Raw genomic sequence first — 57,671 nt, 5'->3', positions numbered from 1 at the left:
CCGGCAACGCTCGCGGTCAAGATGGAAATGCCGGAAGACAAGATCCGGAAGATCATGAAGATCGCGAAAGAGCCGATCTCGATGGAAACGCCGATCGGCGACGACGACGATTCCCATCTGGGCGACTTCATCGAGGACAACAACACGCTGGCGCCTTCGGACGCGGCGCTGCACGCCTCGATGCGCGGTGTCGTGAAGGACGTGCTGGACTCGCTGACCCCGCGCGAAGCGAAAGTCCTGCGCATGCGCTTCGGCATCGAGATGTCGACCGACCATACGCTGGAAGAGGTCGGCAAGCAGTTCGACGTGACCCGCGAGCGCATCCGCCAGATCGAAGCGAAGGCCTTGCGCAAGCTGCGCCACCCGTCGCGTTCCGACAAGCTGAAGAGCTTCCTCGAGGGAAGCGGCGGCTGAGCCGCTGTGCAGCCAAGAAGCTTGACGGACCAGCGCTAACACAATATCCTCTCGCCACTTTGGGTCATCCATGTCTTCCTGACATGGCCTGATCCGGGTGGCGAGCAGTTGGCGTCCATCCCCGTTGAAGAAGTACGTACCAGTTTCGGGCCTCTAGCTCATGCCTGGTTAGAGCAGCGGACTCATAAGTGCGCCGTAGATAGGGCGCATTCTCGTTGTGGAAGTAGTTTCACCCCACTGAAGCAATGTGGGTAAAACAGCGGCTTACTAGGGAGGTAAACCCTAGGATACCTGAAAAGGAAACTTTAAGGGGACTGCAGCATGCCGTTAAAAGGCAGACGAAAGCTAATATGCAAGCTTAACAGGTCTGTCAGTTAGGCCAGTCATGGTGAAGGCTGATTGTCTGAAACCTAATCCGACCGGAGCATCACGAGCAACTGGTGGACACGCATATTTACGTCCATCTTGACGAATGAGCGGTAGCGATTATGAATACCTCTCAAGCTTCTTCGTCAGCCGGCACCCAAGTAGGGATGAGAAGGATGTATGGGACACCTAAAACTGGACCGCGAGAATGTGTTAACTACGGGATTGCCTACGGGGAGTAATCCCTAGAAGCTTGAGTTGAGATATGCAACTCAGGTAGAATCGATGAAGTTACGGCAACGTAGTGGAACGATTCGGCAACGGACTATTCGATAGTACCCGTTGTGGTAGAAATGTTGGGCCGTTAGCTCAGCTGGTCAGAGCAAGGAACTCATAATTCCGGGGTCGCAGGTTCAAGTCCTGCACGGCCTACCAAAGTACACCCTATACAGCCCAGGTAACTCTGGGGCAAGGGAAAGCGAAGACGCAAGGAAGTCGATAGAAGGGAAAGGTTTACTCGGATGAGTAATAAAGACCTGGAACGACTAGAAACACTACGTAAACTTAACGCCAAACCCGGTTGGGTCAACGGAGACCTATATAGGCTAATGTACAAAACCGACTTGTATGTCGTGGCGTATCAGAAGCTCAAAAGTGTCCCCGGAAACATGACGCCAGGCCCCGACGGGACTACGCTCGATGAATTCTCTCTGAGGACCATCGAGAGAATCATATCGAACATCAAGGACGAGTCTTTCCAGTTCTCTCGTGCTCGACGTGTTCACATCCCCAAGGCAAATGGTAAAACCCGTCCGCTAGGTATCGCTCCTCCTCAGGACAAGATCGTACAAGAGGTCATGAGAATGATTCTCGAAGCTGTGTACGACAGCCCCTATGGGAGCAGTTTCAGCGACGACAGTCATGGTTTCAGAGCCAAGCGAGGCTGCCACACAGCGTTAAAGTCTATCCGCAACAACTGGAGCGGAGTGACGTGGATCATTGAAGGTGACGTTAAGGCTGCCTTCGATTGTATTGACCACGACATCCTAATCAACATTCTGCGTCGTAAGATCAAGGATGAAAGATTCATAAACCTGATTAGGAAAGCACTAACGGCAGGTTACTACGAGTTCAAAACACCCGTAGACAGTGTCGTTGGTACACCCCAAGGCTCAATCGTATCTCCTATCCTGTGTAACATCTTCCTTCACGAGCTCGATGAGTTCGTAGCAGGTCTAATTGGAACACATGAAAAAGGGGATAAGAAAAGAACCTCGACCGAGTATAACTACCGTCAGAAGCAGATTGAAAAGGTTCGCTCGAAGCTAGGCGAGCCCGGACAAGACGCCGACGAACGCAAGGAATTACTCAAAGAGTTGAAAGCCCTTCTTACGGCCCAGAAGCAATCCAGTCCCATGCGGGACGACGGATCGTTTATTAGGATGAAGTACGTAAGATACGCGGACGACTGGTGTGTGGGAATCAATGGTCCAAAACATCTGGCCGTACAAATCCGTGATGAGATCAAAGCATTCATGGCGGACAAGCTCGGACTTACTCTGAACATGGAGAAGACCCACATTCGACATGCCAAAGACGAAGAGGCTTTCTTCTTGGGTACTAGAATTAAGGTGGGTGCTAACTCGCAGAAGGTGGTTCGTATCGTTGATAAGAACGGTCGCAACTACCAAAAGCGGGTTACCGGATGGTTACCCCAAATGTTTGCACCGTGCGACAAGCTGGTGACCAGACTGAGTTCCAGGGGATTCTGCGACCTTGAAGGGCGTCCGCTCGGAAAGGCTGCATGGATGTTCCTCGACGACGATCAAATCGTATCGATGGCTGGAGCGGTGCTGAGAGGGCTAATAAATTTCTATAGCTTCGTAGACAACTATCCAGATCTACGCAGGGTTCAATACATCCTGAAATACTCAGCGGCGAAGACCTTAGCTGGAAAGCATAGGACTTCGGTTAGACGAATCTTCCAGAAATTTGGTGACGCGCTGGCGATCGAGAAGAAGCGGAAGGCTAAAACAGCTTTCATTTCATTCCCGACGGTAGTGGATTGGAAACGAGACCCGACCAGATTCAAGATCGGCGAGGTTCCCAGTTCAGATTATGCTCTCCAGAAGAGCATAACACTGCGTACCCGAAGCAAACTCTGGATGAACTGCGTGATTTGTGGTTCTGACGAGAAGGTGGCGATGCATCACATACGCCATGTCAAGAAGATGGGGGAAAAGGTGACCGGGTTCAATCGACTCATGGCTATCCTGAACAGAAAGCAGATTCCAGCATGTACGCCCTGTCATGTGAAAATTCACAAGGGTATATATGACGGCCTTAAGTTGTCGGATTTGCACGACCCCATCGCAGCGGCGAGGTAGTGAGGAAGACGTAGTTCGCGTAAAAGCGTGCCTTGATGGAGAGCGTAATGCTTGGAAACTTGCACGTTGCGTTCGGAGGAAGGTAGTTGACTTCCTGCATAGCGCGGCTTCGCCGCGCTATGAAAGGGGTTGGCTACCCATCCTACTCCGTTGGTGCGCGGTTCGACTCCGCGGAGGCCTACCAATAAAATCAAGAGCTTACATTGCTGTGGGCTCTTGTTCCTCACAATGCTGAACTGCCGTGTAGGCACTATGTAGGCATTTCTCTATCGTTACTTCCTTTTGCTATCACCCTTCACTGAAGTGTGGACAGCATCCGCACGCCTTGTGTGTTGTTTGTTTTTCTTTTTGGTAATGCCAATCCCTTCAGCACGCAATGCAGGCCGAGATATCCCTAAATAAGCTTTTAGGACCTTGTTATACTGCAATTCCAAAGCAATGATGCCTTTCCAAGCATCTGCACTACTAATTCGTATATATGGCGATCAAGAAGTCAGACCTCTATTCCTCCCTCTGGGCCTCCTGCGATGAACTGCGCGGTGGCATGGATGCCAGCCAGTACAAGGACTACGTCCTGTTCATGCTGTTCATTAAGTACATTAGCGACAAGTATGCCGACAGCGACGACTTCGCGCCGCCGGTGGTCATTCCGCCCGGTGCCAGTTTCAATGACATGATCGCGCTCAAGGGCAAGAGCGACATCGGCGACAAGATCAACACCCAGATCATCCAGCCGCTGATCGATGCCAACAGCCGCCTTGCGCGCAGCGACTTCCCGAACTTCAACGACCCCGAGAAGCTAGGCACCGGCGCCGAGATGGTGGAGCGCCTCACCAACCTGGTGGGCATCTTCCAGAAGCCCGAGTTGGACTTCTCGCAGAACCGCGCCGAGCACGATGACATCCTGGGCGATGCATACGAGTACCTGATGCGCCACTTCGCCACCGAGAGTGGTAAGAGCAAGGGTCAGTTCTACACGCCGTCCGAAGTCAGCCGCGTCATCGCAAAAGTCATCGGCATCTCCCCCGCCAACACTAAGGCCAGCACCACCGCCTACGATCCCACCTGCGGCTCCGGCTCGCTGCTGCTGAAGGTGGCCGCCGAGGCCGGCAAGCACATCACGCTGGAAGGCCAGGAAAAGGACGTGAGCACCGCCGGCCTCGCGCGGATGAACATGATCCTGCACGACTTCCCGACGGCCAACATCCTCAGTGGCAACACGCTGGCCAACCCCAAGTTCAAGGATGGCGAGCAACTGCGCACCTACGACTATGTGGTAGCGAATCCGCCGTTTTCGGACAAGGCGTGGAGCACGGGACTCCTCCCCACCGAAGATCCCTACCAGCGGTTCACCTGGGGCACACCGCCCACGAAACAGGGCGACTACGCCTACCTGCTCCACATCATCCGCAGTATGAAGGCCAACGGGAAGGCGGCCTGCATCCTGCCGCATGGCGTGCTGTTCCGCGGTAATGGGGAAGCCATCATCCGCAGGCAACTGGTCAGTAGCGGCATCCTCAAGGGCATCATCGGCCTGCCGGCCAACCTGTTTTACGGTACCGGGATTCCTGCCTGCATCCTGGTACTGGACAAGGAAAACGCCGCCGCCCGCAAGGGCGTGATGATGATTGACGCCAGCAAGGGTTTCATCAAGGACGGCAACAAGAACCGCCTGCGCGAGCAAGATATACACCGTATCGTCGACAGCTTTCAGAAGCTGGACGACGTGCCCGGCTACGCCCGCATGGTGCCACTCAGCGAGATCGCCAGCGAGAAGAACGACTACAACCTCAACCTGCCGCGCTACATCGACAGCACTGAGACTGAAGACATCCAGGACCTCGACGCGCACTTGAATGGCGGCATCCCGAACCGCGACCTTTTCGGCGCCGCCAGCGCCTTGGCCCCCTACTGGCAGGTGATGCCGGCGCTGCGCGCTGCACTGTTTGCGCCGCTGCGCGAGGGCTATAGCCAGCTCCAGCAACCCGTAGCCGAGATCAAGGCCGCAATTCTGGGGCATGCCGAGTTCCGCGCCTTTCAGGCCACCGTGACCGAGCGCTTTGCCGACTGGCAGATCCGCAACGAGCCGCGCATGAAGGGCATCAAGCAGGGCGACCACCCCAAGGCCTTTATTGAGCTGCTGTCAGAAGACCTGCTGGCCAGCGTCAAGTCCGCGCCGCTGATCGATGCCTACAGCGTTTATCAGCACTTGATGGACTATTGGGCGCAGGTGATGCAAGACGACGTCTATGCGATCGCCCTGGACGGCTGGATGGCCAAGCCGGCACGCATCATCGAAACCGACAAGAAAGGCAAGAAGAAGGACAAGGGTTGGGCCTGCGAGCTGGTGCCCAAGCCGCTGATCGTGGCGCGCTATTTCGCTGCGGAGCAGGCGGCTCTGGACGCCAAGCAGGCCGAGTTGGGCGCGGCGAGCAGCGCGATCACCGAGCTGGAGGAAGAGCACAGCGGTGACGATGCCGTGTTTAGTGGTTTCGATAAGATCAACGCGGTTGCTGTCAAGGAGCGCATCCAGGAAATTGGTGCCGATCCGGACGGTGCCGTCGAACTGAAGGTGTTGAAAGACTGGCTCAAGCTCAGCAGTGATGAAGCGGCCCTGAAGAAGGCCGTAAAGGAGCTGGATGCCCAGCTGGACCAACTGGCCCATGACCAGTACGCTAAGCTCAGCGTCAGCGACATTCAGCGGTTGGTGGTGAATGACAAGTGGCTGGCCCATTTGGCCGCTGATCTGCGAGCCGAACTCGATCGCGTAAGCCAGACGCTAACCCGTCGCATTCGCGAACTGGCTGAGCGCTACGCTATACCGCTGCCCGCCATGGTGGACGAGGTGGAGACCTTGTCAGCCAAGGTGGGTGGGCACCTGAAGCGGATGGGCGTAGTATGGGCATGACGATCAGCGAGGGCGTAGCCCAGGATCCCGACTACCCAGCGGAATGGCGAATTTTGACCATCCAAGATGCTGCTGCGAACACCTCTAACGCCATCGTCGGCGGCCCATTTGGATCAGACCTTGTTTCTGCAGACTACGTGGCCAACGGCGTACCAGTCATTCGGGGCCAGAACATGTCTGGCAAGTTCGTCGATGGAGAATTTGCCTTCGTTTCGCAAAAAAAGGCGAAAGCGCTGGTTGCGAATCTTGCCCGCAGTGGGGACCTAATATTCACCCAGAGAGGCACATTGGGCCAAGTTGCTATTGTTCCACATGCACCGTATGAGAGCTATGTCGTCTCCCAGAGTCAGATGAAACTCACCTTGGACCGGATGCGACATGAACCTACATATGTCTATCACTACTTCAACAGCAATGTCGGACAAAAGCAGATTGGCCTGAGCGCTATCCAGACAGGTGTTCCCCATACCAACCTTGGAATCCTGCGCGGCTACACATTTCCCGCACCGCCTGTCGAGGAGCAACGCGCCATCGCCACCGCCCTCTGCGAAGTCGATGCCCTGATTGCCGGGCTCGAGCGGCTGATCGCCAAGAAGCGCGACATCAAACAGGCCGCGATGCAGCAACTCCTCACTGGCCAAACTCGTCTGCCGGGGTTTAGTGGTACGTGGAAGTTGAAGCGCTTAGGGGATTGCTTGGTCTCGCATCCTGATTACGGCATTAACTCGGCAGCAGTTGAGTACTCTGATCGTTTGCCGACCTATCTCCGAATTACAGATATTACAGAAGATGGATGCTTTAACCCGACTCCACGTGTATCTGTAAACTCAGCTGCTTCAGATCAATACTTACTAAGCGATGGCGATGTCGTTTTTGCCCGAACTGGAGCAAGTGTGGGTAAGTCTTACCGATATCGGCTGACTGACGGTCCCTTGGTATTTGCTGGGTTTCTGATTCGAGTTCGACCAGATTCGGCTTCCCTAAATCCGAAATATCTCGCGGCCTATGCCACTAGTGAGGCTTACTGGAATTGGGTGACGTACGTTTCTATGAGAAGCGGTCAGCCTGGGATCAACGGCAACCAGTTGGCTCAGATGCCAATAGAGTTGCCGCCGGTAGCAGAACAAGCCGCTATTGAAGCCGTCCTCTCCGATATGGACGCCGAGCTGGCTACCCTTGACGCTCGTCTAGCCAAGACCCAAACCTTAAAGCAAGGCATGATGCAAGAACTGCTCACCGGCAGGACTCGTTTGATATGAGCGCCATCACACCACATTACCGCAGCGTGCAGCAGTTGCTTCAAAGTCAGTCGTTCTCCATCGACGAGTACCAGCGCGAGTACAAGTGGGAGAAGGAGAACATCGACGAACTGCTGTCGGACCTGCAGGCCAAATTCTTCAGCCACTACAAACCCGGCGATGAAACCCCTGCAGTAAGCGGCTACGGCGAGTATTTCCTCGGCTCCATCATCGTCAGCAAACGCAATGGCAAGAACTATCTGATCGATGGCCAGCAGCGGGTGACCTCGCTAACGCTGCTGTTGATCTGCCTTTACCGCTTGGCGGAAGTGCAGGGTTTGCCGGTGTCCAAGACGATGGCGCCGCTGATCTTTAGCGACAACCTGGGCCAGCCCAAGTTCAACCTCGACATCCCCGAGCGCCTGCCGGTCATCCAAGCGCTGTTCCAGGGCCAGAGCTATAACCCGGACGGCAAGGACGAATCTATCCGGACCATGTACGCCCGGTACGGTGACATCGAGGCCAACGACCTGCTGGCCGAGCTGGACGACGCGTTGCCGCATTTCATCTACTGGTTGCTGACGCGGGTGGGCTTGATCGAGATCGCCACCGACAACGACAGCTATGCCTACGCCATCTTCGAGACCATGAACGACCGGGGCAAGCCACTGAGCCCGGTGGACATGCTCAAGGCCTACCTACTGGCTCCGATTGAAGAGCCTCAGGCCCGAGTGCAGGCCAACCAGAGCTGGAAGCAGCAGGTGCTGGAGTTGATCTCCTGGGGCGGCAGCCACGAGCCCGAGCGCGACGCGAACTGCATCAAGGCCTGGCTGCGCGCGCAGTACGCCGAGAGCACGCGCGAACGCAAGGCCGGCGCCGTGGACAAGGACTGGGAGCTGATCGGCTCGGTTTTTCATCGGTGGGTGCGCGACCACAGCGTGCAACTGGGCCTGGGCAAGGCACAGGCCAACCAGAAACTGATGGCCGAGAGCTTTCCTTTCTTTGCCAAAGCCTATCGGCGCATCTTGGACGCCAGCAGGCACTACACCCCGGGCCTTGAGGCAATCTACTATAACGCTCACAATGATTTTACGTGGCAGGGCACAGTGGTGTTGGCGCCGCTAGTTGAGACGGATGACGACGAGACAGTGCGCCGCAAGCTGGCCGTTACGGCCACCTACCTGGATATTTGGCTGATGCGCCGGGCGGTGAACTACATCCGTGTTGGGTATTCCAGTGTCTCGTACGCGATGTGGCTGCTGTGCCGCGACATCCGTCGCAAGCCGTTGGCCGAGTTGGTGGACGTACTGAGCCACAAGCTGGCGGAGGACGATGTAACCTTTGCGGGCAGCGAAGCCAGAGGCCGCATCGGCATCGATGGATTGGGGCTGAACCAGTTTAGCCGTCGCTACATTTACCACCTGCTGGCGCGGCTGACGGCGACGACCGAGGCCGGCTCGGGACGCACCGAGTCGTTCGACAAACTGGTCAACCGCCAGGTCAAGAATCCGTTCGACATCGAGCACATTTGGGCCGACAACTTTGACGCGGTGGAGGCGAACTTTGTGGACGAGCAGGAGTTCCAGGAGTGGCGCAACCACGTCGCCTCGCTACTGTTGCTGCCGGCCGACGTGAACCGCAGCCTGCAGGACAAGCCCTTCGCCCATAAGCGCGCGCACTACGCCAAGCAGAACTTTTATGCGGCCAGCCTCGACGCCAGCGCCTACCAGCATCAACCCCAATTCCGGCAGTTTGCTGCTGTCCATCAGCTGCCGTTCAAGGCCTTCGACAACTTTACTAAGCAAGAACAGCGAGCCCGGCGCGAGTTGGTGGCCGCCTTGGTGGAGCTCGTATGGTCACCACAGCGCTTGCAGGAAGCCGCCATATGACCCCGCCACTACGCCCCGAACGCGTGACTCAAAACCGTATCGTCAAGTGGATCTGCGCGCCGGTCCCGGCTGGTGGCCTGGGCTATGCCAACCTGGGCGACTGGAGCAAGCGGGCGGACAACCGGTGCATCGAGGCGGCGTACCTGCGCGAGAACCTGATGTCGCGCGGCTATTCGGAGGTGCACGTCTCGCAGGCCATCCAAAAGTTGATGGCTGCAGCAGACGCTACCGGCATTACGCTCTATCAAGCCAACTTGCGTACCTACCAGCTGCTGCGCTATGGCGTGCCGGTGCAAGTAGCGGCGGGGATGCCGCATGAGACGGTTCACCTTATCGACTGGGCCACGCCGGCGAACAACCAATTCGCGCTGGCCGAGGAGGTTACCCTCAAAGGTGGGCACGAGCGCCGGCCCGACATCGTGCTTTACGTGAATGGCATCGCGCTGGCGGTAGTGGAACTCAAGCGCAGCTCGGTGGACGTGGCCAATGGCATTCGCCAGCTCATCACGAACCAGGAAGAGATTTTCAACCTGGGCTTCTTCAGCACGGTGCAGTTGGTGCTGGCAGGCAGCGATTCGCAAGGTCTGCGCTATGGCACCACGGGCACGCCGGAAAAGTTCTTCGTCGAATGGAAGCACCACCGGGTGGGTAGCGACACCACTGCCCCTTCCGAAGGTGAGTTACTGGACAGGCCGCTCAGCCAGATGCTGGCCCCAGCTCGACTGCTGGACCTGCTGCGCAACTTCGTGATTTTCGATGCGGGTCAGAAGAAGGTGCCGCGCCTGCATCAATTTGAAGGCGTGAAGGCCGCGCAGGAGCGAATCAATAAGCAGGAAGGCGGCGTGATCTGGCACACTCAGGGCAGTGGCAAAAGCATTCTGATGGTGTTGATTGCCAAGTGGTTGCTGGAACACGACCCGGATGCGCGCATTCTAATAGTGACGGACCGGGATGAGCTGGACAAGCAGATCGAGGGCGTCATGAAGAACGCCGGGGTGATCGGGGCGGAGGCGCCGTCGCCCCGCATTCAATCGCGCCGCGACTTGGTAGAGAAGCTGGGCTCCGCATCGCCGCGGCTGATGTGCGCACTGATCCACAAGATCGACGCGTCCGATCTGAAGGGCGAGCCGCCCAAGCTGGCGGGTCGCTTCTACGTGTTTGTGGACGAATGCCACCGCACCCAGGGCGGCGACATGAACAAGCAGATGAAGCGCTGGCTGGCCAGCGCCATCTTCATCGGCTTCACCGGAACGCCGCTCTTGCGCCGCGACAGGCAGACCACGCGCGACGTGTTTGGCAGCTTCATCCACACCTACAAGTTCAACGAGGCCGTGGCCGACAAGGTGGTGCTGGACTTGAAGTACGAGGCCCGTGCGGTGCCGCAGCGCCTGACCTCGCCCAAGGCGGTGGACGACTGGTTTGAGAAGGCCGCCAAGGGCCTCAACAACTACCAGAAGTCGATGCTCCGCAAGCGCTGGGCCACGATGGAAGAGCTGATGAGTTCGGGTGAGCGCAAACAGCGCATTCTGGCCGACATCATTCACGATTTCGGCGTTCGGACCAGGCTGAGCAACGGCCGCGGCACAGCGATCCTGGTGGCGGCCTCGATCTATGACGCCTGCCACTACTACCGGTTGTTCCAGAATACGAACTTTGGCAAGCACTGCGGGATCATCACCTCGTTCGAGCCGAACCACAACGCTATCTCGCAAGAGCCCAAGGATAGTGATGAACGCTATAAATTCGACACCTACACCCAGCATGTTCTGAAGGGGGGCCAGACGACCACCCAGTATGAGGCAGAGATGAAGCGCCGCTTCATCAAGGAACCGGCCAACCTCAAACTGCTGATCGTGGTGAGCAAGCTGCTGACCGGCTTCGATGCGCCCAGCTGCACCTACATCTACCTGGACAACGAGCTGCGTGACCACAACCTGTTTCAGGCCATCTGCCGCACAAATCGGCTGGACGGCGAGGACAAGGACTACGGTCATATCGTCGACTACAAGGAATTGTTCAGCAAAGTGCAGAACGCGATTGCAGTCTACACCTCGGATGAGCTGGACACGGAGACCTGCGGCGACGACGGCAACGTGATCGTCAAGGACTGGCGCGACGAGGGCAAGACCAAGCTCGATGCAGCACGCGAGGCGCTGATCTACCTTTGCGCGCCGGTCAAGCAACCGCAGGGCATTGAGCAGCACATTCACTATTTCTGCGGCAGTGTGGCAGATGCAGCCGCGCTGAGCGACACCGAGCCACTGCGCATTGCCTTCTACAAGGCTGTAGCGGCCTATGTGCGCGCCTATGCGGACTTGGCACAGAACTTGGATGAGGCGGGCTACAGCGCGAAACAGATCGAGACCTTCGAGAAGGAGACGGCCTTTTACAGCGAGGCGCGCGCCGCGATCAAGAACCACTCTGGAGAGGAACTGGACATTAAGCCTTTTGAGGCGGACATGCGCCACCTCATCAATACATACATCCAGGCCGATCCGGCGGACTTGCTGGGTGACTTGAGTTCGCTGTCCTTGACCGAGCTGATCATCGAAACAGGCATCCACGATGCGATTGCCAAGAAACTCAACGAGAAGGGCAAGCTATCGCGCAACGCGATTGCGGAAGGTATTATCAACAACGTCCGCAAGACCATCATCCGTGACGAGTTGACTGATCCGAAGTTCTATGAACAGATGTCAAAGCTGCTGGAAGACCTGATCAAGCAGAAGCGAGACGATACAGAGAGCTATGAGGAGTTCTTGAAGAACGCCGAAGCTTTGGCTAAAAAGCTGGGCAGTCACGGCCAAGACAGCAACACGTTACCGGCCGCACTTCAAGGCAATAAGGAGGCGGCAGTCCTGTACAACAACTTGCCTAGCATCCTGGCCGCTGTGCCGGAGAACACTGTGGCGGAACCCGCGGCGCCATATGGCGACGAATACTTAGCCTTGGCGCTGATGCTGGACAAAGCTATTCGTGAGAAGGCGCCGGCGGACTGGAAAGGTGACTCTGCGCGGGAGGCCCAAGTGCTGAATGCCATCTATCCGATCATGAAGAAGAACAAGGCTGCCACCCTGGCCATATTCGAGATCATCAAGAACCAGCCAGGGTACTGATGAGCGAAGAGATTGTCTTGGGGGTGCTAAGGATCGAATTGATCCGCAAGGGCGTAAAAAACGTACACCTCACCGTACATCCGCCAGATGGACGCGTCAGCCTGGTGGCCCCGCAGAGCACTCGTACAGAGGTGGCCCGCGCGTATGCCATCTCCAAGCTCGCGTGGATTCGCCAGCAGCAGGAAACACTCAAAGCCCAAGCGCGCGAGACACCTCGCCAGTTCCGTGAGCGTGAGAGCCATGAGCTATGGGGGCGCCGCCATCTGATGACCGTAGTAGAAGCTGACGTGACGCCCTTCGTCAAATTGGACCACAAGCGCATCACGCTTTCAGTGCGCCCTGGGCACGATTTGGCTAAACGTGCTGAGGTGATGCATGCTTGGCACAAATCCCTACTGCATGCGTTGGTGCCGCAGCTGATCGCGAAATGGGAGCCCATATTGGGTGTGCAAGTGGCGGGCTACTTCCTACAGCGCATGAAAACCAAGTGGGGCAGTTGCAATCACCGTGCAGGCAACATTCGTCTCAACACCGAGTTGGTGAAGAAGCCCAAGGATCTTGTGGAGTATGTCGTGGTGCATGAGATGCTTCACTTGCTTGAGCCAACACACAACGAACGCTTTGTCACTCTACTTGACCAACACTGGCCGCGCTGGCGTGAGTCACGTGCTGAGCTAAATGCCCTGCCTTTAGGACACCAAAGCTGGGGACGGTGATGTTTGCGATCGGGCTCACTGTAGAGATTCTTAATCATCATGTAGCGGGTTTAAGTCCTGCTGCCGCTACCTGCAAAATCAGGCACTTAGCCTGGCCTCCATGGTCGAGCTTTTACGTTCTTAGTGACTGGTTCCCACGGACTGCGCAATACTCGTCCTTGCTTGATCGTTTAGTGACATGGGGGCGTAAGTAAACGCCGAGTGTTTTTAGCTTCGCTTAGTGATTGAGCCAGAAACCGTCCAGATTTCGTTCAGTTCACATGCGTGCAGTGACGGTTTGCAACGGTCTTTTCCAACGCAAGCCGTTGAACTGACGTACAGTGACGATCGATCGCAACGTCCAAGACGCACTCATAATCCGTTGGTGCCCGGTTCGACTCCGGGGAGGCCTACCAAAACATCCATCGTAACGTCAGGGGCTTGAGTGAAATTCGCTAAGCCCCTGATGCTTTTCCAGGCACCGTATCGACCGCCGCTGCCGCTCGCCGTTCACCCACCTCACGCGCGCATGCCGCGCGTGTCCGATATCCAGGCAAAGCAGCACGCCAATCGCAACCACAGCACCCAACACCGGCACGCCGAAAGCCAGCCCCTTCATGCCCAGCACAACCTCGGGCGACTGCGCAGTGCCCGGCACATATCCCAGCGCCGCCAGCGTCCACCCAACGGTCGCCAGCGCCGCCGCGCCACCACCTTTGAGCAATACCAGCATGAGGGCAAACGCAATGGTCTCGCGCCGCTCGCGGTAACGGAATTCAGCGAAGTCGATGATGTCCGCCAGGATCCCCCACGGCAGCATGAAGACGCCCGCCAATCCGATGCCCGCCAGCGCGGCGCATGCGTACAGCAATGGACGATGCGTGCCCGCCGCGCGAACAAGACGATGCCGGCGGCGACGACGGCGTGGCTAGCCGCGAGCAACTTGGTCTTGTCATGGCGTCGCACAAGCGCGGTCCAGAGCGTCGCGCCGGCGATCTGGCTGACGGCCAGCGTCAGCAGCACGTGGCCTGCGAAGGCGCCATCCTGCAGGACATAGGTGCACAGGTAGAGCAGGGTCTTGCCGAACATCGGTATCGCGAAGCCGGTGACCAGCGCCACCGCCGCGAGCGCGCCATACAGCCGGTCGGGTTTCGGCACCAGGCGTCGCGCGGGTGCAGGCGCGGGCGGCGCGTGGCGCGTACGGCATGCAGCATGGGACGACCAGGCCGAGACCAGCAGCGTCGCGCAGAACAGCAAACCGGCGCCGACACCCAGCCAGGCGATGCGTCCGGCGGTCGACGCGTTCCCGGCGACGTGCATCGCCGGTGCGACGACCGTGGCCACGACGATTGATGCGCTGGCGCTGAACAGCGTGCGGTAGCCCGACGCCCGTCCACGCGCGTGGCTGTCGGTCGTCACGCGGGCCAGCAGGGTGTTGTGGGGAACGTCGATCAGTGCGAAGGTGGCCCGCAGCGCCAGCAGCAGGGCGGCGATCAGGGCAAACGTCTTCACGTGCAGCAGCGGCAGCGCATACAGCGCGCCGAACGCAAGAGAGCACGGCACCACGCACAGCGCAATCAGGCGCGGATAGTCGATGCCGTGGCGTTCGGCCCATACCGCCACGACGCCGGCGCCGAGGTCGAACGCGAGATCGCCCACGAGCACGACCAGCATGAGCAGGCTGACGTCGTGGGCCGGCATCCCGATGATGTCGGTCAGGAGGAACAGCAGCGTGACGTCGATACTGCCGAGGAAGATCGCCTTGCCAAAGTTGCCCGACGCGTAGCCGATGACGTGGCGGTCGTTCTTCAGCTGGGCGATGGTGGATCCACGTTCTGGCATCGCGCCGATACTACGCGACGACGATGACAATTCGATGTACGCGCTACTGGTGCACGAGGGCGGTCGCCGCATGGATCGACAGCAGCGCGGCGCCCAGCGCGATGGCGCTGCCGCCCAGCTTGGACACCCGTACCTGGCCGCGTTCCCGGTAGTCCGGCCAGCGCAGGGGCAGGGCGTTCAGGCGCGCCGCCAGGCGCGCCACGACCCATTCCGGCAGCGGGCTGGAAAACACGATGTCGTCCGGGTCGAACCAGGCGATGGCGCCGTTGACGAGTCCTTCCAGTTGGCCGGCGGCGCGGTCCAGCCATCGTTCGATGACGTCGGCGTAGCCGTCCGTGAGTTCGTCGAAGCGTGCCACCGACTCGATGGGGCAGCCGGCTGCGCGCAGCACGGACAGCAGGTCCAGCGTGCTCGGGCGCGGCGCGTCGCCAGGATACAGCCGCCCGATTTCGCCCGCGCCGCCGAACTCGCCCCGGACCAGGCGGCCTTCCTCGATCACGCCGGCACCGATGCCGTAGCCCAGCAGGATCAGGACGACGGTCGCCGCCTTGCCCACGGTGCCGTTCAGGTAGTACTCGGCCAGCGCCGCCGCCTTGGCGTCGTTTTCCAGCAGGACGGTCGTCCCCAGCGCCTCGTCGAGCATGCGCCGCAGGGGCACGTCGCGCCATCCCGGCAGTTCCATGACGGTATGCCAGCGCTCGCCCATGCGTGTCATCGCCGGTCCCGGCACGCCGATGCCGATGCCGAGGAAGCGCATGCCCAGCAGCCGGTGCTGCACCGACAGGGCGTGGATGCGCTGTTCCAGGATGCCGGCAAATTCGGCCGGATCGGGCGCGCCGACCTGCTCGCTGCTGAGGGCGATGATGCCGCCAGCAAAATCGACGAGCGCGATCTCGAGCACGCCCTTGTGCACCGTTGCACCCGCCGCGAAACCGCCCGTGGCGGCAATGCCGAGGGGGACCGTCGGCCGGCCGCGCGCGGGCGCGTCGGCCGCGGCGCGTTCCTCGACCAGCCCCAGGCTGATCAGGTTGTGCGACAGCTTCGTCAGTGCCGAGTTGCTCACTTGGAGCGCCAGCGCCAGCTCCGTACGCGGCATCGCGCCCTTCGTGCGCAGATGCCAGAGCAGGCGTTTTTCTTCCGACAGCAGGTGCAGGCGCGTCGCCTTCATCGTCCCACCCCGATCCATGACAAGGAGATTAATCTATTTATTTTACAAGTAATAAATAAAGCGGTCAAAATTCCTCCTTATCCTGCGGCTCGATATCGACCCATCGACCAGGAGTAATACATGATCAGGAAGAAAACGACAGTCGCCGTCGGCTGTGCACTGGCCGCGCTGGCCTGTCCGGCCTTCGCACAGGAGAGCGCACCGGCATCGCAGGCCGCGGACGCCAGCGCCGACACGGGCGACGGCCAGGTCGTCGTCGTCACCGGCTCGGCGCGTCCGCAGCGCCGTTTCGACGTGTCCTATGCAGTCAACGCGCTGTCGCAAAGCGACATCCAGAAGCTCGCGCCGCAGAACATGGCGGACTTGCTCGGCAAGATGCCCGGCATCCAGGTCGAGGCCACGGGTGGCGAAGTGCAGAACGTCACGCGTGTGCGCGGCATTCCTACCGACGACGGCTACGCGCTGTTCCAGCAGGACGGCCTGCCGCTGATGACCGAAATTAACGGCTTCTTCTTCCGTGGCGACAGCATGAACCGCTACGACCTGATGACGAAGTCCATCGAGGTGGTGCGTGGCGGTCCGGCGCCGATCTATGCCAGCCAGGCGGCCGCCATCGTCAACAACACGACGGTGACCGGCACGGACAAGACGAAGGGCAAGGCCCAGCTGACGGTCGGCACGACGGGCCTCAAGCGCCTCGACGCCTACCAGTCCGGCAAGATCGACGACCGCACCTTCTATGCGATCGGCGGCTTCGTGCGCAAGGACGACGGCCACCGCGACAACGGCTTCCCGAACGACCAGGGCGGCCAACTCCGCGCCAACATCAAGCGCGTGACGGATGCGGGCACGTTCAAGGTCAGCGCCAACTACCTGAACGACCACAACGTCTTCTACCTGCCGATTCCGACGGCCGACCCGCGCAATCCGTCCGTGTCGCTCGACCCGTACATCGATTACTTCAAGGGCACGCTGAATTCGCCGGCGCTGCGCAACGTCCCGCAGAAATACCTGGACGGTACGGGGACGCTGCAGACCGACCGGCGCGACCTGGCCAACGGCCGCCACCTGGAGTTCGGCAACATCGGCCTGCAGTACGACGGCGAACTGGGGCCATGGCAGCTCTCCGTCAAGGGCGGCCTGACCAAGGGCAGCCTCGATTTCGACGCGTTCTATTCCACCTCGAACCCGGTCGACGCGCGCACCTTCGCCAGCGGCTTCCTGGGCGCCGCGAAAACGGCCTTCGGTCCGGTCGACCACCTGGGCTACGCCTATGCGGGCACGAACGGCAGCCAGGCCTACGATCCGTATGGCGCCTCCGGCCTCGTCATGCAGGGCCAGTACCGCGCTGCGGGCGCCGACTTCCGGTCGAACCAGGTCGACGCCAATGTCACCCGCACCTTCCATACCGGCATGGGCAGCCACGATGTCAAGGCCGGTTTCTACGGCAGCGTCTACGCCACCACCAGCAAGTCGGTCTACAACGACATGCTGATCGAAGTGAAGGGCCAGCCGCGCACCCTCGACCTGGTCGCCTACGGTGCCAACGGCGCCGTGCTGGGATCGGTGACGGACAATGGCGTGCTGCGCTACGCGACGACGTTGAACCAGGGCGACGTGCATGCGCGCATGGGCGCGCTGTACCTGAACGACACCTGGGACGTCACGGATCGCCTGCGCCTGGACGCCGGCGTGCGCACCGAGCGCTATCACTACGACGGCTACGCGCTGCTGACCCGCCAGGCCAACCTGGGCGATGCGGCCACGCTGGCCGACGACACCACGCGCGCGTTCACGGGCCAGCGCCAATCGCATGTCTACACACCGCATACGACCAACTGGACGCTGGGCGCCAACTACGACTTTAGCGCGCGCCTGGGCGGCTACGCGCGCGTGTCGCACCTCGAGGTGCCGCCGACGATGAACGTGGCGTCGACGGTCGATCCGTTGGTGCTGACCACGAAGGCCGACCAGTACGAAGTGGGCTTCAAGGCCACCTTCGGCCGGTCCTACCTGTACGTCACCGGCTTCTATACGGAGTTCGATCCGCTGAATGCCTCGTTCGCGGCGTTCAACCCGGCCACGGGCCGCAACGACCAGACCGTGCCGTTCTTCGGCAAGGCCGTCGTGCGCGGCGCGGAAGCGGACGGCGCCTGGTATATCACCGACCGCTTCGCCGTGAACGCCTCGCTGACGCTGCAGGATCCGCAGTACCGCAACTTCGTCAGCGCCACCGGCGCCGATCCGTCCAAGGTGGTCGGCAACCAGATCATCCGCGAGCCCAAGGTATTCGGCAACGTCCGCCCGACCTACAGCTTCAGCGTCGCCGGCAACCAGGTCGACGTCTACGGCAGCTATGCCTACACGGGCAAGCGCTACGTCGACTTCTTCATGGCGACCGAACTGCCGGCGTACCACTCGGTGGGAGCGGGGATCACGCTCACGCGCGGCGACTGGCAATTCCAGCTCACCGGCGACAACCTGACGAATGCCAAGGGTCTCACCGAAGGCAATACCCGCACCGATACGCTGGCGGGGCAGGGTAGCAGCACGGCCATCTACGGCCGTCCCGTGTTCGGCCGCAGCGGCCGCTTCTCGATCAGCAAGGCATGGTGACCCGATGTTCAAACGACTCCTGACCACGGCCGCACTGGCCACCGTATCGTTCGCGGCGCTTCCCCTGCAGGCCGCGCCGGCCGCCGACCAGCAATGGGCGCTGATGGCCACGCGCATGTTCCCCTTCGTCGCCAGCGTCAAGGCCGGCGCCGGCCAGCCGCCGGCGGCGCTGGCCGCCGTGCTGGAGGCGCGCCGGAAACGCATCGACGCGTGCCAGCTGGCGCCCAAGTGCCTGTTCCTGGCCGCGACCTGGAACGATGCCGAAATGGACGCGGTGGCGGCCGCCGTGCCGCCGTCGGCCAACCAGCCGGTGCTCGCCGACGACGGCATCAAGGCCCAGGTGGTGCGCGAACTGCGCGGCCTGAACGCGGTGCTGCAGACCTATGGCTTCGGCACCCAGACGCGTTACCCGATGATCGACGGCCCCGTGGAGCAGACCGGCGGCGCCGACTTCAAGGCGCTCGTGGCCGATGCCATCTGGCTGGCCGACGCCGGCAAGAACGATCCGGCCGTGCGCCTGGACCCGAGCCTCGCGCTGGCCATCGCGCTGATCGACGTCAACGAGCGCCACGACGCCGTGGCCTTCGAGCCGCTCGACACGGCCCATAACGCGGCGCCGTTCGCGCTGGCGCGCACGCTCGACTGGAAGCGCTACCGCTACAGCGCGATCATCATCCCGGGTGTGGGACCGGAGAACCCGACGATTCCGTTGAGCGCGCGCGGCAAACTGCACCTGCAACTGGCGGCGCGACGCTTCGCGCAGGGCGACGTCGCCTTCATCATCACCAGCGGCGCGGCCGTGCATCCGAAGGGATCGCATTTCGTCGAAGCGGTGGAGATGCGCAAGGCGCTGGTCGAGCGTTACCACATCCCGGCCGAGCGCATTGTCATCGAACCGTACGCGCGCCACACGACGACCAACCTGCGCAATGCCACGCGCCGCCTGCACGCGATGGGCGCACCGCTCGACAAGCCGACGCTGATCGTCGCCAACGCCGACCAGAGCCGCTACATCACGAGCCCGGAGTTCGCGGCGCGCAATCCGGCGGAGCTGGGCTATGACCCCGGAACGCTCGGGACGCGGTTCTCGCCGTACGAGGTGGAGTTCACGCCGTCGCTGCATTCGCTGCGTGTCGATCCCTGGGATCCGCTCGATCCCTGATCCCGTTCGCGGCAGGACGATTTTTCGTTCTGCCGTTCCACATGTATCATCCCAGACTCGGCCGGCGCGCCGGGCGCGATGAACAACGTGTGGAAAGCAACAATGAGAAGTATGGTATCTATCTGGTCAAGAACGGCGCTGGTCGCCGCGTTGGCGCTGTCTCTTGCAGCCTGCTCGACAGCACAAGTCAAGCCAAGGAAAGCCAGTGGCGGTTATTACCTCAACGACGGTCCGCCAAAAGGCGTCACGCAGGCGCAGATCGATGCCGTCCAGGAGCCGGTACCCAGGGCAGAGCGGTTCGTCTCCGGTACCCTGAAGCCTTATGTTGCCATGGGAAACAGCTACCGGCCGATGACGACATTGGCGCCCTACCACGCGCGCGGCGTGGCGAGCTGGTACGGCACCCGTTACCAGGGATTGCCGACCTCAAGCGGTGAACCCTATGACGTGCTGAAGCTCACGGCTGCGCATCCGATCCTTCCCATCCCCTGTTATGTCAGGGTGACCAACCTCGAGAACGGCCGAACGCTCATCGTCCGCGTCAACGACCGCGGCCCGTTCCACTCGAACAGGATCATCGATCTGTCGTACGCGGCCGCCGCCAAGCTCGGTTATGCGGCGAAGGGTAGCGCGCTGGTCGAGATCGACGTCATCTTGCCGTAAGGGCGCTGGTGCATGGCGAGCAATGGCTGCTCTTGGTAAGTTCTTGCCGGCGGCGACAGTCCGACAACTTTGCAGCTCGACAACCTACTATGCTGGTTCGATCGTTTAGCCGGGCGTCTGCTATTTATCTGGATGTCGGCTAAATCCAGTTTATCCGATATGCGGATATATTGACTTTATCTGTTATTCAGATAAAATCGATGTATCTGAATAACGGATATTTGTCCATGTCCTTCGCGCCTAACTACCACACGCTCTCTACGGCGTCCCACCTCGGGCAGCTCCTCAAGACCACGCGCAAACGGCACAAAATCACGCAAGCTGCGCTGGCAGGCTATGTCGGGATCAGCCAGAACCGCCTCTCACACCTTGAGAATCACCCAGAGGAAATCAGCGTCAAGCAGCTGCTCAGCTGGTGCGCGGCACTAGAGCTGGACCTCAAACTCGGCGAGAGGGATACGTCGGCGGCCAGCAGTGCGGCGGAGTGGTAGTCATGGGACGTCGCTCGCACAGCCAGACCCTCAATCTCTGGGCCAACGGAGAGTATGTCGGACGCTGGACGATCAACGCCGCCGGAAACTCGGAGCTGCAGTACGATGCCGGCTGGTGCGCCTCTCCGCGCGGCCGCCCCATCTCGCTGTCGCTACCCTTCAACCTGCACAACGAGCCGTTGAAGGGAGCCCGGGTTTCCCACTACTTCGACGGCCTGCTGCCCGACAGCGATTCGATTCGCAGACGGGTTGCGGCCCGATTCAAGACGGGCTCCATTGACGCGTTCGACCTGCTGGGCGCCATCGGCCGGGACTGCGTTGGCGCCCTGCAGCTGCTGCCCGATGGCGTCCAGCCGGAAGGCCTTGACCACGTGGACGGCACTGTAGTCGATGACGAAGCCATCGAGCGCCACCTCCTGGATGTGGTGAACCCAGACCAGCGCGGCGGCCCGCAGGACCCAGACGACGACTTTCGGATTTCTCTGGCTGGCGCGCAAGAGAAGGACGCGTTCCTGTGGTGGGATGGCAAATGGATGAAGCCGCGCGGCGCCACGCCGACGACGCACATTTTCAAGCTTCCAATCGGGCTGGTCGGCGGCCGCAAAGCTGACTTCTCGACCTCGGTCGACAACGAGTGGCTTTGCCTACGACTGTTCAAGGAATTCGGCTTGCCGACGGCGCACGCGGAGATTGCTACCTTCGGCAAGCAGCGTGTCCTCGTCGTCGAGCGCTTCGACCGGGTGCGCGCGGCCAATGGTCAGCAGCTGTTCCGGCTCGTCCAGGAGGATTTCTGCCAGGCCACTGGCGTGTCGCCTCTGATGAAGTACGAGAATGAAGGTGGCCCGGGCCTGAAGCAAATTTTCACCCTGGTCCAGCAGTCGCAGCAGGCCAAAGAGGACATGCGAACGCTGATGGCGTCGCAGCTGCTGTTCTGGATGATGCGCGCGCCGGACGGCCACGCCAAGAACTTCAGTATCCAGCTGCTGGCCGGCACGGGCCGCTTCAAGCTGACACCCATCTATGATGTGATGTCGGCCTACCCCGTCATGGGCCCAGGCCCGAACCAGTGGTCGGAATACGACGTCAAAATGGCGATGGCCCTCCTCGGCAAGAACCGGCACTACCTGGTGCGCGACATCCAACGACGGCACTTCAACAGCACCGCGAAAAAGGTCGGCTACGGTGATAACGCGGAGCCGCTGCTCCAGGAGTTCATCGCCCGCACGAAGGACGTTGTGGAGAAGGTCCGCAGTGAGCTTCCGGAAGGCTTCTCAGCCGCAGTCGCGGACAAGGTTCTGGATGGCGTGCTGGCCGCGGCGCACGCGCTGGAAGCAATGTCGCCAAGCTAAGAAGGTCTAACAAACCCTGTCCTTATCATCAGAGGTATTCAGACGAGTACATCGCCTCCAGTGCACGTCGAATGACGGCTGACCTCACCTGAACAGCGGTTCGGCCATGTCCTACCGGTGCTCCGTCACCCCCACCTGCGCACACATCGCCAGCACAGGACACGTCGAACACTTCGGCTTGCTCCCCGTGCAGATGTGCTTCCCGAACGGCACCAGCAAGCGATTGATGTCGATCCAGTGCTCCCGCGGCAGCTTGTTCTCCAGCGCCACCAGCGCCTTCTCGGGTGTCGACGCCTCGATATACCCCCACCGTCCCGTCACCCGATGCACGTGGATGTCCACGCTGATGACGGGCGTCCCGCACGCCACCCCCAGCACCAGGTTCGCGCATTTCGGTCCGACACCGGCAAACGACAGCAGCACGTCGCGGTCCCCGGGCAGCGTCTCGCCATACGACTCCGCCACCTGCCGCGCGATCGCCAGCATCTGATGCGCCTTGCGCTCATGGAAGGTACTGGGACCGATCAAGCCATCCAGCTCCTCCCAGGACAGCGCGGCGATGGAGGACGGCGTACGCGCCCGAGCGAACAGCTTGCGCGACACGGGAAGCGTCACTTCGTCATAGGTACGAATGGAGATGATGCAGGCGAGGAGCTGTTCGAAGGTCGAGGTGTAACCCTCTTCGAACAGCTGGAACAAGGCCGCCTTGGGCCACGGGCGCACCGCTTCCTCGATGCGTTCGAGTGCGACGTCGATGTCGAACGGTTGCTTGTCCATGGGCCCTCCAGCGATCGGATGCAGGAAGGGTAGACCGTCACGTCACGGCACTCCGTTCAGTGCCGCACACGACGAACCATCAAAGCCTTCCCGTCAGCATCCGCCCTGGCTGGTACACGACTCTTCCGACGATGCTGCACTGGCCGCTGCGTACATTGACCGGGCCGAAGTCCGGATTGATCGAATGCAGGCACCAGTCGTTGCCGCGCTTGATGAGCTGCTTCACCAGCGCTTCGCCATTGAAATTGACGGCATAGATCTCGCGGCTGATCGGCTTCTTGTCCGCCGTGTTCACGACGACGACGTCGTCTTCGAACATCATCGGCTCCATGCTCTGGCCGCGCACGCGGATCGCCAGTAGCTGGTGCGGCACCAGGTTGTTGGCCTCGACGACAGCGCGCGGCAGGTGCAGCACGCCGCCGTCTTCCAGGTCCGGTTCCGTCTCGAAGCCCGTCACGCCGGCGTGCAGCTTGAGCGTGACGCGGCGGATCGGAATCGTGTCCGGCTCGTCGCCCACGCGGATGCCGCGGGCGTCTTCGATGAAGGGATTGTCGACGGCCGGCGCGATGGTCTCGCCATCTTCGCTGGCCAGGCGCAGCGCCAGCGCCATCGGCGGCTCGCCCGTTTCCAGCCACGTGGCGGAGCAGCCGATGGCGCTCTGCGCCTTCAGCAGGCCCGCCTTCGAGATGCCGCGGGCTTCCCAATTGTTCACCGTTTGCTGCGACTGGTTCAAGGCGCGGGCGATCTCCGCCTGCGTCTTCAGACCGGCCAATGCTTCGGCGGCCTCGTAGAGGCGTTTCATTTGTACGTGCATGTCGCGATTGTCCATTGAACTACACAAGGTGTGTTACACAAATTGTTGACGCCGATTATAAACATGATGTTTAATATTGTCTAAGCGGCGTGCGTTTTCCTGGCAAAAATACGACAAGAACCTGGACGGGACCACGCTTTCATGCACCGTCGCATACACGCGACGTGTATTCATCGCTATCACTGGAGGAATCATGGGATTTGCCGATCACGATGTCCGCGTGCTCCTGGCGCACGCATTCAAACCCGTCATCGATGGCTTGACCGTCGTGGCGGCCGGCGCGGCGTTGATGGGTGGCCTGGTCCACCTGTTGCCGCCACTGGCGGCCGTCGTGTCGATCCTGTGGATGGGATTCCAGTGGTACCACTCGGCGCCGATGAAGGAGTGGCGCGCGCGGCGCCGGGAACGGGCGGCGGCATACGGCCGCCGGCCTGCCGTGGTACTGTGCTCGGTCGGGGTGTGGTGCAACGCCATGCTGCTGGCGCTGTTGTCATTCACCGGCGACATCGCCCAGGCACTGGCGACGTACCTGCCAGGCCTTGCCCCGTATCTGCCCGAGCATCTCCAGAAGTGGGTCGGCTTGACCGTCGTCCTGCTGAATATCGTCAACGCAGTCCGGCATGGGCGCAAAAAGGCCGATGCGAAGGACAGGGGCCGTGTGTGAAGCATGTGCAAATATGCAACAACGGAGGTGGGTATGTTGACAAAAAATTTATACAAAGCAAGTATGTAAAAATTGTCACCTCGATACCCGAACAGCCATGATCTTCTCGCGCTCGTCGCTCCGGCGTCTCTTCGTTGCTGCCTCATTCCTCGTCGCCGTATTCGAAGCCGTCGCCGCCAATCCGCCAGTGGAGGCATTCTTCCGCAACCCCGACGTCGGCTTCGTCAAGATCTCGCCCAGCGGCCGTTTCGTCGCCATCCTGAACCGTGCGGAGGACGGCACGCAGTTGCTGGCCGTGCGCGACACGGCCGACCTGACGAAGGTCACGACCGCCGCCAGCTTCGACACGGCGCGCCTCGCGAGCCTTGCCTGGATCAACGACAAGCGCCTGACGTTCACGCTGAAGAACCCCAAGCTCGATTTCGAGGGGAACTACGACCAGTTCGCGGTCGACCGCGACGGCAACAATATGGTCCACCTGATTGCGGGCAGCTGGCGCCACAGCCAGCAAAGCCTGGGCAGCAACATCAAGGACCGCAAGCTGACGGCGGACCATGTCTTCCTGGACGTGACGCACGACGGTTCGGACGACATCATCGTCGCGCGCTTCACCTGGAACAACATCGACCGGCGCCCGCAATCGCTGCATCCGTTCCGCCTCAATACGCGCACCCAGGTGCTCACGGACATGGTGGTCGGGCCGCAGCCGGACAACGTGCTGGACTGGGTGTTCGACGCGTCCGACCAGGCGCGCGTGGCCATGGTGCACAACAAGGGGCGCTGCATCGCGTATTACCGGAGCGGCCCGGATGCGCCCTGGACCGACATCGCCAACCGCGACTGCTTCAAGGACGACCAGTTCGAGCCGCTGGCGTTCGACGGCCGCCATACCCTGTACGTGCGCGCCGGCTACAAGGGACGCAGCGCGCTGTTTGCCTACGACCTGGGCAAGCGGGAACTGGCGAAGGAGCCGTTCGTCGACATCGACGGCTTCGATTTCGACGGCGACCTGAAACTGGACTATCGCGCCAACAAGATCCTCGGCGTGCATTTCACGGCGGACGCCAGCTCGACGGCGTGGCTCGACACCACCATGAAGGGCATCCAGGACAAGGTCAATGCCCTGTTGCCGGGTTCGGCCAACCGGATCGATTGCGGCATCGATTGCCGCAATCCGCAAGCCGTGGTCGTCGTCGCTCGCTCCGACCGGATGCCGCCGACCTACTTCGTGTACACACCGGCGGACAACAAGCTCGTCGGGCTCGGCAGCAGCAATCCCGGCATCGATCCGAAGCGCATGGGCAAGCGCGACTTCTTCCGCATCGATGCGCGCGACGGCCTGCAGATTCCCGTGTACGTGACGCTGCCGGCCGCGAAGGCGGACGGGCCGCGGCCGGCCATCGTGCTGGTGCACGGCGGGCCGTACGTGCGCGGCGGTTCCTGGGAGTGGAATGCCGAGGCGCAGTTCCTGGCGTCGCGCGGCTACGTCGTGCTGCAGCCGGAGTCGCGCGGCAGCACGGGCTTCGGCTTCCCGTTGTTCCGCGCCGGCTGGCAGCAATGGGGCCGCACCATGCAGGACGACCTGGCCGACACGGCATCCTGGGCCGTCAAGAAGGGTTGGGCCGATCCCAAGCGCATCGGCATCATGGGTGCCAGCTACGGCGGCTATGCAACGCTGATGGGCCTGGTGCGCAATCCGGAACTGTTCCGCGTGGGCGTCGAGTGGGCGGGCGTGACGGACATCGGCCTGATGTTCTCGGCCGTCGAGAGCGATGCGTCGGAAGACGCGCGCCGCTACGACATGCGCACGCTGATCGGCGACCCGGAGCGCAATCCGGAGGCGTTCGCCGAAGTGTCGCCGCTGGCCCAGGCCGGACGCATCGCGCAGCCGCTGCTGATGGCCCACGGCGGCCAGGACGTGCGCGTGCCCATCGTCCATGCGGCCGCATTCCGTAACGCGGTCAGTCGCAAGAACCGCAAGGTCGAGTACGTCGTCTATCCGGACGAAGGGCACGGCTGGCGCAACGAGGAAACCCGCCTCGATTTCTGGAAGCGGGTCGATACCTTCCTCGACGAAAACCTTGCGCGTTGAGCACCGCCGCCGTCGCGGCGTCGTCTACAGGACGATCTCCGTCCCCAGCACCTTCAGGAACTGCGCCAGCCACTGCGGATGTGCCGGCCACGCCGGCGCCGTCACCAGCTTGCCGTCGGTGACGGCCTGGTCGACGGGGATGTCGGCATACTCGCCGCCGGCCATTCGCACCTCGGGCGCGCAGGCGGGATAGGCGGAGACGCGCTTGCCGCGGATGACGTCGGCGGCCGCCAGCAGCTGGGCGCCGTGGCAGACCGCCGCGACGGGCTTGTCGAGGCGGACGAACTCGCGCACCAGGTCGATCACGCGCGGATCCAGGCGCAGGTATTCGGGGGCGCGGCCGCCGGCGATCATGAGGGCGTCGTAGTCGGCGGCGCGGCTCTCCGCGAAGTCGGCGTTCAGGGCGAACAGGTGGCCCGGTTTTTCCGTGTAGGTCTGGTCGCCCTCGAAGTCGTGGATGGCGGTCTTGACCTTGTCGCCCTTGTCCTTGCCGGGGCAGACGGCGTGCACCGTGTGCCCTACCACCTGCAGCGCCTGGAACGGCACCATCGTTTCGTAGTCTTCGGCGAAATCGCCGGTCAGGAACAGGATCTTCTTTGCTGCCATGACGTTCTCCTCGAGGGGTGATCGGACCTCGACAAAGATAACATCGGCTTGCGGGATTTGCTAAGCTTGCATTCTGGACATATCCAAGGACAAGCATGGCACCCGACCACCTCCTCAGCAGCGACGACATCATGGCCCTGGCACGGACGTCCAGCGCGGTGGAGCGCCCGTGCACGTGCCGGATCGACAGCTTCCGCGAGTGGACCCGCGTCCCCGCCGACTTTCCCCAGGCGCAGATGCGTCCGGCGGGCACCCTGATGCCCGACCCGTATGCCGAGCCGACCTATGCCGAATACCATCCGCACGGCACGAACTACTGGTCGCCCGATGCGCCGATCGCGCTGCGCCATTTTCCCGCCAACCGCTGCACGGTCCAGCAATGCAGCGTGTGCGGGCGCGCCTGCCTGCGCTACGTGGAGGCCGGCGGCTACTACGTCGAGCCACGCATCCGGGCGCTCGCCCCAGACCTCATCGTGGACGCCGCCGTCGGCGACTGATCATTCGACGCATTCGGGTGGCAGCGTCGCGATGCGCGCGCGACCCTCGTCGTCGGGTGCGCGATGGATGCGCACGATGCGCAGCGCGTCCGGCCTTTCCACCAGCACGCAGGCCGTGCCGGTGCGCTTGCAGTGGTCCTGCACGCGCCAGTAGTCGCCGTGGCTGAGGCATCCGGTCTGGCAGATCACCAGGTCGGCGCCGCTCAGGCGTTCTTCCAGACGTTCGGCATCGTCCACGGGGGCAGGAGCAGGAGCAGGGGCAGGGGTGGGGGAAGATGAGCGCCTGCGCGGCCGCTCGCGCAGCAAGTCCTCAATGCGCACCTGCAGCGCCTGCACCCGCCGCGCCAGCGCCGAGCGCTTTTCCAGGCCGGGCATCTCGCGTTCCAGCGCGGCGCGGTCTTCCCTTTCCCAGGCCAATTGGCTGTCGCGCGCGACCACGGCGGCGCGTAGTCGCACGACCTGCGCATCGAGCGCCGCGATCTGGCGCGCCTGCGCCTGCAGCAGGGCCGTGCAGCGGGCCTGGACGCGGGCATGTTCCCGCATCATCGCGCAGTGTTCTCGGAGCAATCGGTCGAAGTCGTCGGCGGTAGCCTGCATGGTGGTTCCTCCGGTGGTGAGACAAGGGCATGCCGGATGGCGGCGCATGGCGATTCTATATGAGAATGATTCTCATTACAAATTGTGCGCTCGTGGTTTTAACGACATGGCATGCAAAAAACGTGTGCTTTTTGCTACGTCCAATCGTGCACATGCAAGCACCTCGCTATAGTGAGAAAATAAATGATCGTCTGGTCAGTTATTTCAAAACGTACGTGACCGGCGGTATTTTTCAACTCACCAAGAAGAACATATGTCCCGCCTTGCTCAATCGCCACGCGTGTCGCCACGCGTTTCTCCTCATGAATCGCCGCGTACATTGCTGCGCTTTTCCGCAGCCGATGCCCTGTTTTTGGCATTCATCCTCGTTTCCTATCCGCTCGCCATGGCCATGCCCGAAGCCTGGGGCCTGGAAAACGGCGTCATCGAAAATACCCAGGTCGTTGCGCTGCTGTGCGGCGGCGTGGCCGCTTTCCTCGTCTGGGCGCGTACCGCGGCACGCCGCTCGGCGCGCTGGGCGCGAGCACGGCACCCGTCTGGCTCATCCTCGCTGCGCGCGAGCTGAGCTGGGGCGCCGTGATCACGCAGGCCGATGCCGTCCGCGCCGGCCTGCCACTGCAGCCGATGTGGTACAAGCCGGCCGTGGCCCCCATCATCTGCGCGTTGCTGGCGTGGTCGGCGTCGATCATCTGGCGCCATCGCCTTGGCCGCTACCTGGTCGGTCTCGTACGCAATGGCCACTACGCGCTCGTGCCGCTGGTGCTGGCCGTCGTCGCGTCCTACTTCTCCGCCTGCGCCGAAGGCCACGTCGTCTGCGGCATCCACGCCAACCCGCACCATTCGCAGGACTGGGAGGAGGGGCTCGAACTCATCGCCTACGTGGCGCTGGTGTTCGCCCAGCAGCGCGTGTTCCGGTCGTACGCGCGGGCGGAAGCGGCGCCGGCCGGCGCCGTCGGCCCCTGACAGGAAGGCAGGGCATGTTACAAGCGCTTGCATCTGATACCTTTTCGCTCTTGGCAGGGTAGCGCGCGCCCCGTAATCTGCAGTCATGCCAATCACAACGACATCAGGGGAAAACGTCATGAACAATATCACCACCCGTCTCGCCGCCCGCGCCACCTTGCTTGCCGCCATCGCCATGGCCGGCGCCGTCCCGCTCGCCAGCCAGGCCGCGCCGCAAGGCCATTCGGTGCAGTGCCAGAACTGCGGCACCGTGGTCTCGACCAACACCTACAAGAAGGAAGCGGAGCGCGGCAGTGGCCTCGGTGCCGTGGGCGGCGCCGTCGTCGGCGGCCTGCTGGGCCACCAGGTCGGCAGCGGCAATGGGCGTACGCTGGCCACCGCCGCGGGCGCGGCCGCCGGCGCCTACGGCGGCAACCGCATCGAGCGCAACATGAAGGCGGAAATCTATACGGACGTGCGCGTGAAGATGGCGCGCGGCGGTTACCGCACCTTCACCGAAAGGGGCCAGTCGCGTTACCGCAATGGAGACCATGTGCGCGTGCAGAACGGGCACCTGGTCCGCTAAGCAGCCGGTATGCAGGCAATGGTGGGCACGTGGTGCCCACCCTACGGCAAGCGATTCGTAGGGTGGGCACCACGTGCCCACCATGCGTTTACGCGGCTTCTTCCGGCCGCACCCGCACCCGCTCGATCACCATCCCGCTCGCCGGGAGCGTCGGCATCCGGCGCAGGCTGACCGACAGGTCCTGCGGCGGCACGTCGTAGGCGATGGCGCCGGCGAACAGTTTCAGGGCGGACGTCACCAGGTCGGCCGTGGAGGATTCGCCCGGGCAGCGGTGGCCGGCGTAGTAGTCGCCGCCACCCTGCGGGATCAATGCGAAGCCGCTTTCCTCGCGGCGCTCGAAGCGCTCGGGGCGGAACACCTCCGGATCGCCCCACAGCGCCGGATCGTGGTTGGTGCCGTACAGGTCCAGCAGCACCCAGGTTCCCTTTTCGATGCGCATCTGGCGCCAGTCGAAGTCGTGCAGCGCGCGGCCGGCGACGGCCGGAAAGAACGGGTAGTAGCGCCTGACCTCCTGGGCGAACAGCGCGGCATGGCCATCGTCGCCGGCGGCGATGCGCGCGCGGCTTTCCGGATGCTCGTGCAGCGCCAGCACGGCAAAGGCGATGAAGCGCGCCACCGCCACCGTGGGACGCAGCAGGTTGATCAGCTCGACGGCCGCATGGCGCCGGTTCAGCAGCATGCCGTCGGCATCGCGGTGGCTGGCGATCACGCACAGCGGACTCTGCGCGGGCGGCTGTACGCGGCCGGCGCGCACGGCGTCGACCAGCGCCCGGGCCCAGTGCTCGGTGCGATTGCGCATCAGCTGCGCGCGCCAGTTGCGCGGGCCGGCCGATCCGGCGGCGTCGATCATCGCCGCCAATTCGCGCGTCCTCCTGGCGCTCTCGGCATCGTCCAGCGGCGGCAGGCCGATCCATTCGCAGGCCGCGCGGCACAGCACGTGCTGGGCTTCCTCGAACACCACCACGCGGGACTGGCGCGGCCAGCGCGCGAAGCGTTCACGCCATTGCGCCTCGGCCAGCGCCACCAGGCGCTGCCGTTCCAGCGGTCCGAACAATCCCATCAGCATCGCCTTGCGCTTGTGGTGCATGTCGCCGTCCTGCACGGCCACGCTGCCGTAGTCCTGCAGCAGGGCCAGCACCGTGGGCGGCAGCGCGCCGCGGCGCGTGAAGCGGCCGGGTTGGTAGAACATGCGCGCCGCATCCTCGCCGCGCACGCACAGGGCGCGGCGCAGCATCAGGCGGGTGGAGAAGGCGTCGCTCTGCAGCGCTTCGTGGCGCCGCTGCATGAAGCAGTAGCCTTCCGCCAGCAGGGCGAAGGTATTGTCGAAGCCGCGGGCGCGCGGCAGGGCGGTGCGCGCGTCGGCATGGCGGGGAAGATGTTCGGTGCTTGCCAAATCGGGCCCTCCTTGGTGAATCGAGGCCCATCATCGCCCAACGGCCGCGGAACTCGGCGCACGCTAGGGCATGCGCCTACCGGGATCAGTGCGGGACCGGCGTGAACGCGGGATCGGGCGCATCCTGCAGCGCGCGCGGCAGGTAGATCGTTACCACGGTGCCGCGGCCCGGCTGGCTGGCCAGGCGGATATGGCCGCCGCTCTGCTTGACGAAGCCGTGCGCCATCGACAGCCCCAGGCCCGTGCCCTTGCCCTCGGGCTTGGTGGTGAAGAAGGGCTCGAAGGCGCGCTCCATCACGTCGGGCGGCATGCCGCTGCCGGTATCGGCCACGGCGACGGTCACGTAGGCGCCGGGGCGGATGCCGGTCTCGGCCTGCGGGCTGTCGGGGCCGATCTCCACGTTGGCCAGCGCGATGGCGACGCGGCCCTGGCCGTCCATCGCGTCGCGCGCATTGATCACGAGGTTCAGCAGCACGTTCTCGAGCTGGTTCGGGTCGACCAGCGTGTTCCACAGGTCGGGCGGCATGTCGAAGCGGATCTGCACGTGGTCGCCGGCGGCGCGGTGCAGCAGGCTGTCCATGCGCTCGATGAGCTGGGCCAGGTTGACGACGCTCGGGTGCAGCGGCTGGCGGCGGGCGAAGGCGAGCAGCTGCGCGGCCAGCTTCTTGCCGCGTTCGACGGCGTCCATGATGCCGAGCAGGCGCTTGCGGTGGTCTTCCTCGCCGCGCAGCATCAGCTGGGTGTTGGCGCTGATGATGTGCAGGATGTTGTTGAAGTCGTGTGCCACGCCGCCGGTCAGCTTGCCCACCGCTTCCAGCTTCTGCGAGCGCTGCAGCGCGGAGCGGGCCTCGTCCAGGCGCAGCTGGCGCTGGCGCTCGCGCTCGAATGCCTCGCGGCGCGGGCGGATGTCGCGCACGAAGGCGGTGATGCCGTAGCCGTCCGGCGTGGGCAGCGGCGTGATCGCGATCTCGACGGGGATCGCCTGGCCGTGCATGGTCAGCATGTCGATCTCGCTGGTGCCGGACAGCATGGCGCATTCGCCGCTGCGCGCGAAGTGCGCGAGGCAGGCGCGCCGTTCCTCGCGCTCGTGCGGCACGGCCAGCAGTTCGAGCGCGTCGCGCCCGAGCGCCTCGTCCTCGCGCCAGCCGAACAGGCGGCAGGCTTGGGCGTTCCAGTCGGTGATGCGCCCGTCCGGGCCGATGCCGACGAAAGCGTCGTAGGCGTCCTGCAGGATCAGGCGGATGCGCCGGCGCTCGGCGTCGACGCGGTCGTGCGATTCGCGCAGCTCGAGCGTCATGCGCCCGGCCAGCTGCAGCGCGCGGCGGCGCTCGGTGGCCAGCAGCCATACCACCAGCGCCAGCATCAGGCCCAGGCCGATGCCGGTGGCGGCCATCAGCCGCGCCTCGGTCCGGTCGAGCGCCTCTTCGTAGGCGGGGGCGGAGCGCACGCGCAGCGTCCACGGCCGGCCGGCGGTGTCGATCGCGGTCTGGCTCGCATACAGCGCGTCGCGTCCCGGCACGTGCGCGCCCGGGGAACGGTACAGCAGGGCGGGCTCCTTGGGCGCCAGGCCGTCGAAGATCTCCACCTCGAGGTCGGCCGCGTGCTCGCCGCCGACGCCACGCATCAGGTCCTGCATGCGAAACGGCGCATAGGCCCAGCCGACGATGGCGGCGCGGCGTTCGAGGATGGTGGCGTGCTTCTGGCCGGCGCGGTACACCGGCACGTACATCAGGAAGCCCGACTGCTGCGCCTGTCCCGGCCTTTCCTGGACCAGGGTGACCTTGCCGGTGGCGGCGGCGAAGCCGCTGTCGCGCGCGGCTTCCATCGCCGCGCGCCGCACCGGCTCGCTGAACATGTCGTAGCCGAAGGCGCGCAGGTTGCGGCTCTCGAACGGCTGGATGTGGGTGATCGAGGTGACGACGTCGCGCCGCCCACCCGGCTTGAGCGTGTACTCCGGATAGCCTTCGGCGCGCACCCGGGCGACGTGCGCATCGAGGGCGGCGGGCGGCACGATGGTGGCGATGCCGAGCGCCTCCATGCCGGGGAAGCGCTGGTTCAGGCGCAGCGATCCGTAGTACTCGGCGAAGTCGGCGCGGCTCAGGTCGAGCGAGCCGCGCAGGTAGCCGCGCGTGGCGTACAGTACCTCTTCGTAGATGGCCATGCGCTGCCGGATGGCGGCCGACAGGTCGCGCACCCGGTAGTTGAACGTGGCCTGCTGTTCCTCGCGGGCGTTCTGCTCGGCATTGCCGATGACCCAGCGCGTCACCACCAGCGCGGCCAGGAACACGAGCGCCGCCAGCAGCAAGGGCAGCGAGGCCGAGTTGCGCCAGCGGTTGCGTGGGGACTGGGACGAAGGTTCGGGGGAACGGGGCATGGGCTGGTTCGCGACCGGCACGTTGTTTGGGGCCGGTATCGTCAAAGTAAAAGGGGGCGCCGTTGCGCAGAGCATACGCACCTGCGCAACCGATGGGCGCACGGAAGCCGACATGTACGAAAAGCAAGCGCGTTCGCTACAATACCAGACTCTTCCGCGCCACCCCTGAACTTGCCCGCCACCGTGTCCGACCGAACCGAAACCCGCCCGGGGTCCCGCCTGTACGCCTGCCGCGCGGAGGCAGCGTGAGCCTGCTGCGCCGCGTACGCTGGGCGCTGGCCATCGTCCTGCTGGCGCTGCTGCTGTGGGCCGCGCTGTGGCCGCTGCGCTATCCGAGCCGCGAGCGCGCCGTCGATTTCCCGCGCGGGGCGACGGTGTTGAAGGGCAGGGCCATCGCGCCGGACCGGCCGCCCCAGCTGCCGGCCGAGATCCGCCTGACGCTGGGCGTGCGCGACGTGCTGCTGCTGCGCAACCGCGACCTGTCGGCGCACGTGTTCGGCCAGGTGCTGGTGTTGCCGGGACGCGAGGTGCGGTTGCCGTTCGGCGAGGCCGGCGACTACGGCTTCGCCTGCGACGCCGCGCCCGCCAATACGGTGACCGTGCGCGTGCTGCCCCATCCGGACCCTGGCTGGGAGCGCCTGCGCTGGCGCCTGCACGCCCTGAAGGATGCCGTGCGCGAGCTGCCGGTACATGGTCCGGAAGACTGAGCGCTTGTCTGAAGCGCCGCAATCGTGCACCGCCGCGCGCTTCGAATCTGTCATCATGGGTCCATGGCGACGATTTCCATTCCCCTGTTCCCGCTCAGCACGGTGCTGTTTCCGGACGGCGTGCTGCCGCTGCAGATCTTCGAGGTGCGCTATCTCGACATGATCGGCCGCTGCCTCGCCGAGGACGAACCGTTCGGCGTGGTGCTGCTGACGCAGGGCCAGGAAGTGCGCACGCCCGAGGGCGTCGAACAATTCGCCGGCACCGGCACGCTGGCCACCGTCACGGACACGACGGCGTCGGCGCCGGGCCTGCTGCAGGTCGTTTGCCGCGGCGGCTCGCGCTTCCGCGTCATGGACAGCGAACGCCGCGCCGACGGCTTGTGGATGGCCGAGGCGAGCATGCTGGAAGACGACCACGCGGTGCGCATCCCGTCCGACCTGAAGGGCGCGGCCGATGCGCTCGACCGCGTGCTGGCCTCGCTGCACGACGTGCCGGAAAGCCGCTGGCCGGTGCAGCCGCCGTTCCGCCTGGACGATTGCGGCTGGGTATCGAACCGCTGGTGCGAACTGCTGCCGCTGCCGAACGTGCAGAAGCAGCAGATGCTGATGCTGGATAACCCGATGATCCGGCTGGAGCTGCTGCACGACGTGCTCGACGAGCATGGGTTGATTACTTCTTGAAGAGATGACGTAGTTAGACCGTCGTCCCTGCGAAGGCAGGGACCCAATGTATTGGCGCAGCCGCGATGCCGGAAAACTTGGGCCACTGCCTTCGCAGGGGCGACGGTGGCGACGGTTACGCTTCCACGCTGACGCTCGACGCTGCCGTGGACCCCGTCGACGCCGCCGACGTGCCGTTCTCCGCATACGCCTTCAACAGATTCATCGCATGCGCCAGCTCGCGGATCGGGTCGCGCTGCGGCGGGCCGTCCGGCTTGCTGGTCGTGCCATGTGCGCCGTTCGTGCCGCTGCTGCCCGTGCCCGCTTCGCCGCTGGCCACCTTCTTGTCGTAGGCCGCCTGTTCCTCTTCGCTGACGGTGCCGTCGCCGTCGGTATCGGCCGCCGCGACGTAGGTGCTGCTGCTCGTTGCGTCGGTCTCGCCGGCCGAGCCGGCGCCGCCGGCGCCCTGCGCGCCGCCGCCCGGCGGCGGGCCGCTCGGCGGCCGCGTGCCGCCGCCTGCGCGCGACGCGTCGAACTGCGCGTTCAGCTGGTCGGACAGCTTGGTCATCGCCTCCGTCAGCTCGCTCTTGGTGACCTTGCCGTCGTCGTCGCCGTCCAGCGCGCCGAAGGTGCTGTCGATGTCGACCGACTGGCCGCCGCTGCTGTTGCCGGCGGCGCTCAGCGCGCTTTCCAGGTCCGATTTCTCGATGTATCCCTGCTTTTTCGTGTCGAGCTTGGAGAAGACCGAATCGGCCCAGTTCGACACGCTGCTGCTATTGGTGCTGCTGATGCTGGCAACCATCTCGCGTCCTTTGAATGTTGATTGATTGCATGAATTATCGGCCGAGGCCGGCGTGGCAGGAGCGGGCGGATGTGTAAAGCCGGGTAAAAGCGTGTAAAGGGAAGGGCGTGGCCCGGATTGCCAAAAAGGAAGCCCATACGGCATAAAAATCGGGATTTCATACACAGAGGGGTGGTTTTGAGGTAACCTTGAGCGCGATTGTCGTGTCTCTATGTCCGTGCGGTCCAGATAACCGCCGCGAGCCAGGCGCCCCAGGCGCGTCCCGTCCCCCGGTTTTTTCGCGTTGGCCATGCTTGGCCGCTGCCCGGCGTAGAGCTCAAGCTTGAAAACCGCGCTTATCGTCGAAAGAACGCCGAAAGAACGCCGAAAGAAACGCCGAAAGAAAACATGTCTGAAACACCGACCACTAACGAAACCGGCGGCGCGCCGACCGTGCGCTTTGCCGATTTCGGCCTGGCGCCTGAGATCCAGCGCGCGCTGTCGGACCAGGGCTATGTCCACCCGACCCCGATCCAGGCCAAGGCGATCCCCATCGTCCTGCAGGGCCGCGACGTCATGGGCGCCGCCCAGACCGGCACCGGCAAGACCGCGAGCTTCTCGTTGCCGATCATCCAGCTGCTGCTGGCCCATGCCAACACCAGCATGTCGCCGGCGCGCCACCCGGTGCGCGCCCTGGTGCTGACGCCGACGCGCGAACTGGCGATCCAGGTCGCCGACAACGTCAAGGCCTACGCCCAGCATACCCCGCTGCGCTCCACCGTCGTCTTCGGCGGCATGGACATGAAGCCGCAGACCGAGATCCTGCGCCGCGGCGTCGAGATCGTCATCGCCACGCCGGGCCGCCTGCTCGACCACGTCGAACAGAAGAACATCAGCCTGGGCCAGGTGCAGATGCTGGTCATGGACGAAGCCGACCGCATGCTCGACATGGGCTTCCTGCCCGACCTGCAGCGCATCATCAACCTGCTGCCGAAGAAGCGCCAGAACCTGATGTTCTCGGCCACCTTCTCGCCCGAGATCAAGAAGCTGGCATCGAGCTTCCTGACCGATCCGCTGACGATCGAGGTCGCGCGCAGCAACGCCACCAATACCTCGATCACCCAGGTGCTGTACAAGGTGGAGGAGTCGCAGAAGCCGGAAGTGGTCCAGCACCTGATCCGCTCGCGCGACCTGAAGCAGGTGCTGGTGTTCTCGAACACCAAGATCGGCGCCTCGCGCCTGTCGCGCACCCTGGAACAGGCCGGCATCAAGGCGCTGGCCATCCACGGCGACAAGACCCAGCAGGAACGCATCGCCGCGCTCGACGCCTTCAAGAACGGCACCATCGACGTGCTGGTCGCGACCGACGTCGCCGCGCGCGGCCTGGACATCACCGACCTGCCGTGCGTGATCAACTACGACCTGCCGTACAACGCCGAGGACTACGTGCACCGCATCGGCCGCACCGGCCGCGCCGGCGCCACCGGCGACGCGCTGTCGGTCTACTCGGACAAGGACGAGCGCCTGCTGGCCGACATCGAGAAGCTGATCAAGCAGACCATCACGCGCGGCGAGCTGACCGGCTTCGTGCCGGGCCGCGGCGCCCGCGAGGAACGCTACGGCGAGCGCCCGGGCGCGCGCGGCGGCCGCCGCGAAAGCGATGGCGCGCAGCGGGGCGAACGCGCCGAACGGAGCGAGCGTCCGCGCAGCAGCGGCCCCATGCCGCGCCGCGAGAAGGTCGACCCGTGGTTCCTGAAGCCCTACGAACCGTCGATCGCCCCGCGCCGCGACGAATCGGCGCCCGCCGCGCCGAGCAAGCCGAAACCCAAGCTGGCGGCGCTGCTGGGCGGGTTGCCGAAGCAGTAAATGAAAAGGCCTGTCGATGACAGGCCTTTTTCGTTAACCCACGTCGTCCCTGCGCAGGCAGGGACCCAAGTCCTGCCGGCGCCGTCGCAACGCATGCAATATTGGATCCCTGCCTTCGCAGGGACGACGTTGTTTTATCGTGCGACGAATCCGGCGCTTACTTTGCTTACTTATTTGTCCCGCCCCAACGCGGCCTCCACCCTGGCCAGCAAGGCCTCGTGCTTGTACGGCTTGGCCAGGATGTTCAGGTCGCGTCCCCGTCCCGGCAGCTCGTCCATGTAGCCCGTCGTGACCAGCACCGGCAGGTGCGGATGCGAGGCGCGGACCTGGTCGGCCAGTTCCAGGCCCGTCATCCCGCCCGGCATGATGACGTCGGTGAACAGCAGGTCGATGCGGGCGCCGCCTTCGAGCACGTGCAGGGCCTGTTCGCCGCTGGCGGCGGACAGCACGTCGTAGCCGGACATCGCCAGGACGCTCTCGGCCAGTTCGCGCACGTCGTCGTTGTCCTCGACCACGAGCACGCAGGGCTTGGCGCCGGCCAGGTCCTCTTCGTTGGCATGCGCCTCGTCGCCCGGCTGTTGCGGGGCGCCCGCGCCGATGCCGCTGTCGGTGGCCGGGAAGAGCATGCGCACGGTCGTGCCTTCGCCCGGCTTGCTGTCGATCTCCAGGCGCCCCTGCGACTGCTGGACGAAGCCGTGCACCATCGCCAGGCCCAGGCCCGTGCCCGGTCCCTTGGTGGTGAAGAAGGGTTCGGTGGCGCGGCGCAGCACGTCGGGGGTCATGCCCTTGCCCTTGTCGATGATGCACAGGTCGACATAGGTGCCGTGCGGCAGGCCGTGTTTCTTGAGCCGGTCCTCGCCGCGTACGATCGCTGTGGCCACCGTCACCTCGCCGCCGTCGGGCATGGCGTCGCGCGCGTTGATCAGCACGTTCAGCAAGGCCATCTCGAGGTGGGTGGGATCGAGGTTGGAGACCGGCAGGCCGGGGCGCAGGTCCAGGCGCAGGTCGATCCGCTCGCCCAGCGTGCGCACCAGCATCTCGGAAAACTCGACGACCAGGTTGTTGATGTTGATGTCCTTCGGCTCGAGGCGCTGCTTGCGCGCGAAGGTCAGCAGTTGCTGGGTAAGCTTGCCGGCACGCATGGCGGCGCGCTGGGCGCGGTCGATGGCGCCGCGCGCGGCCTCCGGATTGTCCAGGCTGAGCGTCGCCACTTCGAGGTTGCCGTTGATGACCTGCAGCAGGTTGTTGAAGTCGTGCGCCATGCCGGCCGTCAGCTGGCCGATCGCTTCCATCTTCTGCGCCTGCAGGTAGGATTCCTGGGTCTGGCGGCGCTCGGTGATGTCCATCTGCGACGCGAAGTAATACAGCAGTTTCCCGTCCTGGTCGAAGATGGGGCCGATGAACAGCGCGTTCCAGAACGGCGTGCCGTCGGCCTTGTAGTTCAGCAGGTCGACGGCGACGGCGCGCTGTTCCTTCAGCGCCTGGCGCACCTCGGCGACGGTGGCGCGGTCGGTCTGGGGACCCTGCAGGAAGCGGCAATTGCGCCCCAGGATGTCCTCCATGCGGTAGCCGGTCAGGTCGATGAAGGCCCCGTTGACGAACACGATCGGGTCGTCCGGCTGGCGCGGGTCCGTGACCAGCATCGGCATGCGCGTCATCTCGACGGCGGCGAAGAAGATGCTGCGGTCGTCCAGGCCGTCGCGCGCGATATAGCTGGCCTGCCAGTGGCGCACGCCGGGATTGCCCATCGGGCTGACGGCGTTGCCTTCGACCTCGCCCTCGGCCGGCAGGCCAATACTCTGGCCGCTGCCTTGCACGTCGAGTTCCTGTTCGGAGTGGTCTCCCTTGTCGCGTCCGACTGCCATGTGGTTTCCTTCGAATAACCGTTGCGGGATGAAGGCCGCTTGTCAGTCTATTATGGATGCTTACCGCCAGGAGCTCGGTTCGGGAGCGCACATTCGCTCCCGGATTATCAGCGCGGGACGATGGCGCGCAACAGCGGGATCGCCTGCATGATTCGCACCAGCACGGCGGACAAGGCCGCCGCCAGCAGCGTCACCAGCGGAACGGCCAGCCACGGATTGACGAAGCGGTAGTCGATGCCGTATCCGTCCAGCACGAACAGGACCAGGACATGGCTCAGGTAGACGCCGAAACTGACGCCGGCGAACGCCGCGACGGCACGCTGCAGCGCGCTGCCGGACCGGATGCAGGCGGCCGACAGGCCGCGCGCGAAGACGAAGGCCGGGATGGCGGCCAGCAGCACCAGCGGGCTCGAATACACGTAGAAGGTCTCGTCGGCATGCGCCACCCGGTCGCTGCGCCACCACGTCGCCAGCGCGATCGCCAGCGCCAGCAGCGCCCAGGCTACTGCGGCCCAGGCCACGCCGCCGCGGCGCGGCACGGCGGGCAGGTGCCGGTACAGCAGGGCGCCCAGCGCCATGTAGCCGGGATACAGCGGCAGCGATCCCCAGTCGATGCCCACCAGCCGTCGTCCCGTGAGGGCGATCTCGAGCGGCACCAGGCTGGCGCCGACGAACCAGAACAGCAGCGAGAACAGTTGCATGCGCGCGGGCAGGGCCTGGTGGAACACGGCCAGCACGGGCAGGAACACGTAGGCGCCGGCCAGCGCATACAGGTACCAGAGATGGCCCATGACGGGGCCGGAGACGATCATGCCGAGCCAGTCGCGGTGGTGCTGGCCGCCGTAGCGCAGCCACAGCAGGTAGATCAGCGACCATCCGATCAATGGCAGGCCGATGCGCCACTCGCGCCGGCCGATCGAGGCGATCGTGTGGCTGCGCGGCAGCAGCAGGGCGCCGCTGATCATGAAGAACAGCGGCACCGCCACCCGCGCCAGGCTTTCGTAGGCGTTCAGCGCCCACCAGCCGCGTTCCCCCATCGCCCCGAAGCCCTTCGCGCTGACGTGGATCGCGATCACCAGCAGGGTGGCGATGACGCGCATGCCGTCGAGGGCGTGGTCGCGCGAGGCACTGGGAGGAGATGCGGCGCTAATGGTGGCTGAGAGTACGGGTTTGGTCATCGTCGGGAGGTGCTCATGCCGGTTGGCGGAACGTGAACGCCTTGTGCAGCATGTACGTGAGCACCGGACCGCACAGCAGCACCAGCAGCAGGCCCGCCAGGTAGTGCCAGTGCAGCGCCTCGGCCAGCGCCGAGAGGCCGATGGTCAGCGCAAGGCTGAGCAGCGACACGGCCAGGAAGGTGCGGTAGCGGCGCCAGCTCGGCGGCTGGCCGAAGGTGAAGCGGCAGTTGGCGAAGAAGGAGGCCGTGTTGGCCACCGCGAAGCCGGCCACGTTGGCCGGCACCGGGCCGGCCAGCGCGCTCTCGACCACGGCCACCACGGTGGCCGAGTGCAGCAGGGTGTTGGCGACGCCGATCGCGCCGAACACGATCAGCGCGCGGTGGCGCGCGAGCAGGCGCGCCACCGGCGAATCAGGCCCGCTCAAGCTCGCGCTCCTGGCGGACCGGATGCAGGACGGCGCGTTCGAACTCGTGCTCCTCGCGCACCAGGTAGACCGGACGGCGCTTGACCTCGTGGTAGATGCGGCCGACGTATTCGCCCAGCACGCCGATGCCGATCAGCTGCACGCCGCCCAGGAACATGCCGCTGACCATCAGCGAGGCGTAGCCCGGCACGTCGATGCCCTGTACCACCGTGCGCAGCACGATCACCGCCGCGTACAGCAGCGCCAAGGCCGACACGCCCAGGCCGACGTAGGTCCAGATCTTCAGCGGCGCCGTCGAGAAGCTGGTGATGCCTTCGAGCGCCAGGTTCCACAGCTTCCAGCCGTTGAAGTTCGACTTGCCCGCGTGGCGCTTGGCGATGGTGTAGGGGATGGTGACGGTGCGAAAGCCCACCCAGGCGAACAGGCCCTTCATGAAGCGGTGGTTTTCCGGCAGCAGGCGCAGCGCCTGCACCACGCGCCGGTCCATCAGGCGGAAGTCGCCCACGTCCATCGGCACCTTCACGTTCGAGATCATGTTGTGGAAGCGGTAGAACGAGGTGGCCGAGATCTTCTGCAGCCGGCCGTCGGTATCGCGGTCGGTGCGCCGTCCCAGCACCACTTCGGCGCCTTGCTCCCATTGCGCCAGCATCTCGCCCAGCAGCTCGGGCGGGTGTTGCAGGTCGGAGTCGATGGGCACCACGGCGTCGCCGCGGGCGCGGTCCAGGCCCGCGGTCAGCGCGGCTTCCTTGCCGAAGTTGCGCGACAGGTCGACCAGGTGCACCCACGGATGGCGCGAGCGCGCCTCGAGCAGTTCGTTCCAGGTGGCGTCGCGGCTGCCGTCGTTGACGGCGATGACCTCGAACGCATACTGCGGCAGGCTGTCCGCCACGACGGCCACGCGGCGGAAGAATTCCAGGACGTTGCCCGATTCGTTATAGAAGGGAGCGACTAGCGATACTCGTTTTTTCATGATCCGGTTCAGGAGAGGTGGCGGCGTTGCGGCGGCACAGGAACACCAGTTGCATGTCGGCGCAGGTGGCGTTCGCGCCCATCTCGCGCTGCGCGTCTTCCAGCCGCGGGAAGTGCGGCTTGTCGAACACGACGGCGGTGCTGGCCGGCAGGTGCGAGATCGTCGCCGCGTAGCCGGTGCACGACTTCGCGGTGCGGGCGATGTAGCCGGTCGACAGCGGATAGCGGCGCTTGACGGCGTACGCCGTCGTCGGCAGCAATGCTTCGGACGTCGGCGGGTCGCCGCAGCCGAACGGCGGGTAGTAGTGCAGCGCCTTGACGCCCGGGCCGAGGAAGGCGTCCCAGCGCGCTTCGTCGATGGCCGGCTGCACGGGCAGGGAAACGGTTTCGCGGGCGCGCGCGTGGTGCGGCTGCAGGTCCCAGAACTGCAGGAGCACGACCGCCGCCAGCAGCAGCGCCGCCGAAGCAGGCTTCAGGTAGCGCGCCGCGCCCAGCACGGCGAACACGACGATCGCATAGCCCACCGGCCAGAAGAAGCGGCCGGACGAGCGGAAGGTCGAGGTCACGGCGTCGAGCTGCGGCGGCAGGTGCAGCGAGTACAGGCGCACGTTCCCGAGGTAGACGGTGTTCGACAGCGCGAACAGGGTCAGCAGCACCAGCACGCCGAACAGCACGCCGTGGCGGCGCCAGAACGCCGGGTCGTGGCGCTGGCGCAGCTTGTACACCACGGCCGCCAGCAGCAGCAGGAAGATGCCCAGGTAGTTGAAGCCCTCGCCCTGGCCCTCGTGCGCGATGGGCGTGGCCAGCTCCAGCAGGCGGCCGCCGTGCAGGGGCCCCAGCAGGTTCATCGAATAGAAGCCGAAGCCCCATTCCTGCCTGCCCGAGCCCGGCGGCATCGGCAGCATGGTCGCCCACATGGTGACGAACAGCAGGCCGTAGGCCGCCACCGGCGCCGCCAGGGCGCGTGCCACCGACTGGCGGCGCAGCGCCGGCGTCGGCTGCGGCCGCAGCAGCTGGCGCAGGATGTCGGCGCCGAAGATGGCCGAGAACATCGCAAAGAGGTAGATGTTGATGTAGAAGCCGCACACCACCAGCGCCGTCCACGGGCCGGTGGCGATCCGGCCCAGCCGGCCGCCGCGCAGGTAGATCGCCAGCGCGAACAGCAGCATCCATTGGGACATCAGGCTCGTATGCGCGATGCGGAAGGTGAGGGCGGGGAAGCTGGCCAGCAGCAGCGTCATGGCCGCCAGCACGGGCCAGCTGCGCATCTTCGCTTCGCGGCAGATCCACCAGGCGCCGACGCCCTGCAGCACGTAGCAGATGGCGATCCACAGGCCGAACGGGTTCCAGTAGCCGTGGCCGGGATGCACGAGCTTGAGGAGCATCGCATACAGCGGGATCGCGTCGACGAAGGTCGCCAGGGTGCCGTCCGGCGTGTTCAGCGATTCGATGCGCAGCAGCGGCCAGTGCCACGGTTCGTGGACGTAGGCATTGAAGCCGGTGACGTACTGGGTGATGTCGGCATGGTCGCGCCACCAGAACGCCGCCTTCCCGCTCAGCATGGGCGCCTTGTACAGCCACAGGGCATAGCCGAGGGCCAGCAGGACGGCCAGCGCCAGGCCGAGCGCGCCGCGCACGTCCAGCAGGCGGGTCCGTGCCGCGCGCAGGCTGCGCGGGTCGAGGCGCGCCTCGGGCGCGCCGGTACGGTACATGTCGTTCATCGAGCGGCCCTGTCCTGCTGTCCGGCCAGCAGCGCCAGCAGCGCGCGCGACTGTTCCTGCCAGGTCATCCAGGTCATGCCCGCGGAGGCCGGATGGCGTCCTTCGGCGTGCAGCGCGAGCCAGTCGCGCACGGCGCCGGCCAGCGCCGCGCCGTCCAGGCCCGCGAAGTAGGCGGCGTGCTCGCCCGCCACCTCGCGGAATACCGGGATGTCGCGCACCAGCAGCGGCAGGCCGTGGTGGGCGGCCTCGATCAGCGGCAGGCCGAAGCCTTCGCCTTCGCTGGGGAACAGCAGGCAGGCGCTGGCCAGGTAGACCTGCTGCAGCGTGTCGTCGTCGATGCCGTCCAGCCACAGCAGGCGGCGGCCCAGTTCCGGGCTGGCGCGCAGGCGCTGCATGATGCGCGGCAGGGTGCGGCGGTCGCTGTCGGCCAGCGGCTTCCAGCCTTCGCGGCCGACGATGACGAGGTTCACGTCCTCGCCCGCGGCCCACAGCTGCTCGAAGGCGTCGATGGCCTGCAGGTGGCCCTTGCGCGGCTCGATCGTGCCCACCATCAGGAAGCTGGGACGGGCGGCGACCTGCTGGACCACCGGCGACGGGCTGGTGCCGGCGGCGGCGCGCACCTCGAGGTCGGCGCCATGGTGCAGCGCCGTCAGCACCTGGCCCGGGCGGCGCGCGATGTCGCGCGTCGGCAGCCAGGCGGCGAGGTCGTCGCGCACGGCGCGCGAGACGCCGATCAGGCGGTCGCCCTCGGCTGCCATGCAGTCGAGCCAGGCGGCGTGGGTCGTGTCGGCGTGGGGCGGGAAGAATTCCGGCCGCAGCACCGGCAGCAGGTCGTGCACCAGGAAGTTGATGCCCACGCCGCGCGCGCGCCAGGCCGCGAACAGGCCGGTCCTGGCGGCTTCCATGTGCGCCTGCGGCGAATGGTCGGCGCTGTAGAAGATGTCGCCGGCCTGCACGTCCACCACCGGGTCCGGGCCCTGCAGCACCTGCTCGATGCCGAGCAGGCGCGCCGCATAGTTGCGCGCGTAGCGGTAGTGCGGCTGGCCGTCGGCGCTGTCGAAATACACGGGCTCGATGCGCCAGCCGATGGCGCGCATCTGCATCAGTTCCAGCAGCTGCTTGCGCACGACGCGCTCGATGCCGGTCTTGAGGTCGTGGCGCGCGATCGTCGTCACGTCCAGCAGCAGCTGGCGCGGCTGCAGCGGGTCGGGCGCATGCGCGATGCAGCGCGCCAGGCGCTGCAGCATGGCGTCGTCGCCGTCCAGGCCGGGCGTGCGCAGCAGCGCGCGCAGCAGGGCGGGGCGGGCCGTGCGTGCCTTGCCGGCGGCGACGTCGAGCGCGTCCTTGTACATGCGGCCCACGCGCTCGGGGCTGTTGCGGGTGCCCATCAGCGTGAAGCCGGCCCGGCCCAGCGCCAGGCGGCGCGCGTCGTCCGTGCGCAGGGTTTCCAGCGCATCGACCAGGGCCCCCTGCTCGAATTTGTCGTCCAGCATCCACACGGCGTCGTGCGAGAATTCGGCCATGGCGCCGTTGGCGTTGATGATGACGGGCAGGCCGTAGATCATGCAGTCCAGCACCGTGCCGGAGGTCTCGCCGCGCGAGCCGGTGCGCAGCTGCACGCCGATGTCGGCGGCCTGCAGCCAGCGGAAGTAATCCTCGTCCGAGGTCCAGCCCGAGACGCGGATCGTCTCCGTGGCCCTGGCCGCGGCGATGGTGTCCGTGATCTGGCGGCCGTAGTCGCCGCCGTGGTTCTCGCCCACGAACACCAGCTGGCAGCGCGGGTCGCGGTGCAGGCTGGAGGCGAGCCAGGCCTGCAGCAGTTCCATGCAATGCTTGGTGGGCGCGACGAAGCCGAAATTGGCGACGACGAAGGCATCGTCCGGGATGCCCAGCGCGCGGCGCGCGGCGCCGCGGTCGTTCACGGCCGGCACGGCGCGCGGCAGCTGGGCGGCGCTCCAGTCGCGGCCCGCTTCCGGACCGTACCAGTCGCGCGCGAGCTGGCGCGCATAGTCGGAGTGCACGATGACGTGGGCGGCGTCCTGCAGGATCTCCAGGTTGCACGGATAGTCCTGCTTGGCGCGCTCGAGGCTGTCCGGCGCGACGCTGGCCGCCACCGCGGCGTAGCCGTGCGAGTGCATCAGGCTGCGCGTCCACACGCCGGGCATGGCGCCGGTGATCTGCTCGTAGGACAGCATGCTGCTCAGGAAGAAGTCGTGCAGCACCACCACGCCCGGATGGCGCTGCAGCAGGCCGACCATGTGGCTGTGGAAGGGGCTGTTGCCGAACTGGTAGACGATGTGGTCGTAGCGGTCCGCATGGTCGTCGAGCCAGGCCGCCGGGTGGCAGGGCAGGTGCGCGAGTTCCGGCGGCAGCGCCACCGCGGGCTGGTTGACGACCAGCTCGACGTCGAAGTAGGGCAGCAGCGTGGGCAGCACGCGCACCGCGTAGTCGGCCACGCCGGTGCGCTCCGGCGGCAGCGGGGACACGAAGGCGATGCGCGGCTTGGCTGGGGCCTCGGCGGTGACGGCGGGCGCGGGTGTACGGGCCGCATGCGCTTCCAGCGCGGCGATGGCGCGTTTTGCGCTGTTGTCCCAGCTGAAGGTGCGGGCGTGGACGGCGCCGTGCGCGCGCAGGCGTTCCTGCAGCGCCGGATCGCTCAGCACCTGGACGATCTTGGCGGCGATATTGGCCGGCTCGCGCGCGTCGAACATGGCTTCCGGGTTGCCGATCACTTCCGGGACGCTGGTGGCGTCCGAGCCGATGACGAGCGCGCCGCAGGCCATCGCCTCCAGCGCCGGCAGGCCGAAGCCTTCGTGCAGCGAGGGGAACACGAACAGGGCGGCGGCGCGGTACAGGTCGATCAGGTCGGCGTCCGTGACGTAGCCCGTCAGCACCAGCTCGTCCGGCGCCAGGCCGTACTTGCGGGCCAGGTCCAGCAGGTGCTGGCGCTCGCCCTCGTTGGACTTGCCCGCGATGACCAGCTGGTGCGCCGCGCGCAGCGTCTCCGGCAGCATGCCGTAGGCGGCCATCAGGCCTTCGATATTCTTGCGCGAATCGAAGCCGCCCGGCGCGCACATCAGCGCGGCGCGGCGGATGCCGAAGCGCGCGCGCAGCGCGGCCGTGTGCGCCGCATCCGGTTCGCCGGGGTGGAAGGTCTCGTCCACGGCGGTCGAGATCGAGACGATGCGGTCCGGATCGAGGCCCAGCGTGTCGATCGCTTCCTGGCGCGAATAATCGGAAATCGCCAGCAGCAGCCCCGCTTCGCGCAGCGAGGCGACCTTGCGCTCGTAGTAGTTGCGCTGTTCCGGCTGCGGCAGGTATTTCTGCGGGTTCAGGTAGGGAATCAGGTCGTACAGGATGGCGGCGGTGGCGGCGCCGTCCGTGAAGCGGCCGATCGAGACCACGCTGTCGTCGACGTAGCCTTCGAACAGGCTGGTGACCAGCACGGCGTCCGGATGCAGCTGGGCGATCGCATGCTCGCGCAGCAGCTCGGCGGCGCGCGCGCGCGGGCTGTTCGGCGCATGCGCCTCGGCGGTGGGGCCGGCGATGTCGAACACGCGGATCCGGTCGGGCGGCACCAGGCCGGCGAAGGCCTGGCGCAGGTCGTCGATGGCGCTGCCCAGCGCGGCGTTCAGGACCAGCCACACCTCGTGCTCGCCGGCGTTGCGCGCGATGCCCAGCGCCAGCGCCAGCGAATAGCGGCCGATGCCGCGGAAGCGGCTCGCCGACTGCGCGCCCTGAAGATCAATGACTATCCGCATTGGCCATCCTTGCTTGTTCCTGTTTCAGTTGGCGGTATGCCTTGGCCGCGCGCGGCGACAGCTCGCCGGCTTCGTCGTCCAGCACCAGGCGGGTAGCGCCGCTGTTGTCCAGCATCAGCGCGTACAGGCGCGATTCCAGCGCCGGGATCCGGCGCAGCACGGCGCGCACGGCGCGCTTCAGGGCCGGGCGGCGCAGCACCGCGCCGCCGGCGCGGCGCACCACGCGCTTCACGCGCGACTTCGCGGCGGTGCCGAGGCGGCCTTCGCGCCGGGCGTTGCGCAGGCGGTAGACGATCGCCATCGTGCGGCGCAGCGGCTCGGTGATGCGCCACGAGCTGCTGTTCAGCAGGTCGACCACGCGCTGCGACATCTCGGCCGCATGGGCCTCGGCCTGCGCGATGCGCGCCTCCTGGCGCCCCAGGTGCTGGCGCAGTTCGTCCAGCTGCCCCTGCTGGGCGTCGGTGCGCGAACGCGTCTGCGCCAGCTCCACCGCCAGCTGCGAGCCGTGGCGCTCGATGCGCGCCAGGATGTGGTGGATCTCGGCGTTGCGGGCCGCGTGCTGGTCGTCGTAGCGCAGCGCCAGCTGGGCCAGGGTAATGCCGTGGTGGGCGTCGAAGGCGGCGTCGAAGGGCGCGAGCAGCGCCGCGCCGGCCGCCTTCTGCGCGACCACGGCGTAGTCCGGGCTGACGCCTTCGAGCACGGTGATGATGCCCACCTGCGCGCCCGTGTGCAGCTGCTGTTCTTCCTGCAGGCGCACGATGCGCTGGCGGCCGAAGCCCGCGTGTTCGGCGGCAAAGCCGAGCAGGTCGGGCGGCAGCGGATGCAGGTGGGTCGGGTCGCGGTAGAAGCTGGTGGCGCCGACCGTCAGGTTTTCCGGGTTCGGCGTTTCCATGATCAACAGGCCCGCCGGCGCCAGCGCGCGCAGCGCCTCGGCGATCAGCTCCTGCACCAGCGCGAAGGGCAAATGTTCCACCAAGTGGAACGCCGAGACCAGCGCCAGGCTGTCGTCCGGCTGCGCGCGCAGCGCCGCCAGCGCGTCGCCGTGCCGGGCGTTCAGGCCGCGCTCGCGGCAGGCGGCCAGCATGCCCTCGTCCAGGTCGACGCCGCGCGCGTCGAAGCCCTGTTCGCCCAGCAGCTCCAGCCACTCGCCGCGGCCGCAGCCCAGGTCCAGGGCACCCACGGGGCCGCCAGTCTGCAGCAGCGGCGCGGTCAGCGGAGTATAGGCGCGCAGCCGGTCCTTGATGGTCTCGCGCGAGCCGCGGTAGCGGTCCTCGAAAGCACGGTAGAACGAAGCCTGGGACGTCTGGCTCATCGTTGGATCTCCACTTGCGGTTCCAGCCAACTGCTGCCGACGAATTCGCGCCGGTTCATGTTCATGACCACGAAGATGGCGGCCAGGTCGCGCCACTCGTAGTTGTCGGCCAGGTGGGTTTCGGTGCTGGTGAGCGCGGTCGTGATCGAATAGCTGCCCGGCCCCAGGTTCAGGGGGAAGCGGAAGCGGTAGTCGATGGTTTCGCCGGCCTGCAGGTTCTCCAGCGCGCGCTCGAGGTGGTGGGTATTGGTGCCGAAGATCTGCTGGCCCAGGCGGTCCTTGATCATGTAGCCCAGCACCAGGCGCGGGAGCGGCTGGTTGACCTTGACGCGGATGCGCAGCGTGGCCGGCACGCCGACATTGAGCACCTCGAGCGCCTGGCCGTCCTCGTTTTCCAGCGCTACCTCGGTGACGTTGGCGTGACCGTTGCCGGACGTGGTCTGCACGCGGCCCTCGGGCGTGCGCACCTGTTCCACCGTGCTGCCTTCGCGCTCGGCGATCAGCGCGTTGTAGTAGTCCATCACTTCCTCGGGCGTGCCCTGCTTGGCCAGGCGCCCGCTGTCGAGCAGGATCGCGCGGTCGCAGATCGACTGCATCGCGGCGCGGTCGTGGCTGACGATGAGGAGCGTCGTACCCTCCTTGCGGAAGGCGCGGATGCGCTCGAAGCTCTTGTGCTGGAAGTAGGCGTCGCCCACCGACAGCGCCTCGTCGACGATCAGCACGTCGGGACGGCGCACCGTCGCTACGCTGAACGCCAGGCGCATCTGCATGCCCGACGAGTACACGCGCACCGGCTGGTCGATGTAGTCGCCGATCTCGGCGAACGCCTCGATCTGCGGCATCATCTGCTCGAGCTCGGGCACGGACAGGCCCAGCAGCTGGCCGGCCATGAACACGTTCTGGCGCCCCGTGAAGTCGGGGTGGAAGCCCATGCCCAGTTCCAGCAGTGCCGCCACGCGGCCGCTGATGTCCACGCTGCCGGTGGTCGGCTGGGCGGTGCCCGTGATCAGCTTGAGCAGCGTGCTCTTGCCGGCGCCGTTGATGCCGATGATGCCGACGGCGTCGCCGGGCGCCAGCTCGAAGCTGATGTCCTGCAGCACCCATTTCAGCTTGTGGCGCGGCTTGTCGCCGGGGAGGATCCACTCGGCCAGGCGGCTCCAGCGGTTGCCGTATTGTTTATAGGCCTTGCCCAGGCCCTTGACGATGATCGCGCCCATTACAGTTCATCCACCATTTCGCCCGCGCGCTTGCGGAACAGCTGCAGGCCCAGTGCGCACAGCAGCAGCGCCAGCGCGGTGGCCGGCAGCAGGCTGCCCCAGTCGGGCGCGCGGCCGTTCAGCAGGATCGTCTGGCAGGCCTGCACCACGGCCGCCATCGGATTGAACGCGAGCCAGGCGCGGTACTGTTCCGGCAGCGCCGTGACCGGGTACACGACGGGCGTGAACCAGAACCAGAACTGCAGCAGGATCGTGAAGAACTGGCCGACGTCGCGGAAGAACACGTTCAGCACGCCCAGCACCATGGCCAGGCCGATGGCGAACAGGATCAATACCGCCAGCACGGGCAGCAGGGCCAGGTAGACGGCGCCCGGGAAGCTGCCGCTGAAGACGAGGAACAGCGAGAACAGGCCGAAGATGATCGCGAAATTGACGAAGGCGTTGAGCACGACCACGATCGGCAGGCAGATGCGGGGGAACTGCAGCTTCTTGATCAGGTTGGCGTTTTCGAGGAAGACGTTCTGGCCGCGCGTGGTGATCTCGGCGAACATGCCCCAGGTGAGCACGCCCGCGCACAGGTAGATGCTGTAGGCGAAGTGGCCCGTATTGCCTTGCAGGCGGTTGCCCATCACCTGGGAAAAGATGACGGTGTAGACGACGATCATCGCCAGCGGATTGAGGATCGTCCAGGCGGCGCCGAGCAGGGAATTGCGGTATCTGGCCTGGAACTCCCGGCGCACGCTGCCGGCGATGAAGCCGCGGTAGCGCCAGACGCCGCCCAGCATGGAACGGGAAATCATAGGTGTTGGAGCTTGATCATGACATCGGAATCGGGACGCGCGGAGCACATCCGTATTCGGGAAGAATCCCGAAGATAAGTTGCCGATTATAACATGATGCAGATGAGGAATTTACGCTTTACTAATTGTTACCTGTTTATTTCAGGCAACTAATTCGTCGTCCCTGCGCAGGCAGGGACCCAATGATCCGGGCTGTAGCCACGAACTTGGGTCCCCGCCTGCGCGGGGACGACGGTCGTCGGAATCAACCGTCGCCCTGGATCAGCTTCTGCAACTCGTCCGGCTTGATGATGGTGATGCGGTGCGTGCCCTTTTCGATGATGCCCTGCTGCACCAGCGCCAGCAGCGCGCGCGTGACGGTCTCGCGGCTGGTATTGATCATGTTGGCGATGTCCTGGTGGGTAGGCAGGTTTTCCACCACGTGCACGTCGCCTTCCTTCTTTTCCTTCAGCAGGTTCAGGAACGTGAAGATGCGGCGCGAGGTGTTGTGGATGCTGAGCAGGGCGCGGAATTCCGAGTCTCGCTGCACCTTCTCGGCCAGGAAGCGCAGCATCTGGTGCGCCACCGACGGCGAGTGGGTGAACATGTGCAGGGCGATCGCGCGCGGCAGCAGGGCCACCAGCACGGGCGTGAGCGCCACCACCGACGCCGAGCGCATGGCGCCGTTGATGACGGCGATTTCCCCGAAAAAGTCGCCCGGCTGCAGCATGCGCAGGCCGATCGCGCGGCCGTCCTCGGTGACGTCGATGACCTGCAGCGAGCCGCTCAGCAGGAACAGCAGGCTGTCGCCCGGCGCGCCTTTCTGCAGCACGACATCGCGCTTGGCGTACTGGCGGATGCGCAGGTTCGATTTCACCTGCTGCATGTCCTCGTCGCTGAGGTTGGCCAGCAGCGGGATCTTGCGCAGGTGGATCTGCACTTCCTGCTCCTGCTGGACCGGCTCGTTGGCGGCCGCGGCGGCCGGGTCAGGCACCAGGTTGCCGGGGGCGGCGTCCTTCTCGAGGTCGTTCTTGCCGATGTCGGCCTTGCGTTTTGTCGACGATGTCATGCGTATCAGATCACCTTGATGAGCCCGAATGCCAGGGTGGCGGCGGCGATGCCGGCCGTGTTCGCACCCATGTCGCGCCAGCAAAAACTGCGTCCGGGCACCAGTTTTTGCAATAATTCGATGGCCAGTCCGGCCAGCAGCAGCCCCAGCAGCCATACGAGGCGCCGGGTCCAGTCGGGCTCGATGAGCAGCGCAAGCGTGCTCAAGCCCGCAAATGCAATGAAATGCAGCAGCTTGTCATGCGGAAGCAGTGGAAGCCAGCGCGCCGGCAGCAGGCATCCGAGGGCGACCGCACAAGCGGCCGCCACGAAGACGATCAATTCCCAGGACATATCGGCCTATTGCTTGTACACCAATCCTGGCGTTAGAAATTATCCCAGCGCAAACTCAGCTGCAGGGCATGGCTATTATATTGGAACAGCGAGATATTCTCGCGGTTGAGTGTTGCGCGCCACTCCAGTACGAGGGTGGTGTGCGGACGCAGCTGCCAGTTGGCGGCGGTGCGCAGCGTGGTGGTGTTCTGCAGGCGCCGCGTCTCGATCAGCCCGGGCGAATACAGCGTCTTGCTGTGCCAGCGCTGGCGCGTGGCGCCCGCTTCCAGCGTCACGTTCTCGGCCGCCTCTCCCACCCATTGCACGCTGCCGAACCAGCCGTCGCGGTCGCCGCCCGGGCGGTCGTCGGAACTGTCGTCGTGCAGGCGCGTCAGCGTCAGCTGCGTCAGGCTGCGCCTGGTGCGGTAGCCGGCGATGCCGCCCAGCTCCACCGTATTGCCGTCGTAGGCCGGCCGCGTCGGATAATCCACGCGGCTGACGTTGGCGGACAACGCGAAGTCGGCGCCGGCCGGCAGCTTCCACGGCGGCGTGATGCGCGCCTGCAACTGCTGCTGGCGCTGGTAGAGCGTGCGGTCCAGCGTCACATAGCCCAGCGCGGCGGTGCCGCGCAGCAGCCAGCCGCCCGGCTTCCACGTGTGTTCGAGTGCGCCCAGCACCGAGGCCGTGTCCTGCTCGCGCACCTCGTCGTGCCAGCGCGAATAGGCTTGCACGATGGCGTTCGTGCCCGTGTTGCCGAGCGGGCGCAGCCAGGATACGGCCAGCTGGCTGAAACTGTCGGCGCGCGGCAGGAAGGCCGGGTCGAGTTCGTATTCCGTCTGCGTGCTGCCGGTGCCGATGGTGAAGCGCGGATCGCTGGCGCCCTGGTTGACGTTGTCGTCGTGGCCGCGCGTGGCCGCCAGCAGCCACACGCTGCCTTCGCGCGCGGCCGGCTTGCCGCAGCCGGTGGCGCGGTAGCGTGCGACGGCCTCGAGCATGCCCGGCGGCAGGGCGAAGCGGTGCTGCAGTTCGCCGAACAGGCGGTCCGCCTCCGCCGCGTTGCCCAGTTCGCACTCGCTGATGGCCAGGTCCATCCAGGCGCCGGCGTGGCGCGGTTCCAGCACCAGCACCCGGCGCAGCATGGCGGCCGCTTCTTCCGTGCGCCCGTCGGCCAGTGCGCGCAGGGCGGCGCGGTACAGCTCGTCCTGCGGGTCCGCCGGCGTGGCGGCGGCAGTGGGAGCCGGGTCCGGAACCGATTCCTGGGCGCCCGCCAGGCACGGCCAGGACGCCGCGGCCAGCGCGGCGCAAAAGAGCAAGCGCTTCATTCGCCGGACTCCAGCGTGTAGACGCGCGTGGGCCGGCCCTTGCCGCGCAGTTGGCGCTCGCCCAGCAGCAGCAGCCGGTGGCGCTTGGCCAGCGCCGCCGTGCCTTCGCCGACGATGACGTCGTGCGGATAGTCGCGCGCGGCCTGCTCCAGGCGCGCCGCCGTGTTCACGCTGTCGCCGACGGCCGTATAGATACTGCGCGCGGCCGTGCCGTAGTCGCCGGCCATGGCCACGCCGCTCTCGATGCCGATGCGCACGCGCAGCGCCGGCTTGCCGCTGGCCACGCGCAGGGCCGAGAACTGCGCCACCTCGTGCAGGATGCGCGCGGCCGCGTCCAGCGCCAGGTCCGCGTGCTCCGCGTTCGGCAGCGGCGCGCCCCAGAAGGCGACCAGGCCGTCGCCCGTGTATTTATCCAGGGTGCCGCGCTGCGCGAGCACGGGGCGAGTCAGGCATTCCAGGAATTGCGTCGTCAGGTCCGACGCCTCTTCCAGCGACAGCGACTCGACCTGGCTCGTATACCCCTGCATGTCCGCCACCAGGGTCGTTACTTCCAGGCGCCGTGGCGCCAGCGGATCCTTCAAATCGCTGCGCAGCAGCTCGTCCACGACTTCGCCCGCCACGTACTGGCGCAGCGTGCCGAGCAGCTGGCGCGAGCGGCGCTGCGCCAGCTCCCACTGGAACGGCACGGCCACCGCTAATAAATAGAGGCAGCACAGCAGCGGCGCCGCCGGCGCAAAATCCGGGTCGCGCGGCGCCAGCACCCAGGCCACGGTCAGCCACAGCAGGGCGCTGGTGCCCAGCAGCAAGGCGTTCGCCGCGGCCGACATGCGCGGCAGCGTATAGCTCGTCAGCAGCACGACGGCCAGCACGAAGAGGAACGCGATCGCCTTGCCCGGCAGCGGCGCCGGCGCCAGCCCCTGCTGGCGGTCGAGCAGCGACGTCAGCATGGACGCGTGGACCAGCAGGCCCGCGCTGGAGGCACCCAGCGGCGTCGACACGCGGTCGCCGATGCTCAGCGACGAGGAACCGATCAGCACCAGCTTGCCGCGCGCCATGCCGGGCGGCATGCGTCCCGCCAGCAGGTCGGCCGCCTTGACGACATCGTAGGCGGCCCAGCTGCGCGCGTACGGCACGCGCTCGACGGCGCGCAGCGGCAGCGTCGCCGTCGCGCCGCCGCAACACTGCATCAAAGCGAGCGCGAGCGTAGGATAGACTCGCGCCTGGTAATTGGTGAACACGGGCAGGCGGCGCAGCGTGCCGTCGGCATCCGGCAGCACGCCGATGTTGCCGGCGTAGCGCGCCCCGGCCAGGCCCGGGTGGTTGGCCAGGTAGCCCTGGGCGGGCAGGGCGGGATTGTTTCCAGGCATGCCGCCGACGAGCTGGCCGCCGGCGAGCGGCGCATCGGCGTGCAGATAATCGAACATCTGGGCCAGCACGAGGGGGCCGTGGCTGGCGAGCATCGCCAGGCGCATGTCGCCTTCGGCATCGGCCGGCTTTTCCATCAGGATGTCCAGCGCGACGCCGCGGGCGCCATCGGCCAGCGCCAGCTCGACCAGGTCGGCGATGCGCGCACGCGGCCAGGGCCAGGCGATCTGCGCCACGCTGCTTTCGTCGATGTCGACCACCAGCACGCGCCGTTCCGGTTCATTGCTGGCTTGTAGCTGGATGAACCGGTCGCGCAGCCACTCGTCCGCCGCCACCGTGAGCGTGGTGCCGCCTTGCCATTGCAGCCATGCCGCCATGGCGAGCGCGACGAGCGCGATCAGGCCGCGCAGGACGGCAGGATCACGCAAGTCGATGCGCAGGGAGCGGGACATGGTCATTGAGGCGGACGCGGGGCCGGGAAAGTACGGCGACGGGGAAAAGCTGGAGTATACCGGGTTGTATTTGCGAAAAGAAATATTTTGCCGGTAGCGAGCACAGGTGTAAGAATTGTAAATTGTGATGGGTGTCACAGATTTTATCTGTTGAGCCCGCACAATGCTAGGGATGGAGGATTGTATGTTTAAAAAATTCGCGGTAGCTGCTGCCCTGTTGTGGTCGTTCGCCGACAGTGCGCTGGCGGCGGAAGCCGGCCGCGTCGTGTTCGTCACGGGCCAGGCGCAAGTGGGCCGCCACGCCGCCGTCCAGGATGCCACGATACAGGAGGGCGACGAGCTCTCGACCGGCGCCGACGGCTACGTCTACGTGAAGACCGTCGACGACGGCTTCCTGATCCTGCGCCCCAACAGCACCGCGCGCGTGGTGGCGTATTCGATCGACAAGAACGACCCGTCGAAGACCCAGGTGAAGCTCGAGCTGGTGCAGGGCGTGGCCCGCGCGATCTCGGGCCAGGGCGTCAAGCAGGCGCGCCAGAACTTCCGCTTCAACACGCCCGTCGCCGCGATCGGCGTGCGCGGCACCGACTTCACCGTCTACACCGACCAGCAGACGACGCGCGTGACCGTGCTGTCGGGTGGTGTGGTGATGAGCGGGTTTGGTAGCAATTGCTCGGCGGCGGGGACGGGGCCGTGTGAAGGGCGGAATGCGCGGGAGTTGTTTGCAGGGCAGGCGGGGTTGTTGCAGATAGAGCGCGGCAAGACTGTGCCGCAATTGCTGCAGAATCCTGCGCTGGTACCGGATCAAGCCGAAAAGCCTCGCAGCGATGAACCAGCCGCCAAGCCGACGGCACAGGCGCCGACGACGCAGGTGAACTTGGATCCGCAACGCTCGGAACAAGCGCTGAATAATGTGCGTCCCGTAACGGGGCAGACGCCGCCTGAGACGCCGGCTCCTTCCATCCCGGGTCCCGTTGTCGTGACTCCTCCTCCCGTCGTGATTGTGGAACCTCCGAAACCGGCGCTTCCTTCGGTGCCCGAAGTCTTCTGGGGCCGCTGGCAGGCAATTGCCGGCATGCCGGCAGTATTAGGTCGTATCGGCGATGCGGATGTGGACCTTGCGACTTATTACGGGCCTTACGCAATTACTCGGTTGAAGAATTCTGCGCTGGTGATGCCGAATGAGGGTACTGCAGCGTTCGCACTGACGAAAGGTGAAGCGATCATTAGCAACGCAGATGGGGACCGATTAGCGAATATCGATTCCGCGCAGCTGAGCATGGACTTTTCCAAGAAAACGTTTGCTACTTCGTTGGTCGTGAGCGCTGGTAATGATCGTGCAAATGTCAATGGTAGTGGCGTCATTACAGACAAGGGGATGCTCTATGAGGACAAACGCTCCGACACGATTATCCGAGGTTACTTGGGAGGTGCCAATGCTGAGCAAGCGGGGTATATCTTCAAGAATTACGCGAATCCTGGAATGACCGTAACTGGCGCAACTTTATGGGGGCGCTGAATATATAAAGAAAGATTTTTAGCGATACCCGGTGGTTTTTTGAAAGAATTTGTAAAAAAGATGTAGCAACAGCGTAAAAAAGTTGGCGTTTGTGATGGCGGTCACAACACTGCTCTGGCGATCTGGCAATATACTTCGCAGTTCTGCAATAGCCTACCGGAACACAGCAGTACGGTCCGGCAGCAGACTTGGTTATAACCACAATCTTAAAGGATTTAAACATCATGGCAGCACAAGACTACACCGCAGTAGTGCAACAACTGTACATCTCGTACTTCGGCCGTCCGGCTGACTACTTTGGCCTGCAGAACTTCTCGGCTCAGCTCGACGCAATGGGCGCACCGAAGACCTTCGCTGAAGTGCAAGCTGCTGTGCAGGCTGACGCCGCCGGCACCACTGCGCTGTCGAAGCTGGTCAACACCTTCAACAACTCGGAAGAGTCGATTGCCCTGTACGGTAACGACAACAGCCAGATCGGCATCTCGCGCTTCGTTGCTAACATCTACCAAAACGTTCTGGGCCGCGAAGCTGACACCGCTGGCTTCAACTTCTGGGTCAACGCTATCACCTCGGGCGCTCTGAGCAAGGCTAACGCCGCTGCTGCCATCACCCAAGGCGCACTGAACAACACCTCGGACCAGGGCAAGCTGGATGCGCTGACCGTGCAACACAAGCTGAGCGTCGCTACCGCGTTCACCGATGCACTGGACACTCCGACCGAATTCAACGCCTATGCAGGCGAAGATG

The 57,671-nt window shown here is 64.7% G+C and carries 44 protein-coding genes, 1 tRNA gene and 2 pseudogenes (2 of these 47 running past the window's edge); 24 read left to right on the top strand and 23 right to left on the bottom strand.

Translation table 11 applies throughout. From position 1 onward, the window contains the following. The 8 genes and pseudogenes from rpoD to QPK32_RS16460 all read left to right on the top strand — a co-directional run. Window positions 1-414 (top strand): annotated as a pseudogene (gene rpoD / locus QPK32_RS16495) (RNA polymerase sigma factor RpoD) (its annotated part extends 666 nt beyond the left edge of the window); the annotation flags it as partial. A 724-nt stretch (window positions 415-1,138) separates the two neighbouring features. Beyond that, a tRNA-Ile gene (locus tag QPK32_RS16490) sits at window positions 1,139-1,215 on the top strand. A gap of 173 nt (window positions 1,216-1,388) precedes the next feature. Then, window positions 1,389-3,167: a reverse transcriptase domain-containing protein gene (locus QPK32_RS16485; RefSeq protein WP_290413878.1), complete on the top strand. Its 1,779-nt coding sequence runs from the start codon at window positions 1,389-1,391 to the stop codon at window positions 3,165-3,167. 478 nt (window positions 3,168-3,645) lie between these two features. After that, a complete protein-coding gene (locus QPK32_RS16480; RefSeq protein WP_290413877.1) occupies window positions 3,646-6,075 on the top strand; it encodes an N-6 DNA methylase in 2,430 nt (809 codons plus the stop codon). Further along, window positions 6,066-7,334 (top strand): restriction endonuclease subunit S, encoded by a 1,269-nt coding sequence (locus QPK32_RS16475; RefSeq protein WP_290413876.1) that lies wholly within the window; start codon window positions 6,066-6,068, stop codon window positions 7,332-7,334. The genes QPK32_RS16480 and QPK32_RS16475 overlap by 10 nt, the downstream gene beginning before the upstream one ends. Beyond that, on the top strand, window positions 7,331-9,202 hold the full coding sequence (locus tag QPK32_RS16470; protein WP_290413875.1) for a DUF262 domain-containing protein: 1,872 nt from the start codon (window positions 7,331-7,333) through the stop codon (window positions 9,200-9,202). The genes QPK32_RS16475 and QPK32_RS16470 overlap by 4 nt, the downstream gene beginning before the upstream one ends. Beyond that, complete coding sequence (locus QPK32_RS16465; RefSeq protein WP_290413874.1) at window positions 9,166-12,318, top strand: type I restriction endonuclease subunit R; 3,153 nt, start codon at window positions 9,166-9,168, stop codon at window positions 12,316-12,318. The genes QPK32_RS16470 and QPK32_RS16465 overlap by 37 nt, the downstream gene beginning before the upstream one ends. Next, a complete protein-coding gene (locus tag QPK32_RS16460) occupies window positions 12,318-13,034 on the top strand; it encodes a M48 family metallopeptidase (protein WP_290413873.1) in 717 nt (238 codons plus the stop codon). Before QPK32_RS16465 ends, QPK32_RS16460 begins: the two co-directional genes overlap by 1 nt. Window positions 13,035-13,446: 412 nt before the next feature. Here QPK32_RS16460 and QPK32_RS26710 read toward each other — a convergent pair whose 3' ends face one another. The 3 genes and pseudogenes from QPK32_RS26710 to QPK32_RS16450 all read right to left on the bottom strand — a co-directional run bounded on the left by QPK32_RS26710 (window position 13,447) and on the right by QPK32_RS16450 (window position 16,023). Next, window positions 13,447-13,848, bottom strand: coding sequence for an MFS transporter (locus QPK32_RS26710; RefSeq protein ID WP_374046758.1), 402 nt, complete (start codon window positions 13,846-13,848; stop codon window positions 13,447-13,449). Window positions 13,849-13,919: 71 nt separating this feature from the next. Further along, a pseudogene (locus tag QPK32_RS16455) lies at window positions 13,920-14,855 on the bottom strand (MFS transporter); the annotation flags it as partial. A 43-nt stretch (window positions 14,856-14,898) separates the two neighbouring features. Beyond that, window positions 14,899-16,023: an ROK family protein gene (locus QPK32_RS16450; protein ID WP_290413871.1), complete on the bottom strand. Its 1,125-nt coding sequence runs from the start codon at window positions 16,021-16,023 to the stop codon at window positions 14,899-14,901. Between the two features lie 120 nt (window positions 16,024-16,143). On the opposite strand from QPK32_RS16450, the gene QPK32_RS16445 reads away from it, so the two are divergent. The 5 genes from QPK32_RS16445 to QPK32_RS16425 all read left to right on the top strand — a co-directional run bounded on the left by QPK32_RS16445 (window position 16,144) and on the right by QPK32_RS16425 (window position 22,304). Next, window positions 16,144-18,639, top strand: coding sequence for a TonB-dependent receptor (locus QPK32_RS16445; protein WP_290413870.1), 2,496 nt, complete (start codon window positions 16,144-16,146; stop codon window positions 18,637-18,639). A 4-nt stretch (window positions 18,640-18,643) separates the two neighbouring features. Beyond that, complete coding sequence (locus QPK32_RS16440; protein ID WP_290413869.1) at window positions 18,644-19,801, top strand: YdcF family protein; 1,158 nt, start codon at window positions 18,644-18,646, stop codon at window positions 19,799-19,801. A gap of 111 nt (window positions 19,802-19,912) precedes the next feature. Continuing rightward, the gene (locus tag QPK32_RS16435) at window positions 19,913-20,464 is read left to right on the top strand and encodes a septal ring lytic transglycosylase RlpA family protein (protein ID WP_290413868.1); all 552 of its coding nucleotides are present in this window, start codon (window positions 19,913-19,915) and stop codon (window positions 20,462-20,464) included. Window positions 20,465-20,691: 227 nt separating this feature from the next. Further along, window positions 20,692-20,955 carry a helix-turn-helix domain-containing protein gene (locus tag QPK32_RS16430; RefSeq protein WP_290413888.1) on the top strand — a complete coding sequence of 88 codons (264 nt, stop codon included), beginning with the start codon at window positions 20,692-20,694 and terminating at the stop codon, window positions 20,953-20,955. Between the two features lie 2 nt (window positions 20,956-20,957). Then, a complete protein-coding gene (locus QPK32_RS16425) occupies window positions 20,958-22,304 on the top strand; it encodes a type II toxin-antitoxin system HipA family toxin (RefSeq protein WP_290413867.1) in 1,347 nt (448 codons plus the stop codon). Window positions 22,305-22,415: 111 nt separating this feature from the next. Here QPK32_RS16425 and nth read toward each other — a convergent pair whose 3' ends face one another. Together nth and QPK32_RS16415 are read right to left on the bottom strand one after the other, a co-directional pair. Next, window positions 22,416-23,081: an endonuclease III gene (gene nth / locus QPK32_RS16420; protein ID WP_290413866.1), complete on the bottom strand. Its 666-nt coding sequence runs from the start codon at window positions 23,079-23,081 to the stop codon at window positions 22,416-22,418. Window positions 23,082-23,160: 79 nt separating this feature from the next. Beyond that, window positions 23,161-23,883 (bottom strand): LexA family transcriptional regulator, encoded by a 723-nt coding sequence (locus tag QPK32_RS16415; protein ID WP_290413865.1) that lies wholly within the window; start codon window positions 23,881-23,883, stop codon window positions 23,161-23,163. A gap of 205 nt (window positions 23,884-24,088) precedes the next feature. Between QPK32_RS16415 and QPK32_RS16410 the strand changes: the two genes are divergently transcribed. Then, window positions 24,089-24,559 (top strand): hypothetical protein, encoded by a 471-nt coding sequence (locus tag QPK32_RS16410; protein ID WP_290413864.1) that lies wholly within the window; start codon window positions 24,089-24,091, stop codon window positions 24,557-24,559. Between the two features lie 97 nt (window positions 24,560-24,656). After that, window positions 24,657-26,651 (top strand): S9 family peptidase, encoded by a 1,995-nt coding sequence (locus QPK32_RS16405; protein WP_290413863.1) that lies wholly within the window; start codon window positions 24,657-24,659, stop codon window positions 26,649-26,651. Between the two features lie 24 nt (window positions 26,652-26,675). Here the strand turns inward: QPK32_RS16405 and QPK32_RS16400 are convergent, their stop codons facing one another. After that, window positions 26,676-27,257 (bottom strand): DJ-1/PfpI family protein, encoded by a 582-nt coding sequence (locus QPK32_RS16400; protein ID WP_290413862.1) that lies wholly within the window; start codon window positions 27,255-27,257, stop codon window positions 26,676-26,678. Window positions 27,258-27,352: 95 nt separating this feature from the next. Between QPK32_RS16400 and QPK32_RS16395 the strand changes: the two genes are divergently transcribed. Further along, the gene (locus QPK32_RS16395) at window positions 27,353-27,754 is read left to right on the top strand and encodes a hypothetical protein (RefSeq protein WP_290413861.1); all 402 of its coding nucleotides are present in this window, start codon (window positions 27,353-27,355) and stop codon (window positions 27,752-27,754) included. On the opposite strand, the gene QPK32_RS16390 is transcribed toward QPK32_RS16395, so the two are convergent. After that, window positions 27,755-28,300, bottom strand: coding sequence for a DUF2325 domain-containing protein (locus QPK32_RS16390; protein WP_290413860.1), 546 nt, complete (start codon window positions 28,298-28,300; stop codon window positions 27,755-27,757). A 304-nt stretch (window positions 28,301-28,604) separates the two neighbouring features. On the opposite strand from QPK32_RS16390, the gene QPK32_RS16385 reads away from it, so the two are divergent. The 3 genes from QPK32_RS16385 (at window position 28,605) to QPK32_RS16375 (ending at window position 29,879) form a co-directional block, all read left to right on the top strand. Continuing rightward, complete coding sequence (locus QPK32_RS16385) at window positions 28,605-28,916, top strand: hypothetical protein (RefSeq protein ID WP_290413859.1); 312 nt, start codon at window positions 28,605-28,607, stop codon at window positions 28,914-28,916. A gap of 11 nt (window positions 28,917-28,927) precedes the next feature. Then, complete coding sequence (locus QPK32_RS16380) at window positions 28,928-29,314, top strand: hypothetical protein (protein WP_290413858.1); 387 nt, start codon at window positions 28,928-28,930, stop codon at window positions 29,312-29,314. A 118-nt stretch (window positions 29,315-29,432) separates the two neighbouring features. Further along, complete coding sequence (locus QPK32_RS16375; RefSeq protein ID WP_290413857.1) at window positions 29,433-29,879, top strand: glycine zipper 2TM domain-containing protein; 447 nt, start codon at window positions 29,433-29,435, stop codon at window positions 29,877-29,879. An 88-nt stretch (window positions 29,880-29,967) separates the two neighbouring features. Here the strand turns inward: QPK32_RS16375 and QPK32_RS16370 are convergent, their stop codons facing one another. Continuing rightward, the gene (locus tag QPK32_RS16370) at window positions 29,968-31,272 is read right to left on the bottom strand and encodes a cytochrome P450 (protein ID WP_290413856.1); all 1,305 of its coding nucleotides are present in this window, start codon (window positions 31,270-31,272) and stop codon (window positions 29,968-29,970) included. 85 nt (window positions 31,273-31,357) lie between these two features. Then, window positions 31,358-33,646, bottom strand: a complete 2,289-nt coding sequence (locus tag QPK32_RS16365) for a CHASE domain-containing protein (protein ID WP_290413855.1) — start codon at window positions 33,644-33,646, stop codon at window positions 31,358-31,360. 245 nt (window positions 33,647-33,891) lie between these two features. Between QPK32_RS16365 and QPK32_RS16360 the strand changes: the two genes are divergently transcribed. Together QPK32_RS16360 and QPK32_RS16355 are read left to right on the top strand one after the other, a co-directional pair. Continuing rightward, window positions 33,892-34,353 (top strand): hypothetical protein, encoded by a 462-nt coding sequence (locus QPK32_RS16360; RefSeq protein ID WP_290413854.1) that lies wholly within the window; start codon window positions 33,892-33,894, stop codon window positions 34,351-34,353. Between the two features lie 63 nt (window positions 34,354-34,416). After that, a complete protein-coding gene (locus QPK32_RS16355; protein ID WP_290413853.1) occupies window positions 34,417-35,034 on the top strand; it encodes an LON peptidase substrate-binding domain-containing protein in 618 nt (205 codons plus the stop codon). 115 nt (window positions 35,035-35,149) lie between these two features. Here QPK32_RS16355 and QPK32_RS16350 read toward each other — a convergent pair whose 3' ends face one another. Continuing rightward, on the bottom strand, window positions 35,150-35,815 hold the full coding sequence (locus QPK32_RS16350) for an EF-hand domain-containing protein (protein WP_290413852.1): 666 nt from the start codon (window positions 35,813-35,815) through the stop codon (window positions 35,150-35,152). 387 nt (window positions 35,816-36,202) lie between these two features. Here QPK32_RS16350 and QPK32_RS16345 point away from each other — a divergent pair, with 387 nt between their 5' ends. After that, on the top strand, window positions 36,203-37,660 hold the full coding sequence (locus tag QPK32_RS16345) for a DEAD/DEAH box helicase (protein WP_290413851.1): 1,458 nt from the start codon (window positions 36,203-36,205) through the stop codon (window positions 37,658-37,660). Between the two features lie 170 nt (window positions 37,661-37,830). On the opposite strand, the gene QPK32_RS16340 is transcribed toward QPK32_RS16345, so the two are convergent. The 13 genes from QPK32_RS16340 to QPK32_RS16280 form a co-directional block, all read right to left on the bottom strand. Beyond that, window positions 37,831-39,525, bottom strand: coding sequence for a histidine kinase famiy protein (locus tag QPK32_RS16340; RefSeq protein WP_290413850.1), 1,695 nt, complete (start codon window positions 39,523-39,525; stop codon window positions 37,831-37,833). A gap of 107 nt (window positions 39,526-39,632) precedes the next feature. Beyond that, window positions 39,633-40,703: an acyltransferase gene (locus tag QPK32_RS16335; protein ID WP_290413849.1), complete on the bottom strand. Its 1,071-nt coding sequence runs from the start codon at window positions 40,701-40,703 to the stop codon at window positions 39,633-39,635. 13 nt (window positions 40,704-40,716) lie between these two features. Next, entirely contained in the window at window positions 40,717-41,127 is a 411-nt protein-coding gene (locus QPK32_RS16330; protein WP_290413848.1) for a GtrA family protein, read from the bottom strand. Next, a complete protein-coding gene (locus QPK32_RS16325) occupies window positions 41,114-42,097 on the bottom strand; it encodes a glycosyltransferase family 2 protein (protein ID WP_290413847.1) in 984 nt (327 codons plus the stop codon). Before QPK32_RS16325 ends, QPK32_RS16330 begins: the two co-directional genes overlap by 14 nt. Then, a complete protein-coding gene (locus tag QPK32_RS16320) occupies window positions 42,060-43,817 on the bottom strand; it encodes a DUF6311 domain-containing protein (RefSeq protein ID WP_290413846.1) in 1,758 nt (585 codons plus the stop codon). Before QPK32_RS16320 ends, QPK32_RS16325 begins: the two co-directional genes overlap by 38 nt. After that, the gene (locus tag QPK32_RS16315) at window positions 43,814-47,578 is read right to left on the bottom strand and encodes a glycosyltransferase (RefSeq protein WP_290413845.1); all 3,765 of its coding nucleotides are present in this window, start codon (window positions 47,576-47,578) and stop codon (window positions 43,814-43,816) included. The genes QPK32_RS16320 and QPK32_RS16315 overlap by 4 nt, the downstream gene beginning before the upstream one ends. Beyond that, entirely contained in the window at window positions 47,562-48,890 is a 1,329-nt protein-coding gene (locus tag QPK32_RS16310; RefSeq protein ID WP_290413844.1) for a bifunctional 2-polyprenyl-6-hydroxyphenol methylase/3-demethylubiquinol 3-O-methyltransferase UbiG, read from the bottom strand. The genes QPK32_RS16315 and QPK32_RS16310 overlap by 17 nt, the downstream gene beginning before the upstream one ends. Next, on the bottom strand, window positions 48,887-50,107 hold the full coding sequence (locus QPK32_RS16305; protein ID WP_290413843.1) for an ABC transporter ATP-binding protein: 1,221 nt from the start codon (window positions 50,105-50,107) through the stop codon (window positions 48,887-48,889). Before QPK32_RS16305 ends, QPK32_RS16310 begins: the two co-directional genes overlap by 4 nt. Then, window positions 50,107-50,907 (bottom strand): ABC transporter permease, encoded by an 801-nt coding sequence (locus tag QPK32_RS16300; RefSeq protein ID WP_290413842.1) that lies wholly within the window; start codon window positions 50,905-50,907, stop codon window positions 50,107-50,109. The genes QPK32_RS16305 and QPK32_RS16300 overlap by 1 nt, the downstream gene beginning before the upstream one ends. A 244-nt stretch (window positions 50,908-51,151) precedes the next feature. Beyond that, on the bottom strand, window positions 51,152-51,955 hold the full coding sequence (locus QPK32_RS16295; RefSeq protein ID WP_290413841.1) for a Crp/Fnr family transcriptional regulator: 804 nt from the start codon (window positions 51,953-51,955) through the stop codon (window positions 51,152-51,154). 5 nt (window positions 51,956-51,960) lie between these two features. Further along, the gene (locus QPK32_RS16290; protein ID WP_290413840.1) at window positions 51,961-52,287 is read right to left on the bottom strand and encodes a VanZ family protein; all 327 of its coding nucleotides are present in this window, start codon (window positions 52,285-52,287) and stop codon (window positions 51,961-51,963) included. 32 nt (window positions 52,288-52,319) lie between these two features. Next, the gene (locus tag QPK32_RS16285; protein WP_290413839.1) at window positions 52,320-53,588 is read right to left on the bottom strand and encodes a tetratricopeptide repeat protein; all 1,269 of its coding nucleotides are present in this window, start codon (window positions 53,586-53,588) and stop codon (window positions 52,320-52,322) included. Then, window positions 53,585-55,405 (bottom strand): CHASE2 domain-containing protein, encoded by a 1,821-nt coding sequence (locus QPK32_RS16280; protein WP_290413838.1) that lies wholly within the window; start codon window positions 55,403-55,405, stop codon window positions 53,585-53,587. Before QPK32_RS16280 ends, QPK32_RS16285 begins: the two co-directional genes overlap by 4 nt. A 184-nt stretch (window positions 55,406-55,589) precedes the next feature. Here QPK32_RS16280 and QPK32_RS16275 point away from each other — a divergent pair, with 184 nt between their 5' ends. Both QPK32_RS16275 and QPK32_RS16270 read left to right on the top strand, forming a co-directional pair. Next, window positions 55,590-56,924, top strand: a complete 1,335-nt coding sequence (locus QPK32_RS16275; protein WP_290413837.1) for a FecR family protein — start codon at window positions 55,590-55,592, stop codon at window positions 56,922-56,924. Window positions 56,925-57,148: 224 nt separating this feature from the next. Further along, window positions 57,149-57,671, top strand: partial view of a DUF4214 domain-containing protein gene (locus QPK32_RS16270; RefSeq protein WP_290413836.1) — the 5' portion only. It continues 2,375 nt past the right edge of the window; 523 of the gene's 2,898 nt are visible here — the first part of the coding sequence; it begins with the start codon at window positions 57,149-57,151; the stop codon falls past the right edge of the window.

The organism is Massilia sp. YIM B02763 (assembly GCF_030412015.1).
Classification (GTDB): Bacteria; Pseudomonadota; Gammaproteobacteria; order Burkholderiales; family Burkholderiaceae_D; genus Telluria.
This window is presented reverse-complemented; position numbering and strand designations above follow the sequence as displayed.

What these genes read in the sequence shown, in the direction of transcription:
- QPK32_RS16485 (WP_290413878.1), top strand. Translation starts at nt 1,389, where the DNA reads ATGTACAAAACCGACTTGTATGTCGTGGCGTATCAGAAGCTCAAAAGT.
- QPK32_RS16480 (WP_290413877.1), top strand. Translation starts at nt 3,646, where the DNA reads ATGGCGATCAAGAAGTCAGACCTCTATTCCTCCCTCTGGGCCTCCTGC.
- QPK32_RS16475 (WP_290413876.1), top strand. Translation starts at nt 6,066, where the DNA reads ATGGGCATGACGATCAGCGAGGGCGTAGCCCAGGATCCCGACTACCCA.
- QPK32_RS16470 (WP_290413875.1), top strand. Translation starts at nt 7,331, where the DNA reads ATGAGCGCCATCACACCACATTACCGCAGCGTGCAGCAGTTGCTTCAA.
- QPK32_RS16465 (WP_290413874.1), top strand. Translation starts at nt 9,166, where the DNA reads ATGGTCACCACAGCGCTTGCAGGAAGCCGCCATATGACCCCGCCACTA.
- QPK32_RS16460 (WP_290413873.1), top strand. Translation starts at nt 12,318, where the DNA reads ATGAGCGAAGAGATTGTCTTGGGGGTGCTAAGGATCGAATTGATCCGC.
- QPK32_RS16450 (WP_290413871.1), bottom strand. Translation starts at nt 16,023, where the DNA reads ATGAAGGCGACGCGCCTGCACCTGCTGTCGGAAGAAAAACGCCTGCTC.
- QPK32_RS16445 (WP_290413870.1), top strand. Translation starts at nt 16,144, where the DNA reads ATGATCAGGAAGAAAACGACAGTCGCCGTCGGCTGTGCACTGGCCGCG.
- QPK32_RS16440 (WP_290413869.1), top strand. Translation starts at nt 18,644, where the DNA reads ATGTTCAAACGACTCCTGACCACGGCCGCACTGGCCACCGTATCGTTC.
- QPK32_RS16435 (WP_290413868.1), top strand. Translation starts at nt 19,913, where the DNA reads ATGGTATCTATCTGGTCAAGAACGGCGCTGGTCGCCGCGTTGGCGCTG.
- QPK32_RS16430 (WP_290413888.1), top strand. Translation starts at nt 20,692, where the DNA reads ATGTCCTTCGCGCCTAACTACCACACGCTCTCTACGGCGTCCCACCTC.
- QPK32_RS16425 (WP_290413867.1), top strand. Translation starts at nt 20,958, where the DNA reads ATGGGACGTCGCTCGCACAGCCAGACCCTCAATCTCTGGGCCAACGGA.
- nth (WP_290413866.1), bottom strand. Translation starts at nt 23,081, where the DNA reads ATGGACAAGCAACCGTTCGACATCGACGTCGCACTCGAACGCATCGAG.
- QPK32_RS16415 (WP_290413865.1), bottom strand. Translation starts at nt 23,883, where the DNA reads ATGAAACGCCTCTACGAGGCCGCCGAAGCATTGGCCGGTCTGAAGACG.
- QPK32_RS16410 (WP_290413864.1), top strand. Translation starts at nt 24,089, where the DNA reads ATGGGATTTGCCGATCACGATGTCCGCGTGCTCCTGGCGCACGCATTC.
- QPK32_RS16405 (WP_290413863.1), top strand. Translation starts at nt 24,657, where the DNA reads ATGATCTTCTCGCGCTCGTCGCTCCGGCGTCTCTTCGTTGCTGCCTCA.
- QPK32_RS16400 (WP_290413862.1), bottom strand. Translation starts at nt 27,257, where the DNA reads ATGGCAGCAAAGAAGATCCTGTTCCTGACCGGCGATTTCGCCGAAGAC.
- QPK32_RS16395 (WP_290413861.1), top strand. Translation starts at nt 27,353, where the DNA reads ATGGCACCCGACCACCTCCTCAGCAGCGACGACATCATGGCCCTGGCA.
- QPK32_RS16390 (WP_290413860.1), bottom strand. Translation starts at nt 28,300, where the DNA reads ATGATGCGGGAACATGCCCGCGTCCAGGCCCGCTGCACGGCCCTGCTG.
- QPK32_RS16385 (WP_290413859.1), top strand. Translation starts at nt 28,605, where the DNA reads ATGTCCCGCCTTGCTCAATCGCCACGCGTGTCGCCACGCGTTTCTCCT.
- QPK32_RS16375 (WP_290413857.1), top strand. Translation starts at nt 29,433, where the DNA reads ATGAACAATATCACCACCCGTCTCGCCGCCCGCGCCACCTTGCTTGCC.
- QPK32_RS16365 (WP_290413855.1), bottom strand. Translation starts at nt 33,646, where the DNA reads ATGCCCCGTTCCCCCGAACCTTCGTCCCAGTCCCCACGCAACCGCTGG.
- QPK32_RS16355 (WP_290413853.1), top strand. Translation starts at nt 34,417, where the DNA reads ATGGCGACGATTTCCATTCCCCTGTTCCCGCTCAGCACGGTGCTGTTT.
- QPK32_RS16350 (WP_290413852.1), bottom strand. Translation starts at nt 35,815, where the DNA reads ATGGTTGCCAGCATCAGCAGCACCAATAGCAGCAGCGTGTCGAACTGG.
- QPK32_RS16345 (WP_290413851.1), top strand. Translation starts at nt 36,203, where the DNA reads ATGTCTGAAACACCGACCACTAACGAAACCGGCGGCGCGCCGACCGTG.
- QPK32_RS16340 (WP_290413850.1), bottom strand. Translation starts at nt 39,525, where the DNA reads ATGGCAGTCGGACGCGACAAGGGAGACCACTCCGAACAGGAACTCGAC.
- QPK32_RS16335 (WP_290413849.1), bottom strand. Translation starts at nt 40,703, where the DNA reads ATGACCAAACCCGTACTCTCAGCCACCATTAGCGCCGCATCTCCTCCC.
- QPK32_RS16325 (WP_290413847.1), bottom strand. Translation starts at nt 42,097, where the DNA reads ATGAAAAAACGAGTATCGCTAGTCGCTCCCTTCTATAACGAATCGGGC.
- QPK32_RS16320 (WP_290413846.1), bottom strand. Translation starts at nt 43,817, where the DNA reads ATGAACGACATGTACCGTACCGGCGCGCCCGAGGCGCGCCTCGACCCG.
- QPK32_RS16315 (WP_290413845.1), bottom strand. Translation starts at nt 47,578, where the DNA reads ATGCGGATAGTCATTGATCTTCAGGGCGCGCAGTCGGCGAGCCGCTTC.
- QPK32_RS16310 (WP_290413844.1), bottom strand. Translation starts at nt 48,890, where the DNA reads ATGAGCCAGACGTCCCAGGCTTCGTTCTACCGTGCTTTCGAGGACCGC.
- QPK32_RS16305 (WP_290413843.1), bottom strand. Translation starts at nt 50,107, where the DNA reads ATGGGCGCGATCATCGTCAAGGGCCTGGGCAAGGCCTATAAACAATAC.
- QPK32_RS16300 (WP_290413842.1), bottom strand. Translation starts at nt 50,907, where the DNA reads ATGATTTCCCGTTCCATGCTGGGCGGCGTCTGGCGCTACCGCGGCTTC.
- QPK32_RS16295 (WP_290413841.1), bottom strand. Translation starts at nt 51,955, where the DNA reads ATGACATCGTCGACAAAACGCAAGGCCGACATCGGCAAGAACGACCTC.
- QPK32_RS16290 (WP_290413840.1), bottom strand. Translation starts at nt 52,287, where the DNA reads ATGTCCTGGGAATTGATCGTCTTCGTGGCGGCCGCTTGTGCGGTCGCC.
- QPK32_RS16285 (WP_290413839.1), bottom strand. Translation starts at nt 53,588, where the DNA reads ATGAAGCGCTTGCTCTTTTGCGCCGCGCTGGCCGCGGCGTCCTGGCCG.
- QPK32_RS16280 (WP_290413838.1), bottom strand. Translation starts at nt 55,405, where the DNA reads ATGTCCCGCTCCCTGCGCATCGACTTGCGTGATCCTGCCGTCCTGCGC.
- QPK32_RS16275 (WP_290413837.1), top strand. Translation starts at nt 55,590, where the DNA reads ATGTTTAAAAAATTCGCGGTAGCTGCTGCCCTGTTGTGGTCGTTCGCC.